A 44252-nucleotide genomic window follows, 5' to 3' on the forward strand; every position below is an offset into this window, starting at 1 on the left:
AATCGAGCGCCTCGCGGGCAGGGTGGCCCGGGAGCTCCTGGCCTGCGTCAGCGGCGGTCGGCAGAAACGAGGACGGAGACGAATGGGCAGCGCAAGGGCTTTACCGGGTGAGGCGGGCGCTTACGGTCTTGCCGCCGGCAGCCTGGCGGGTCACGGCGGTGGCGCGGGCGAGGCGGTTGACCATGGGCCAGCCGAAGCCTCCGGTGCCGCCGTTCAGGTCGGGGGTGCGCATGCGCGGGGCCTGCGGGCTGGGGTCGTGCACGGACACCTCGATGCTGTCCGGGTGCGCGGTCAGGTCCAGGGTGCAGGTGCCGCCGCCGTGGCGCAGGGCGTTGGTGACGAGCTCCGAGACGACCAGGACCACCGTGTCGGCGGCCTCGGCTGCAATCGCCGGTACGAGACCTTCGAGGAAGTACCGGGCGTTGTCGCGTGCTCCGGCGACGGATGTCGCGGAGCGGAAGGTTGCGACGTTGACGCTCATCGTGTCCATCCGGTTCCCTGGTCTCTGGATCGTCAATGCCTGGTCCTGTGTCCGGGGCTTGTGCCCCGGCCTGTGGCCGCTAACCCGGCTTGCTCCCGCCCTCCATCGTTGTTCGGGTCGATTACCTCACCGTCGAACACGCAGAAATCTGTGTCGGCCGGAGTAGACATTGGGGGGTGGTGTGGTTATGGTTTCTCTCGTAACCCAGAGAGACAGCAGGGCCTGGCAGAGATGAACTGCCGGGCAGCAGCACCGCAGTTCGCAGGACGGTTCGGTGGTGGAGTTCCGAAGCCAGGGTTGTTGCAGGACGGCGACGGGGCTGACGGCCGGACCGGGTGGCCCGCAGTGATCAGGGGCCGCCGTGAGCAGTACCGCAGTTAACGCAGTGGCAGTACCCGCAAGTGCATTTCGCAGTACCCAGCAGTGAAGTCAGTGAGCAGCACCTCGGTGAAGGCGTCGGCTGCTGGCGCGCGCCGGGAGGTTCGGCAGTGGGGTTCTAAGCCAGAGCAGACGCAGGACGGGCGACGGGGCTGGCTGCCGGAGAGTGGTCGCTGTCACAGGCCACAGAGCAGTTCGCATCACCAGCAGTACGCAAGAGCAGTACCAGCAGTAGGTAAGTGATCCCAGAGGGAAGAACGGAGGAGCCAGGCGCCATCAGGATCGCCCGGGCGGACGTCTTGAGCCCGGGTACCGCAGGACATCGATAGTGAGGTGGTCTCCGGTCAAGCAACCGCGATCCCCGTACCCCCGACATCATCTTGGTCGGGTTTGCGGACACAGAGGGCCGGCGCAGTATCAGGGCCGGCAGATGGTGTAGCAGTTCCTTCGGGGTCCTGGTGCCATATGGCACCAGGACCCCTCCACGCGTTCCATGAGAGGTGCAAGTGACAGCAGATGACTCGTTCGGCCGTCTCGATGACGACGACTACCCCGCCTACACGATGGGCCGGGCCGCCGAGATGCTCGGCACCACCCAGAGCTTTCTCCGTGCCATCGGCGAAGCCCGCCTGATCACTCCGCTGCGCTCCGCGGGCGGCCACCGCCGCTACTCCCGCTACCAGCTGCGCGTCGCCGCCCGCGCCCGGGAACTCGTCGACCAGGGCACTCCCATCGAGGCCGCCTGCCGCATCATCATCCTCGAAGACCAGCTCGAAGAAGCCCAGCGCATCAACACCGCAGCGGTGTCGGGTTCGCGCGGCACGGCGGACACCTGATCCGTCGCCAGTCAGAAAGCTGACTATCCCTTGACCGCACACGGCCGACGGCAGAATGACGGCCCGGCCGGCAGCAGCTCGCAGGCAGGGCTCCGACAATGTCGGGTGTGTCAATTAACGGCTGGTCGTGGCTACGCTGAGCCATGCCACCCTGGGCCAGGGTCGAGACGCCACAGAGACGCTCTCAGGCACAGAGCCGCCAGGAAGACAGCCGACCGCGCGGTGACTCCCCCGCGGTCGACACCACCACAGGTTGTCCGCCATCTCCCTACCTCCTGCAAGGAGACTCCCGATACCGCGGGATCCGTACTCGCCCGCACCCGCCCGCCCGGAACCGCGCAGCACGCAACCGGGTCGCCTTCTACGGCAGCGCCGCCGTTCTGCCGCTGCACACCGCAGTGGTACTGCTTACCGCCGCGTTCTTCGGCTCGTCATGGGCGGACTCATATTTCTCGCCGAAAGGTCCGTGTCCAAAGCCGTCTTCACGGGCCTGACCGCCACTGGAGCCAGCGCCGTGGCGCTCCGCAAGATGATCCGCTGACCGGCGGCGGGGCAGCCGCAGTCGAGCGTGCCGGGGCGGGACCGCCCTCATGTGCGGCGCCAGCGGGCGTTCGCCTCTTCCTTCCAGTCCCGGGCGGCGGCCCCGAGAGGCTTCAAGCGGAAGTCACTCGTCCGCTCGTTGCAGGGTGGCGGTGCTCGACAGCAGGGGCCCAGCGCGTTTGCAGGAGCGGGCGTTCCGACAGGGCGCTGTATATCCGTCCCGTCTGTTCCCACGACGTCGACTCCGGCACGACCTCCCGGTCCATACGTCAGGCTGGAGCCCAAGGGCCCCTGCGGACTGGAGAGCCCGGACGTAGTTGAGCAGTTCGATCGCGCCGACCGCGCCCCTGCGCCCGTCGGCTGCGCATCCACTCGCTTGCGCGGCTGCGGAAGCGAGGTGGCCGGCGTCAGCACGGGCCGCCAAGTCACTCGCCGCAACGGCGATTTCCGCGCCGAGAATTGGACCTATGCCGGGTCCGTAGCAGTCACCTGGCGTTTGGTGAACCGGTGCCACCAGTGGCGGCGTCGGGGATGCACTGCGCGGCCCAGCCGGAGGCCGATCAGCAGGTAACCTATGAGGGCACCCGTGGTGTTGAGCAGAACGTCATCGATGTCGAAGGCGCGCCCGGTAATGAGGGCGCCTTGGACGAGTTCGACGAGGATCATCACGAGAGCGGTTGCCGCCCCTACGCGGACCAGCCCTCGCGTTCGGGGCGCCAGTATCGGCAGCAGCACACCGAAGGGTATCCCCATCACGATATTGCCGCCGAGCTGCTTGACCGTGTCACGGGACACGGGCTGCGCGAGATAAGCACGGATGGAGTCACCAGGGCGCAGGTTGCTGTGCGTCAACGGCACGGATGCTGCCGAGGGTTCCAGAGTCAGCCGGGCCAGCACCACCGCAAATGCCACCGCCCCCGCGAAGGCCAGCATCATGGCCAGCACCCGGCCGAGTGGAGACAGGGGAGGTTTTCCCGAAACCCGCTCTCCAGGATTCTTCGCGGTCTTGTCACGCAGGACTATCCGCGCCATTACGAGCTCCCAGCCAGCGTTGGTTTGCTTGGACGTTCCGATACCCGCGTTGTGAGCGGCGCCCATCGCGGCGGTTCACGCAGGGTCGGTACGTGTCCGAATATGCGGCGCAGCAGCGCGTCGTCGGGCACCTCAGCGACCGTGGCGGACATTGACCACCGACGGATCAGTTTTGATTGTGTCATGGCCGGTTGGTTTCGCTGGCGCGATGCCTGGGTGGTTTTGGTCTTCACTGTTGGCGACCGCAGTCCGGCGGCCCAGTGGAGACGGGATCACGACAGGCTCGTGCACGCGTCAGGATGACGCAAGGTCGCTGCCGCCTTCGAAGAGCCTCAGCCGGCCCCGTGTAACGCCGGGGTCGCGGTCCCACGGCATCGACACCGAACTGGCCGCGAGCTCCGTCTCACCATCACCGCCCCCGCACAGCGCACCCTATACCGCACCGTGCACGAAGCCCTCACCAACGTACGCAAACACGCACCCGGCGCGACCGCCACCGTCCTGCTGTGGCACGACGGCGACAGGAAGCGTGGGATGGACGCTTCAGGCGAACATGCCGGTGCGGAGCTGGGCGAGTGTGCGGGTCAGGAGCCGGGAGACGTGCATCTGGGAGACGCCGAGTTCGACGCCAATCTGGGACTGGGTCATCTCCTGGCCGAAGCGCATCTCGATGATGCGTCGCTGGCGGTCATCGAGGTGCTGAAGGAGCGGGGCGAGGGTGTGCAGGTCCTCCACGGTCTCCATGGCGGGGTCTGCCTCACCGATCACGTCGGCGTAACTGTTGGGGCTGGAAGGGCCGTCGCCGTCGCCGTCGCCGTCGCTGGGCAGGTCCAGCGAGCCGGCCGTATAGCCGTTGGAGGCGACGACGCCTTCGATGACCTCCTCCTGACTGAGCCCCAGATGCTCGGCGAGTTCCTTGACGGTCGGTTCCCGTTCCAGGCCGGTGGCAAGCTGTTCCTGCGCTTGGGCGATGCCCAAGCGCAGTTCCTGCAGGCGGCGGGGGACGTGGACGGCCCAGGTGGTGTCGCGGAAGAAAAGTTTGATCTCGCCGACGATGTAGGGGACAGCGAAGGAGGCGAACTCGACTTCGCGGGAGAGGTCGAACCGGTCGATGGCCTTGATGAGCCCGATGGTGCCGACCTGGATGATCTCCTCCATGTCGCCGCTGCCGCGGTTGCGGAACCGGCGCGCGGCGAACTGCACCAGGGAGAGGTTCATCTCGATGAGGGTGTTGCGCGCGTACTGGTACGCGTGCGTGCCCTCCTCCAGTACCTGGAGCTGGTCGAGGAACAGCTTCGACAGAGCGCGGGCGTCCTTGGGGGCCACCTTCGCCGCGTCCTTAATCCAGGGCAGCTCACCGGCAGTGGCCGGGGCTCCGGCCATGGACAGCGCCGCTCCCCCGGCCTGCACGGTGTCGGCGGTCGGCGCAGAAGTCGCTGCCATGTAGTCGTCCTCCCTGGTGGTGCGCTCTTCCCGAACCGGCACCAGCCCCCGATGTGGAGAGGGCATGTCTGTCCTATCCGTCAGGGACACACAGCGCAGCTGGTGCACGAGGCAGCGGTGGGGGGATGGTCCGCACCTCGAGTCGGGCTGCCCGCACTGTCGCAGAAACTGCTCCGCAGCACCAGCAGGCCGCTGTCCTGTTGCCGGCAGCCGGCCCTGGCGACTCAGCGGCGTGTCGCTGGTGTGGGGATGGGCTCCTGTCTGGAACGGCATGCGGCCTCGGGTCGTCGGCCGGCGGGCCCAGGCTCACCGGTTCGACGCCGCCTGACGCGGCCAGCTCAGGGGTGGGTGGGTCCGTTGGTGGTAATCGAGTCTAATTCCACGTTGGGGCCGTGTGGCTGCCCGGGCGTGGCTACCGTGCCAGGCGTGACGACGCGAGACGGCGTGCTGGCTGAGGTGCCCGAGCTCCAGGAGGGGTCGAGGCCGTGTGCGAGGCGGCGCCCTCAGAGGCCCGCCAGCGGCAGATCCGCGCCCACGCCCGCGAGCCCGTCCGTGCCCTCAAGCACCCCGAGCACCCGCTGACCGTCGCCGACGACCTAGCCGACGTGCTCGACATGCCGTCGCTGCGGGCGTACGAGCAGCTCGCGCTCGCCGGCGAACTGCGAGTCGGGGCGCCAAGCGGCCGACGTCCGAGGCAACGACAATGGTGCGTTCCGGCGTCATGGCGAGCTCGGCCTGGCGGTCCACTACCTGCGAGTGCTGGAGGAGCTGCCGCGCCAGGAGCCGGTTGACGTCGACCGGCGCGAGCGGACGCGCGCCGGCCTGCAGACCGTCGCCGACTACATCGGCCGCCAGACGAAGTGGACGGTCGAGGGTGGGCTGCTGACGCGTGGCTATCCCCGCTAGGTGCGGATGCTCGCATGTCGGTGGTGCTCGACACCGTCGCGAGGGTCGGGGAGCTGTGCGCGTTGCACCTCGAGGACCTCTCCACGCTCTGGAGAAGGTCCGGATCGTGCGCCGGCCACGGCAAGACAATCAACGCCCTCATTGCCCGGAATCCTGGCCAATGGACGGAGTAGCCCCGGTGTTGTCGCAGAGCTACAACGCCGACACTCGCCCCGACGCACGACTGTGGCGCGCCATCAGCCGGACGCTCGGCTTCACCGACCGGCACCTGCCCCAGCCCGCCCGGGCCAGGAGCCGACAGAAGGATTCGCACTCAACACCCCAGAGATGCAGGTCTTCATGCAGCTCCCCCACCTCCTCAGGGAACTCATCGCTCGGTGAAACTACTGCGGCTCGCCGACTACAGCACGGCAGGACCAGCCGCAGGACACGCACCCGGACAACGGCACGGGGGTTGCGCACGCGAGTCGATCAGCGGTGCGGCTTTCGCTCACTCCAGGACAGCCAGGTGGTCGGCGGCGCCCCCGCCCCCACTCGATCAGAAAGAGGGTCGCGTCATCGCTGGTACGCCCACCGCGTTCCTGCTTCAGCGCGTGGGAGAGCCGCAGCGCCCATGCCCGCACGCCTTCCTCCGTGTGCTCGATGCGGTTGATGCAGCGGATGAGTCGTTCCTCGCCGAACGGTTCTCCGTCGGCATCGCGCTCCTCGATCACACCGTCGGCGTAGCACAGCACCCGGTCGCCGCGCTGCAGTTGGTACTCGCTGATCGGAGGGTGTTCGCCGCCGAAGCCGACCGGCAGGGTGGTGGGGCTCTCCAGCTGCCGGTCGACCCGATGGTTACGGACGAGCAGCGGTGCCGGGTGACCCGCATTGACCCATTGCAGAACGCCGGTGGTGATGTCCAGGTTCATCATCTGCGCGGTGACGAAGTGGTCGGGCCCGAACTGCTCCGCGATGGCCTTGTCCATGAACGTGCACTTCTCGGACAGGCTGATGCCAGAGCGTCTGGCGTGCCGGTAGGCGCCGATCGCGACGGTCGCCATGATGGCGGCGTCCAGGCCGTGGCCCATCGCGTCGATCACCGCCGCGTGGAGGAGGTTGTCGTTGAGGGCGTAGTCGAAGCTGTCACCAGCGATGCTGTAGGCCGGCTCGACGGCTCCGGACACGGCGACCTGCGGTACGGACATCGTCAGCGGCGGCAGCAGGGACCACTGCATCTCCGCGGCCACGCTCATCGGTTCGCGCCGCCGGGCCTGAAAGAACCGGTCGGTGTAACCGTGCTTGGTGACCAGCATGTCGGCGACAAGTCGGCGAGCCGGCGCAGCAGTCGCCGGTCGTCGTCATCAATGGTGTCCAGTGTGAGGGCCATGACCCCCACCTCGTCGCTGCCGTCCAGCAGGGGCAGGTACACCCGCACGCCGTCACCCTGCTGCACCTCGACCGCTTCCGCGCGCAGGAAGGCCGTCCCAGAGGGAGAATCAACGATCACCTCGGGCTCCCCCACGAGCAGCCCCTTGCCCGGCAGCGGCACGAGAAACTCCTGCGCGTAGTCCTGCAGGAGGATCGAGACGTCGCGGCCGCGACCCTGGCGACCTCTTCCGCGATCAGCGGAGCGATCAACTGAGGCGGCATCTCGTGCGCCCGGTCCAGCAACACCCCCAACAGCCGCTCACCGAACCCCTCCGACCGGTCCACCATGCCCCGGCCACGCCGCCGCTCACCTTCCACGACGGCCACCCCCCGTAGGCCAATCCTGCTGGTCGAACATCGCCTTCGCGAGGCGCCCTCGGTCGTTTCGCCCCACACACGTTCGCATCCCCCGATCCTCACCCGCCGAGACCTGACTGCCCGGCAGAAAAGGCAGCAACTCAGGTCCCGCCCCCCGAACGGGTGCACAGCGGACGGGGACCGATCGCATTCCGCCATGTTGTGTTTCAACGAGCGGGTACCGATCGGGGCAACATCGCGCTGAGTGGCAAAAGAGCCCGTCAAACTCGGTGAGCCGGTCATGCTCCGGTGGCCGGTTCTCGCGAACGCGCACCGCGCTCAATTGCTACTCAGCGCGCACCGGCCGGTGTGGGCAAGCCGTTCGTCCGAGGGTGGCTTGCCCACGGCCCCGCCGGCTTGCAGGAAGAGAGCCATGGATGCGAACACCTCCCCGGGCGGTCAGCGGCGCGCGAGTTGCCTCTCGCCGCCCGCGCCCGGCTGGTACGGCAGGTCGTAGTGCCGGAAGATCGCTTCCTCTGCCCCGGCGGGCAGGATGTCGTCCATGCCGATCGCGGGCGCCTTCTTCACCAGCGCTTTGTCGTAGGAGACCTTGACGTAGTCCGGCCCAACGATCGCCTCGTCGAGGGGCACGAAGGCCAACTGGTGGCGGGTGGGGAGCCCGGTGCGGACCGTGGCCATGGCCGGTTCGTCGGTGGTGGTGTCCACGTAGATCGCTTCAAGCACGCCGATCTTGTGGCCCTTCGGGTCGACGACGTTGCGGTTGCGCCACTCACGGATATCGGCTGCATGGATCATGGCCTGCCCTCCTGAGCCGTTGATCCGGACCGGTGCGAGCCGCCCCCCCCACGGGCAGGCGCAACCGCTGCGCCCCGGTAGCTCCTTGTCCTGCCAGGCTATCGGGGAACCTCTGCGTCGCGCCCTCGCGCGGTAGGGGTTCCGGCCGTGGTAGTCGACAGGGATGCCGATGAAGCCTTCTGGTGCCGCGGACCGTTCATCCTGGTTCGGACGGCTGCGCCGCGTGATCAGCCGTTCACCAGTCGGGCGTGGGTGGCGGCGGAGCAGGGACCTTGAGCTGGGGTCGCGTTCGCTGGGCTTCGCGGCGCTGGGGTTCCTCACGCTGGTGCCACTGTTAATCATTGTCTCCTCTGCCGATCCCGAGCACGGGCGGGGGTTCGCGCAGTGGCTGGGGAATGGGCTCGGCGTGTCGACCGCCTCCAGAGCAGCGGTCGAGCAGTTGTTCACCCGGCCCGGCCAGGCGCTGCGGACCACGACCGCCTTCGGCATCGCCGCCCTCGCCGTGTTCGGCCTGAGCTTCGGGGCCGCGGTGCAGACCGGCTACGAGAAGGTCTGGGATCTGCCGCCGGCCCGCTGGTGGGCCAGATGGCGGCATGTGGTGTGGCTCGGCGTCCTCACCGGATACCTCTTCGTCTCAGCCACCACCACGCTGCGGCGCGAGCCCTTGGCGGGTGGGGCCGTCGCGTCGCTGAGCGCCGTCCTGTTCCTCTGGTGGTCTCAGCGATTGCTGCTCGGCGGGCGGATCCGCGGGCGCGCCCTGTTTCCCGGCGCGGTCGCCACCGTGATCGGGCTGCTCTGCCTGAGGGTCTTCTCCCGGCTCGTCTTCTCGCCGTTGATCGCATCCAACACCGTCAGCTACGGCCCCGTTGGAACCGTCCTGGTCATCCAGTCCTGGCTGGTCGGTGTGGGTGTCGTTGTCTTCGGCGGTGCGCTGGTCGGCCGACTGCTGTACGAAGAACTCCCACGCATGGCACACGCACTGAAACGGCGAAGATAAGTGATCAAGGGATCAGAAACAGTTCACGGCGTCTCCGGCGGGCCATGCTCGCCGCACTGACGCCGGAGAACGCATCCCAAGGGCCCTGGCCGACCTCGCCCGCGGCAACCTGGTCCGCAAGAAGGCCGCTCTCGTCGAAGCGCTGACCGGGCAGTTCGACGACCATCACGGATTCCTCTGCCACTGCTGGACAGCATCGACCACCTCACCGCACAGATCGACCGGCTCACTGAGCGGATCACCGCCGCGATCGGCGACCTGCCCGGCCCGCCGACGGCGCCTCCCGGCCAGGCCCAGCGCTGGTGGCCCGGCTCGATGCGATACCCGGAGTCGGCGTCGGCACCGCACAGGTTCTCCTCGCCGAACTCGGCCCGGACATGAGCCTGTTCCCCACCGCCGAGCACCTCACCGCCTGGGCCAAGTTGGCCCCGCGGACTATCCAGTCCGGCGGGAAGAACACCACCGGACCCGTCGGCAAGGGCAATCCCTGGCTCAAGGCCGCCCTTGGCGAGGCGGCCAATTCCGCGGCCCGCAGCAACACCTTCCTCGGGGCCCGCTACCAGCGCATCGTCAAAACGCCGCGGGCACAGATGCGCCCTGGTCGCCGTCGCCCGCTCAATCCTCGTCATCGTCTGGCACCTGATCAACGACCCCGACGCCGATTGCCACGACCTCGGCTCCGACTACCACCAGCGGCTGGTCGACCCCGGCCGCCGCACCCGCGACCTGGTCCGCCAGCTCAAGGCCCTCGGCCACGACGTCACCCTCAGCCCCGCAGACCAGCACGTCTCGTCACCCAAGGCCAAAGAACGCGGCAGCCTGCCCTCAAGCTGGGGAATCTTCCGTTCAGGTACTGAGGCGCCGAATGTCATCGGGCTTCGGAGCTTGGGCTGTACCTTTCGGCGTGTGCCACGTCCAGCCATAGTTCATGCGGCCATGGGATCCGACCCCGGTACCGGGGGTCGACTGGGGGGTGTTGCGGGAAGCGGCGACTCCGCACGTGCCTCACCAACTTCTCCCACCGTGAGGTGACACGGAGGGCTTTCTTCTCCTGCTGGTCACTGTGGCCATGGTGCTCGGCATCATCGGGGTGGTGGCGAAGGGCCTGTTCCAACTGTTGGTCAACGGTGTGGTGGTTGTGGTCGCCGCTTCGTCCTGCTCGGCCTGCGCCTGGGGCCGCCGCCGCAGGCGCCTGTCCCGGTGACGCGGTCACCCGGGGCAGAGTCCACCCGCCGCCCGGCCAGGGGTCGGCCGAAGCGGGCTACCGGAACAGCCCTCGAGTCATCGCCCAGGTGTGGTGGGCCCCGTCCGCGACGGTGCGGAGGCGTCGGTGAGGTCGGCGCCGGTGTCGGCGTTCCGCCGGGAGTGGCCGACGCCGTGCCAGCCCAGGCACATGACGGTCGCGTCGTCCTGCAGGTGGCCGTCGTTGGCGTCGACGATCGCCGCGATGAGGGTACGGGCGGCCTCGCGGGGATGCAGCGCGCGGGTGCGCACGATCAGATCAGACAGATCGAGGCTGTTGGCATTGCGCTCCAGCATGCCGTCGGTCAGCATCAACAGCCGGTCGCCCGGCCGCAGGTCCAGCGACTGGACCCGGTAGGTGTGAGGGGCATGGAAGCCGAACGGCATATCGACCTTGGGAGTGATCTCCCGCACCTGTCCGTTCCGCATCCGCAGCGGCCAGGGGTGCCCGGCGTTGATGAACTCGGTCTTGCCGTCGATCAGGCTGATGCGCAGGAGCTGGCCGGTGACGTAGCTCTGGCGGCCGTGCTCGCGCATGGCCTGGTCGGCCTGGCGGGCCTGTTCGGCGAGGTCGGCACCGGCCCGCCGTGCCCGGCGCAGGGCGCCCACCAGGAGGGTGGCCAGCAGCGCGGCGCCGACATCGTGCCCCATGGCATCGGTGACGGAAAGCCGGACCGTGTCCCGGTCGATCACGTAGTCGAAAGTGTCACCCCCGACGTGGTCGGCCGGCTCCAGCGCCCGGCCACCGCGAACTTGGCCGCCTCGCACGCCAGCGAAGCCGGGAGCAACCGGTGCTGGATCTCCGCGGCCAGGCTCAGAGGGATGGTCCGGCGGCCCCACTGGTACACGTCGGTGAAGGACCGATTCGCGATGACGATGTACGCCAGGGCGTGCGCGGTCTCGCCGATCTCCCGCATCACCTCCGCGTCCGGCGCCGCGGGCAGGAACAGTTCGAGGAGCCCGATGGCGTCCCCGCGATTGGTCACCGGGGCGACGATCCGCACCAGCGCGCCCTCGCCCTTGTCCTCCACGCTCGGCCGCTGGGTGCGGATCACATCGTCGTACAGGGTGCCCCGCAGCGTGATGCGCCGGGCGGGTTCATCGGTATCGACGCTGCCCGCCGCCCCCGGCCGTACGACCGAGCCGCCGGTGAAGTCGGTGAAGTCGGTGAAGTCGGTGAAGTCGGTGAAGTCGGTGAAGTCGGTGATGAGGAACGACACCGACGCGGCCCCGACGCGCTCCTTGAGCATGCGCGCGACCACGTCGAGCGACTCCACGGGCGCCGCTGTCTCCGCCGCCGCCAGTGCCCCCGCCAAGGTCATCGCCCTGCCCCGGGAGTACGAGTGGGCGGCTCACCCTCCCCGTCAGGCCCGCATACGCTCACGTGACTCCTCACTCCTCGCTGGTGCTCAGGCTCCCTCCCGGGTACGCGAGGGGCCGGCGCCAAGCGCTCCGCTGACACCTTCCGGTCGGCGCCCGTGGAGCGTCGCCACGAGCCGTCGTCGGTTAGCTCGTTGTCGTACAGCAGCACCCTTGCCGCTCACGCCGAGAAGTCCTGATCACGCCACCCGGCCCCTGGCCACCCTCGGCATCACATGATCAAAGCGGACAGATCCACTGAACGGCGCAGCCCTGCCTCCGGGTTTCGGGACGCCTTTCTGGACGGGTGGCGTCGGCGCGTCCTCCTCAACCGGCCGCCGTCCCGAATCCGACCGTTTCGGGGACGCAAGCTGACGCCTGACTACGACATCATGATGGTGTCGCAGTTGGCTCCCCAGGTCTGAGCGGTTACTCCTCATCCACCTGATCGCCAGATCTTCGCTGGCGTATGACGGTCCGCCACGTCTTGAAGACCTCGTGCACAAGAGCGCAGACGACTGCACTAACTGCGGTCCATTCCCCGATGTTCATGGCGGGAGTTCAGCGCGTGGTGACAGGGGTGAGCAAGGTCGTCGGTTCGTCCCGATTCGCTTGTGCGGCTGGAGTCCGCTTCCCCCTCAGTGTCAGCGAAATCCTATTTCGCGCCCCGTAGCTCCATGAATGGCGTGAAAGACGTTCACTCGATCTGATGAACGAGGCGTGATAAAACGCCGGTCCTGCGGCTCGCTCACGGCGATGCGGGGCGTTGCCCTGTGACTGCGAGCTCGCAGGCCGTCGTGTGCGGCTGGACGATAGAGGCATGACTAGTCCCACTTACCACGATGACGCCCTGCTGATCGCGGGTGAACTACGGATCCCCGTCAGGGCTCAGCTTGAAGTGTTTGGCACCAGGACCTCGCCCCAGTGGCGCGGCACCCTGGATGGCGTCCCGACTGCGATGATCTATGACCTGAAGGACAGCCCCGAGATTCGGCTTCGCATGCCAGACGAGCAAGAGCGCTACGTGCACCTGCGTGAAGCCGCTCACGACCATGAGGCTGAGTTCACTTCTGTGCCTATCTCCGGCGACGGCACGCCTCCGTTCTAGTCCGAGGAGACCAGAGGAGACCAGTAGAAACGATCAAGGAGACAGCTCGCCTCTTACAATCGAACGCGTGAGCGATTCAGTGCCCGAGCCGGTGGAGGCACGGCCGTGGGTGCCCGACGATGGCCCTCCCCCGCACGTCTGGACCTGGCCCCGGACCGATCCGCCCGCGCTGCTGGTCCGCTCTCGTGGTCGGTGGCACTGGGCCACAGTCACCGCTCGCCAGGACTACGCGGACGGGCGGGTGGTGTATCAGGTGGTCGTCGACCTGGATGGCTTCACCTCGGTGATCACGCGGCTGTACGCCTGGCCACAGCCCGGCCTACGGGTCGGGTACCGCAGTACCTCCCAGCCCTCGGACCGGCTGCTGTTCAGCACGTCCATGCCGCATGCGCCGCCGCGGTGATCACGTCCCGGAAGGCTCTCGTCGCCCGCGGGCGGGTGGACCCTGTAGCGGACCCCTCCCGGCTGCTTCGCTTGTACACGCGAAACGACCGCCACCATCTGATGCAACCGCCATCCGGTGTGATGACGCTCCGCATACCCGATGACCTCGACCCGGCGATTCGCGCCGGCGCGACCGCCGCGGGCCTGTCCCTCAACGCACACATCGTTCGCGCCGCCCGCCGACAGGCTGTACTCGACGCTGCCCAGCGTCTCGCCGCGCTCGGGCTCGGCGACGACCTGTGCGGCGAGGGCGACACTCTGTGAAGCGCGGGGAAATCTGGACGCTCGAAGACGGGTGCAACGTACTCGTCGTGTCGCTCGACGGCCTGGAACAGGCCTACGGCGCGGTACTCGCCATCGTGCTGCATCCCTCCGGGCGCTTCCCGGACACTGCGATGTCCGTGGTGCTCGACGAGCCGTTGCCGTGTACCGAAGTCGCCGTCAACATCCAACAGCTGAGGGTTGCGCGCTTCGACGGCGCCAAATTGCTGGGCACCGTCGATACGGCGGCGATGGAACGCGTCAGCCAGGCCCTCCGCGCGGTGCTGGACTTGTAGACCGAAACCGAACGCGACAGCGGCCTGTCCCCGGAACAACGAGGCGGGCCGCTCTTCGTCTTTCTGGAACCATTCGCGGTCCGTTCTGTGAGCAGAACTGCAGCGTCTCGTTACTGCCTCGCGTATTCGTGACCAGCACGTTTGCGCTTTGCAGTCGCATGAGTCGTATAGGTACGGTCCCCGCCATGCTGATGACGTTCTTCTCCTCTGCCACCTGGGAGTCCTGGGGGCTATCGAGCCAACCGGTTCATATCCGGTGACGCCCTCCTCCGTTTTCGGACCTACGGAATGGCGGGCAAGGTCCACTGCTGTCCGGCCTGCCCCTGGGTCATTCCGGTGACACGGCCTTCTTCGGCTGCCGTCAGGTAGGAACTGTTCGTGGGCGCAAGCTCGTCAGCGGACGCCGACCAGATCAGGCCCTTGTCGGTCTGGAACTTGAACGACCTGAGGGGCTCGCTGGACGCCTCACCGCACCAGCCGAACGACAGATTCCATCCGGGCTTCTCGCCAGGCTGCTCACTGGTGTCCAGGGTGTTACCCAGACTGCCGAAGTTGATGTTCTGGTTGAGTGCGAGGCAGCGGTTGCCGTCCACACCGAGGCTTTCCAGCTGCTTGCGGGTGGCGTCGTACTTCCACTCCTGGTCCTTGGTGTCTGCACACGGCTGGAGTGCGGCGTCCTGGATGTACCGTCCGGCATTGGGGTTCTTGCTGCCGTCCCCGAAGGTGTCGGACTCCTGTTCGAGGAATGCCTGAACGCATTCGCCGGTCTTCTCGTTCTTGATCTTGAAGTGGCCTGCGGGGAACCCCGCACCGGGCTCCTCCGGTGCGCCGTACGCGGCGACTTCGATACCGCTGGCCACGGCCACCGCCGTGAGCGCTGCCGCGATCCACATCCGCTTCTTCATGCCGTCCGCCCTTGTTGTTGTCGAAACAATTCCGCAGAGCCCAACTCGACTGAGGTGCTCCGGTAACGGTGTGCCGACCGCTCAACTCCCTGTGGCATCCAGAGCTGCCCGCACGAAACAGTCCTTCGCCTCCAACAGCTTGCAGAGCCCAGCCACCAGCTCCGGACTGTCAGGAAGCTTCTCCGTCTTGTCCACGTCCGTGTTCTCGAACAACTCACCGATCAGGCCAGCGACATGGGGGGCTCCAGAGAGGTAGAGACGGGCCGTCCGGCCCTGGCCCGGCGGCGGACCGATGATCGCGCCGTCCAGGACCGAGCAGCGGGGCGGCCTCCTCTCCGCGATCCGAAGCATTCGCTGCGGGCTGATCGCGTTGGCGTCCACATACGTGCCGTCGAACCCGTGCGTCGCCACCGCGGCCGCGACGTCCTCGGCGGCGTACGACGGGCAGACGCAGAGCACGATCTCGCTCGCCGCCAAGGCCTCGCCCAGCGACTCGCACGGGATGAGTCCTGCCTTCTCGGCTCGCGAGCGCGTGAGATCGCTGCGCCCTTCGGTGACCCGGGGCGTACTCCACCAGCGCTGCCACGGCCCGTCGGCGCAATCTCGTGCACAGCTCGGACGACGACGCCTCTTTTATTCCCACCCGACCAGGTACCCCCGGTGCCGTACACATCCCCCGTCAGCGACCAGCGTCGGCTCCCCCGAGTACCAGCCGGGACGCAGCGACAACTCGATGCCATGGTCGTCCCTCGCCCGGACCCCCGGCAGGCCGGCTCCCGGCTCGCCCCGTCCGGGGGCGGGCACGTCCTCCACCGTCAGGCCCTGCGCGGACCATTCCTCGCGGAGCGTGTCGACCGCCGCCTCGTACGCTGCGCGGCCCGCGAAGTCGGGCGCCCAGGTGACGGTCGGCTGGTCACGGGTGACGCCCTCGGAGTCCATACCGAGGTCGTCCTTACAGGAGGCATCGGACATCTCCTGCTGGTCCACCACCGACGCGGGGTCCATCCCCAGCCGCCGCACCGCGTCCTCGCCCGCCTCCTGCGTGAGCCTCAGGTGCTCGCGGAACGCCGCTTCCGACATCACCCGGCCGCCCGCCACCCCCGCGCAGCCCTGAGCGAGTGCCGCGACGAGCAGCACCATCGCCGCACCGCCCACGATCAGTGCCCGGGTCCGGCGCTGGCGGAGCGGCGCGGGGTCCGGGGAGTGCGTGGCGGGAGAGGAGGTCGTCGTCATTGGCACATCCCATCAGGCGGATCCCACCGGGCAGCTACCGCCCCCGTACTCAGACGCCGGTGAGTACACGGGGCGCTCGCACCGAACCTCTACGACCTGACGGAGTGAGCGGAAGGCTGCGTCACACCCATCTGCCTGCTACTCGTGCCGGTTCAACCGGCACGAGTAGCAGGGCGGCGAGGTCGCTTTACGCGACCGCGGTCCCCTCAAGCTCGACCATCTGGTCGGGGATCGCCAGTCGCGTCACCCCGAGCATCGTGGTAGCCGGCGCCACCCCGGCGGCGCCCAACCGCCCCGCCAGCACGCCGTAGTGCTGGAAAAGCAGATCGACGTCGGTCGTGTAGACGTTGAGCCGGACGAGGTTCGCGAGAGACATGCCGGCCTCGCCGAGCACGGCCTCCAGGTTGTCGATGCTCAGCGTCAACTGCGCTGCAGTGTCACCGTCATGCTGGGGCTTGCCGTCGCCGCTCATCGCGGTCTGCCCCGAGATGTACAGGGTCCGTGTGTGCCCGGAGACGACCTCACCCTGGTTGAATCCCATCTCCACCGACCGCGTCACCGGGTTGACCGCCGTTCGTTCCACTGCCACATCAGCTGACCGCGCCCGGCCCGGCTCCAAGCGAGCTACGCACCAAGCTCTTCGAACAGGGTCAGTTGCAGGCCTGCCGGCCCCTGCAGCCGTGCATTGGCGGAGTTCCATGGAGTGATCACGGGTTCCTTGATCACAGTGGCGCCGGCCTGTTCGGCGCGCCGGGTTGCCGCGTCCGCGTTCGCGACCTGGAAGGCGACTCGTATGTGTCCGGCGACGCGGCGGCCGACTTCGACATCGTCGATGTACGCAGCATGCGTAGGATCGGTGATTTCCAACGTAGCGCGCCCGGCTTCAAGAATGGTGACACGGCCGCCGGGCGACGTGAATGCTGCGCGTTCAGGAAGCCCTATGACGTCGCGGTAGAAGGCCAGAGCTTCTTCATAGTCCTCAGCAGTTACGACTAGTCGCAGTTCGGCAACCTCAGGCTCGCTGGTCACGCTTGTCTCCTTGCGGTTGGTGGCGTGCTCTCCGCTGCAACGCATGAACAGTAGTGATCATTCCTGGGGACGATCAGTCGCATGCGTGAGCTGGCTGTCGTGCGGCAGCCGGAGTGCTGCGGGCCATGAGTGTGGTCCTGACCGGAAGCCGGGCCGGGCCGTGAAAGATCCCGACTGACGCAGGGATCGCGCCCTTCGTGGCGGTGGCGCAGGAGTGCTGCCGGTCAACAGCAGCTCGCTTCCGCACGACGCCCAACGAAGGCCGATGCGGTCTAGACCTCTTTCTCCTTTGTCGGGCATGATCGGGTCATGGAGAAAGCGCACCTGCCGACCACCGAGGCCGCTGTCGTGGCGATCCGCGACATCGCGGCGGAGTTCGAGCTGAGCATGTCGGTCACCGACGACATCGGAGCGGACCAGACGTCGCGCCGTACGTCGGCCGAACTCTTCACGGTGTTCGACCCCGACGGCTCACTGCCGCACGAGGCGTTCGTGGAGCTGGGGGGATCGCCGGCGGTGAGCGTCCGGCTCTTCCCCGAGGACGACGCGAAGATCACCGTCGACGGTGTGGAGTTCCATGACGTCCCCCGCGACTCCGTCCCCGCGTTCCTCAGGTCCGTCTACGGCGGACTCGCCACCACGAAGGGGCGGCTGTTTCCGCCCGGCCAGTGGCTCATCGTGCCGCTGCCCGGCGACGAGAGGTACAGAGAACTGATCGTGGACCCCAACCTGACGCCCTGGCTGGCCCGCAGCGCGCGCCGTTAGGCTCCGGCCCTGGCGGGCACGTAGCGGGTGATGAGGCGGTCGAGGTAGCCGGGGCCGAGGCCGAAGTGCATCCGCCGGTTGGCGATCCGGAGGGACTCGGGCGGCACCTCGCGAAGGACGCGGTGTGCCTGCTGGCCCAGGCTCGCGTCGACGGCCGTGACGATCTCCTCGGCCGCGAAGGAGACCCCGGAAGCCACGTTGACGACCTGGCCGCGCACACCGAGGCCCAGCAGTCCGTCCAGCACGGTGACGAAGTGCCGGACGTCCAGCAGGTCCCGGCGGGGCGATCCGCGCGTCCTCGCGGCCCTCGCCCTGCCTGCCGTAGAACCCGCTGGACGCTGAGGACAGGAATACCATCAGGCGTTGCCGTTCGCGGCATCGGCGGGCCGTCTCGGCCACCAGTGCCGCCTCGCGTCCGAACCGCTCCCGCGCGGTTTCCGACGTTCTCCAGACTCCCGCGGCCAGCACGGTCACCGGCCCGTCCAGCGCACTTGCACTTCACACCCACCGGTTCGTCCTGGCTGAACCTGGTGGAACGGTGGTTCGCCGAGCCACTGTTTGATCGCGGGTGTTTTGTGGGTCCCGTTGTTCATCGACAAGGTCCGCGATGTTGTCGGCCTCTACCTCGACCCGCCGGAGAAGGTCTGCGAGCGGTGCGGGGCCAGGGCGAACGCCCGCCAGATCCGCGAAACCTGCTACCTCCCCACCGCCGCACTTCAGCTGCGTCCTGCTCGGCCCCGGCACCTCCATCACCGCGCGATCCGGCGGCGTCCGCTGCTTTGCGGGTGCCCTCCCCGATTCCCTGAGCACCACCTGTCGCCACTCCGCCTCTGTCAGATCCCCCCGACCGGTCATACAAGAGCCAACCGGTCATCCCGGACCGGATGCCGATCCTGCTTGACGACGACCTCCTCTTCGAGGACTCGGCTGGCCCTCGCGTCACGACCGTGATCAACCGGTGGGCCCAGGAACTCCCGGCGAACGGCTGCCCGGCCCCGAACTCCTGGGAAACCTACGTTCTGGTTGTGCGGGACTGGACGCTCTTCCTGGACAGCCGGGGCATCCAACTCTTCGACAACCGCCGCGAGTTGAGACGCGGCCTGAGCGCCTACGCGGTACACCGCGCGTGCGGCCCACTGAAGGAACGGTTCGCCGCATCCACCTGGAACCAGCACATGAGAGGTCCTGGCCTCGATCGACGCCGCTGCCGCGTAAGGAGAAACCCCACTTCATGGCTCGAATCAGAGCAGAGACCCGCGCCCGCGACGAGGAGGCCGTCCGAGCCGCGATGGACCGGCTCCTGAAGGGTAACCTCCCGCCCAGCGGCAGCTGCGACTTGAAGACACTGGCCGCTGAAGCCGGCGTGACCCGCACCGCGTTCTACCCGAAGAAGAACCGTGACGGCACCACCCGCCCCGGCCCCTACCAGCACTTCGCCGAAGAGTTCGAGCGGCGCCTTCGTACTCTGCAGGAAGCCGGAAAGGTCGTCGACCCGCGAATCGCGCAGATCGAACGGCTCAAGGCCAAGGTCGCCGAGCTCAAGGAACGCCTGGCTCAGCGGGACGAGGCCATAGCCGAACTCACCACGTTCAAGGAACTCGCCGCCTCCCGCTTGGCCGCACAGCACGACGAGGTCGTACGTCTACGGGAACAGACCGCAGCCCTCGGCAACGTCCGCCGCCTGCCCGCCGCCCGCCCCGGAACGGCCACATGGCCTGCCGCGTTCCCTCGCCGTCCGCACCAATGAACCTTGTTCAACCTGACATCGAGCCTGACAGTGCCGGGCCGTTCATCGCCGCCGGCCACTGCCGGCCTCGCCACGTTGAAAGAGGTTCAGTGGTCAGGGAACCGCCCGCAAAGCGGTGCACACCGGTTCGAATCCGGTTGCGGCCTCAGGGAAATCCCTCCGCTGTGGAGTCACCGCTTCACCGCACGGGAAACGTCACCCCGGTGAGCTCCTCGGAGACGGTCCACAGGCGCTGCTGGGCGGCCTGGTCGTGGGAGTCGGGGCTGGAGGTGACAAGCTTCGGGTAGCCGCGGATCTCGCCGCGGTTGCCGGGGCCGTAGTACTGGCCGCCGCGGACCGCCGGATCGGTGGCGGCGCGCAGGGTGGGCAGGGCGCCCATCTCGGCCTTCTGGGTGAGCAGCGGCGCGAGCCAGGTGACGGGCACGCGAAGCGCGGCGGGCGTGTTGCGGGTGAGCTCGGTGTTGGACACGCCGGGATGGGCGGCCACCGCGACCGTGGTGCCGTGCGGTGCGAGCCGACGCTGCAGTTCGTACGTGAACATAAGGTTGGCGAGTTTGGCCTGGCCGTAGGCGGCGGCACGGCTGTACGAGCGCTCCCACTGCAGGTCGTCGAAGTGGACGGCGGCCCGGATGCGGTGGCCAATGCTGCTGACCGTGACGACGCGGGAGCCGGGGACGGACAGGAGCCGGTCCAGCAGCAGGCCGGTGAGGGCGAAGTGGCCGAGGTGGTTGGTGCCGAACTGGAGTTCGAAGCCGTCGGCAGTGGTCTGCCGCGGGGTGTACATCACGCCCGCGTTGTTGATCAGAAGGTCGATGCGCGGGTGGGCTGCGCGCAGGTCGGCCGCCGCGGACCGGATCGAGTCCAGGGAGGTCAGGTCGAGGGCCTGGACGGTGACGTCGCCGGCGATGCGGGCGGCTGCCTGCTTGCCCTTCTCGACGTTGCGGACGGCCAGGACCACCGCCGCCCCGCGCGTGGCGAGCATCCGGGCGGTCTCGAAGCCCAGCCCGGTGTTGGCGCCGGTCACGATCGCCACCCGGCCGCGCTGATCGGGGATGTGCTGCTCGGTCCAGTTGCCGTTCATGGCGTACCCCTAAAGAACCATCGGTCTGTTATGAGAATCAACGTAAAGGACCGCCGGTCTCCTGTCAAGGGACCGGTGGTCTTTAAGCTAGGCTGAGGGCGTGACATTTCAGCGGGCGCGAAGCGAGGAGCAGCGGGAGATCCGCCGCCGCGCAATCCTGGACACGGCGGCGGCGATGCTCGACGAGATGCCCGTGGCCGACGTGAGCCTCAACGAGCTCAGCCGGCGGGTGGGCCTGGCCAAGTCGAACGTCCTGCGGTATTTCGAGTCACGCGAGGCGGTGCTGCTCGAACTGCTGGACGTCTTCCTGGAGAGCTGGCTCGCTGAGCTGGCGGACGAGCTGGCCGCGGGCATCGAGGCGCACGCGGCGCCGGAGGTGCGGGCGGGCCGGCTGGCCGAGATCCTCAGCCGGTCGCTGGCGGGCCGCGTGGTGCTGTGTGACCTCTTCGGCGCGCAGGGCGGCGTCCTTGAGCACAACGTCTCGGTCGAGGTGGTCAAGCGGCACAAGCGGTCCTCCCTCACGAGGCTCGCGGCCATGTCCGAGCTGGTGCGCCACCACGTGCCCGAGCTCGGCGACGGCGCGCAGCTGTTCTGCCTGATGAGCCTGGTCTCGGCGGGCGCCCTGTCGGCGTACGTCCCGCCGCCGCCCAGCCTCCTCGCCGCCTACGCGGACGAGCCCGCCCTCGGCGTGCTCCACCTGGAGCTGCGTGACGCTCTGCGGATCTCCTTCACCTCGACGCTCCTGGGCGTGCTGCCACGCGCCTGAACCTAGGTGCGCCGGGGTGTAGACGGGGTCCACCAGGACCATGCCGCCGACGATCGAGGTCGCGGCCGCCATCGAGACGGGGGTGCCGTCCGGGGTCTCCCAGAACGTGAAGTGCCTGTCGCCGAAGCGCGAGTCGTCCCAGGAACCGGCGCCAATCAAGTCGATGGAACGCTGTCCCCCGACGTCGACGCAGAACTCACGGCACCAGCGCACGACTTGCTCACGGTCCTGCCCGCCCGTGATGCGCCCCCGGCCCTCTGGGCGTGGCTGCGGTGGGGTGAGCGTGCCGAGACGGTAGAGATGCGTCCGCCAGAAAGGTACCGGCGCTGCGCTCGTGTGCCGCTGCCATGACTCGGCGAAAGCGCCGGCAGTGTCGTGGTCCGCGATGACGCTGGAGGGCGAGTGTCCGAGGTCGGCCAGGTGAGGAGCGAGGGCATCGGTCTGCTCGGCAGAGAGGGGGGTGAGGCCCAGGCGGCCGCGCGGAGTGAGATAGAAGATGCGGACTTCGCCTCCTGACTCCAGCCGACCGAGGACGGGGGCTTCGGCGTCGTGTTCGGCTGTTCCGCGTATCCGCAGTTTCTCGATGTCCGTCAGCGGCGTGTTGTGCAGGGCGGGGCGCGAGCGCAGAAGTCCCCGGCTCGGGCGAGGAAGTCGTCGACGTCTTGGGTGAGGTGCCAGCCATCCGGGAGCATGCTTCGTGATCCCGGATGACCTCGACTCGGGGAGCACTTGCTCAACGCCTTTCAGCCACGCGGCGTAACAGGGGCCGCCCCCCTTGGGTGATCAGCGCATCGCGGCCTCTCGGCGACGGACGTTCCCGCTGTGCTCCCACTCCCCCAGTTCACTCAGGCGTGACCAGCTCCGGGTCCGCGTCTCATCCTCGCCGTTTGAGCGCACGTGTCACGCGGGGGATCTCCTCGTGCAGCAGACGGCCGACCAGCGCACCGCCGAAGACGACGACGCCCACGCCGACCAGCCAGGACTGGATGACCAGGACAGTTCCGATGGCCCCGTAGGTGACGGCGTTTGATGCGATCAATGGAGAGAAGACGAGCCGGGAGAAGACAACGCCCGCTTCGCGGGCGGCGCCAACGCGGTCGAGACCGCCCTGGGCTACCTCGGCCAAGGCTTACGCGGTGAGGTGATGGACACCGGACTGCGCACCACCCACCAGGAGTTCGCGGCTTTCCCGCCGATCATGCATACCGCCAACACCACCAGCACGAGCCACGGCACCTCGACGTACGGGCAGATCTTCGCCTCGGGCGTCAACTCCACTGCCCGCGGTCTGCTCCCCCAGGCGCAGCCCATCTTCGCCGCCAACAGCCTGGTGTCCGACCGATGGGCGCACACCGCGCAGCTCGTCGACCCGGCAGGCCCGTACCGGGCGGTGTTCCAGTCCAACAGCTGGGGCAGTGCGCTGACGTTCGGCTACAACTCGACGTCGGCGGCGATGGACGACATCGTCTTCGACCACGACATCCTGATCTGCCAGACCCAGGGCAACACCGGTAACCGCTCTGGCCGGCCACAGGCGTGGGCGAAGAACGTGGTGTCCGTGGGCGGCATCTACCACTACGACACCGTCTCCCGCACCGATGACGCGTGGAACGGCGGCGCCAGCATCGGCCCGGCCGCGGACGGGCGGATCAAACCCGACCTGTCGAACTACTACGACGCGGTCCACACCACCGCGAGCGGCGGCGACGCCGCGTACACCGGCACGTTCAGCGGCACCAGCGCCGCCACCCCGATCACCTGCGGCTACGCCGGCCTCATCCACCAGATGTGGGCCGACGGGGTCTTTGACGGCAGCCCCGGTCAGGACCGCGACGTCTTCGCGTCCCGGCCACATGCCGCCACCGCGAAAGCGCTGTTGATCAACTCGGCCGACCAGTACGCCTTCACGGGCGACTCCCACGACCTGGCCCGAATGAAGCAGGGCTGGGGTACTGCCAGCGCCGGCAACCTCTACCAGCAGGCGCAGGGCAACAACTGGCAGCTGCCGATCCTGGTCAACGAGACCGACGTGCTCACCGGGGGCCAGAGCGCGACGTACACACTGACCACCGACGGCAGCCAGCCGCTGAAGGCGACGATGGCTTACACCGACCCGATGGGCTCGCCGTCGGCGGCCCAGGCGCGGGTCAACGATCTGACTCTGAAGATCACCGCCCCGGACGGCACCATCTACTGGGGAAACAACGGACTCGCGGCAGGCAACTGGTCAACGCCGGGGGGCTCGGCGAACACCATCGACACCGTCGAGAACGTGTTCATCCAAACCCCGGCCGCCAGCACCTGGACGATCCAGGTCACCGCCAGCCAGGTCAACGCAGACGGGCACGTGGAAACCCCCGCGACCGACGCCGACTTCGCCCTGGTCGCCACCGGAAACGTCACCGGCTAATACTTCAGAGGGGGCGCTCGCCCAGTACGAGAAGAAGCAGCGCTACCCGAGGCTGTCGAGACGGCACACGCCGACTCCGCCGCCCTCAAGAGCGCCGAGGTAGGCGCACAGGACGTCGATGCCTGGCGGAGCTCCTTGGTGGGGGCGTCGTCGGCGAGCCCGGACAGGGGCATGGACTCCCCCGAGGCGGACGGCGGCTGAGGAGTCGCCGAGTTGGGAGACGGCAGCGGTGAACCGCTCGGTGTGCAGTCGCGTGGCCTCGCGCAGCGCCCCGTCCTCATCGACGCGCTGTCGCCGGTAGGCGACCACCAGAGCAACGAGCGCCCCCGAGCCGGCGACCACCCCGAAGGAACGTTCCACCAGATCGAACAGCGTTGGGATGTCAACCGGGTCTCGCCCTTCAACTGGCGGACTCCCATGAGCTCCACCAAGGCCAGAACACTCCCGCGTGTCTCCGCGTTCAGGCTTCCCTCAGCTTCGCTAGCCTGCTGCGACAGGCCAGCGGCGGGGTCCTTTCACCCCCGCTCGGGATAGTGGCGCCTCGTGGCGCACGAGCGCGTACTTGAAGTCGATCCGCGCGCGCACTGCCCTGGCTTCACCGTCAGCGCCACCGATCCAGCGATCGTCCGCGTAGACGTACAGGCGTGCAAGGGCAACTACGAGTGGAGTCTCCTGGTCAACTACTCCTACGGCGGCCACAAATACTCGGAGCTGGTCGGCCCCTTCCGCTCCATGAGCGTCCCAGGCAAGGACACCGTCGGCTACGCGCCCGACCCGACAACCGGCGTCCTCAGCAAGAACAGCAAGCCCGGCCCAGCCCCGGAGACAGCAGTAGGGTGCCCCTGAGCACTCGGCTCCCTTCTCACGGCTGAGACGAAACGGAGCCCGGGCAATCAGTGTCGACGGTCACGCAATTCCCCACCGTTGTGGTCACGTAATTCGCCAGGTAGTGGGCCGTTGCATTGCATGGTGTGGAGCGAGTCCGCTTGCTTGCGGCTGCGCCATCGTGGCCCCTGCCGTCGCCGGTGGTGGCTGTCGCGGGCAGCGGCCTGAGAAGCTGTCCGATGCCAGCACCGGCTATTTTAGCGAGGGACATTCGAGGTGCATCGCGACGATCAGCCAGTGAATCTTCCAACCGCGCTGTCGCCGGAGCGGGTCGCTGAGATCAACGAGGTCATCGGCCAGATCACACGCTGGGCGAGGGGCCGCGAAGACATCGTCGGCCTGCTCTTGGTGGGGTCTTGCGCCCGCAACGCCGCGCGACCGGACTCCGACATCGACGTCGTCCTGCTCACCACGGACGAGTCCCAGTATCTCCTTGAGGATGCCTGGGCCGTGGAACTCGGGCTGGGCGAGCTGATCCGCACCCAGTCGTGGGGACCGATCACAGAACGACGCTATTCCACGGCCTCCGGCCTGGAAGTCGAGCTGGGCATCGGCTCTCCGACCTGGGCAAAGACAGATCCCGTCGATCATGGGACGCATCGTGTAGTCACCGACGGCGCCCGGGTGTTGCACGACCCGGCAGGCATCCTTGCCGACCTTCTCGCCGCCTGCTAATTGACCGGTGGCTTGTCGGCGGTGCTCTTTGGCCGTTTGTTGGGCCGGTAGCTGGGGCCGTTCATGATGACCTGGTGGCTGGCGTCGATCAGCCGGTCCAGCAGCGACTCGGCGACCACCGGGTTGGGGAAGAGGGGATACCAATCGCTGGGCGCCCTGTTGCTGGTGATGATCAGTGACCGGCCCTGCCGTTCGGAGACGAGTTCGTAGAGGTCGTCGGCCTGGGGTGCGGTCAGCTGGCGCATGGCGAAGTCGTCGAGGATGAGCAGGTCGGGGCGGACGATCTCGCGCATGCGCTTGTCCCAGGTGCGGTCCGCGTGGCCGCCGGCGAGCTCGGCCAGGATGCGGCTGGTCTTAAAGCGTGTTGCAGAAGGTTGCGTTTTGGCAGGTCGGGGCCGTGTCCGGGGTGGTTCTGTTCACGCGGCGAGGGCGAGGTTGTGCATGTGAGCGACGGCTTGGACTGCGTGGTGAAGACCGCTGCCGCGCTGTCGACAGTCCCGGAGGATCTTGTAGTGCTTCATGCGGGCGAAGGCGTGCTCGACACGGGCACGGACGCTGCGGTGCTCGGCGTTGTCTTCCTCCTCGGCGGCCAGTAGGTCCCGGCCGGGGCGTTTGCGGTGCGGGGCGACGAGTCCGGTGTTGATGTAGGCCCCGTCACTCAGCACGGTGACTCCTTCGTCCGCCGGGGCGGCTGCGTTCCGCGTCGTCGAGCGATTCGTCCGCCAGAACGGGGACGATCTCCAGCGCCTCATACCCTCGGTGAACCGCCTCGAACGACGCGCTGCTTCGCCGACGCGCGATGATCGCCCCGGTTCCTGGTGAGTTCGGCATAGATCCGCCTGGCGGCCGTACGGGTGTTGGTACGGGCCCGCAGCACCGCACCGCCGGCGGTGGCCAGGGCAGCTCCCAAGCCACTGATGACCGCGGCGATGAGCGTGCTGTCCATGCCATCTCCCCCTCGTTCGGCATTTCCTGGACGCGCTATCCGCAATGATCGGCGGAAGGGCACGTTCCGCCCAGCCGTCCGGGCGGCGTATTTGTGCTCAACTACGGACGGCTCGCCAGACCGGCAGCCGCTTAGGATCTGTCCTTGATTGCTGAATTGCAGTGTGTGGTGCTGGACTGCCCTGATCCGATGGAACTCGCCGAGTTCTACCAGTCGCTGCTCGGTGGGACCGTCAATCAGCAGGATCAACGGTGGGCCCTCGGTGATAGCTGGGCGACACTGCACACACCGGCCGGTCTCGTCCTCGCCTGCCAGCGGGCAGCGGACTATCGGCCGCCACTGTGGCCGGACCCCGCCCGGCCCCAGCAGTTCCATCTGGACTTCACTGTTACGGACTTGGACGGGGCCCAAGAGCAGGTGCTGGCCCGGGGAGCGACCGTACTGGACCACGGTTCCGACGGGCGGAGCTGGCGTATCTTTGCCGACCCGGCAGGGCATCCGTTCTGCCTGGTCCGTCATTGAGAGCAGATTTCCCGCCTGCAGCGCGCAGGCTTAGTGACGACGGTCCTGCTGCGTCCTCGTCGTCGGCCCGGACCAGGACAGCCTCCCAGCGGAGTGATCAGGCGGCCTGTGCCAGGTAGTACGGGCTGACGTCGCGCCGTTCGGCGGTCTGGGTCTTGCGGCGGGTGAGGCGCCGGGTCATGAGCGTGATGGCAGCCCACGTGATCAACGACTCGCTGACCTGGGGCTGTTCGACCTGGACAACCGGGTCCAGATCGCGATGGTCATCCACGACGCCGAAGTCTGACGGCCGGCCGCCCCCGTGCGTACGCGGCCGGCCCCGAACGTCACCCGGGCCGGCCGCATACGCACACACGAAGCAGGCGTCAGCCGATCTCGATGAGCAGATCGCCCGCCTCGACCTGCTGGATCTTCCCGATCGCCAGCCGCGCGACCGTGCCCGCGCACTGAGCGGTGATGGACGCCTCCATCTTCATCGCCTCGATGGTGGCCACCGTCTGCCCCTCCGACACCGAAGAGCCTTCCTCCACCTGGAGCGTCACCACGCCCGCGAACGGCGCGGCGACATGGCGGTCGTTGCCGCGCTCGGCCTTCTCCACGGCCTTGACCTCAGTGGCGACGGACTTGTCCCGCACCGACACCGGGCGCAGCTGACCGTTGAGCGTGGCCATCACCGTACGGAAGCCCCGCTCGTCGGCCTCGGAGATCGCCTCCAGCTCGATCAGCAGCGTGACACCGGCCCCGAGGGTGACCGTGTGCTCAGTGTCAGGCTCCAGGCCGTAGAAGAAGTCCTGCGTGGGCAGTACGGACGTATCGCCGTACGCTTCGCGGTGGGCGTCGAACTCCTTGGTCGGGCCGGGGAACAGAAGCCGGTTCAGCGTCGCCCGCCGGTCCCGGCCCAGTCCCTCGCGGTCCTCGTCCGACAGCGTCGGGCTCTCGGCCTGCGCGGGACGGCCCTGGAGTGCGCGCGTACGGAACGGCTCTGGCCAGCCGCCGGGCGGGTCGCCCAGCTCGCCCCGCAGGAATCCGACCACCGAGTCCGGTACGTCGAACTTGCCGGGGTCCGACTCGAAGTCGGCCGCCTGGACCCCGGCTCCGACCAGGTGCAGGGCGAGGTCGCCCACCACCTTCGAGGAGGGGGTGACCTTGACCAGCCGGCCCAGCATCCGGTCGGCGGCCGCGTAGCAGTCCTCGATCAGCTCGAAGCGGTCGCCGAGGCCGAGCGCGATGGCCTGCTGACGCAGGTTCGACAGCTGTCCGCCGGGGATCTCGTGGTGGTAGACGCGCCCGGTGGGCGAGGCGAGCCCCGACTCGAAGGGCGCGTAGACCTTGCGCATGGCTTCCCAGTACGGCTCGAGTCCCCCGACCGCGTCGAGCGAGAGCCCGGTCGCGCGCTCGGTGTGGTCGGTGGCCGCGACGAGCGCCGACAGGGACGGCTGGCTGGTCGTGCCCGCCATCGAGGCGACGGCGGCGTCGACGGCGTCGACGCCCGCGTCGATCGCGGCGATCAGCGTCGCGAGCTGACCGCCCGCCGTGTCATGCGTGTGCAGATGCACCGGAAGGTCGAAGCGCTCACGCAGTGCGGTCACCAGGGTGCGGGCGGCGGGCGGGCGCAGCAGGCCGGCCATGTCCTTGATGGCCAGTACGTGCGCGCCGGCCTCGACGATCTGCTCCGCGAGGCGTAGGTAGTAGTCGAGGGTGTACAGCTCTTCGGCCGGGTCCGACAGGTCCGCGGTGTAGCACAGGGCGACCTCGGCCAGCGCGGTGCCGGTGGACCGTACGGCATCGATGGCGGGACGCATCTGCGAGATGTCGTTGAGCGCGTCGAAGATCCGGAAGATGTCCATGCCGGTCGCCGCTGCCTCGGCGACGAAGGCCTCGGTCACCTCGACTGGGTAGGGCGTGTAGCCGACAGTGTTGCGCCCACGCAGCAGCATCTGCGTACAGATGTTGGGCACCGCCTCCCGCAGGGCCGCGAGCCGCTCCCAGGGATCCTCGGCGAGGAAGCGCAGGGCCACGTCGTAGGTGGCGCCGCCCCAGCACTCCAGGCTCAGCAGCTGCGGTGCTGTTGCGGCGACATGCGGGGCGACGGCCAGCAGATCGCGCGTCCTCACCCGGGTGGCCAGCAGGGACTGGTGCGCGTCGCGGAAGGTCGTGTCCGTCACCGCGACGGCCCGCTGCGCGCGCAGCTCCGCCGCGAACGCCTCCGGCCCGAGTGCCGCGAGGCGCTGCCGGGACCCTTCGGCGGGAGGTGTGCCCAGTGCGGCGGGAGGGAGTTTGGCGGCCGGGTCGATGACCTGGGGACGCGGGCCGTGGGGACGGTTGACCGTCGTCTCGGCGAGATAGGTGAGCATGCGGCTTCCTCGGTCGGCCGAGGGGCGCGCCCGGACGAGCTCCGGATGCTCGTCGATGAAGCTCGTCGTGATGCGTCCCTCGCGGAAGGCGGGGTGGTCGAGCACAGCGCCGAGGAAGGGCAGGTTGGTGGCGACTCCGCGGATACGGAACTCGGCGATCGCCCGCCGTGCGCGGCGGGCGGCGTTGGCGAAGTCGTGTCCGTGGCAGGTCAGCTTGACCAGCATCGAGTCGAAGTGGGCGGACACTTCGGCGCCGGTGTGGACGGTGCCGCCGTCGAGCCGGACGCCGGGGCCGCCCGGGGAACGGTACGCGGAGATGGTGCCCGTGTCGGGGCGGAAACCGTTGGCGGGGTCCTCGGTGGTGATACGGCACTGCAGGGCCGTGCCCGTGAGGACGATGTCGTCCTGCGTCAGGTTCAGTTCGGGAAGCGTCCGTCCCGCGGCGATCCGCAGCTGTCCGATCACCAGGTCCCGTCCGGTGACCTGCTCGGTGACCGTGTGCTCCACCTGGATACGGGGGTTCATCTCGATGAAGACATGGTTGCCGCGCTCGTCGACCAGGAACTCCACGGTGCCCGCGTTGACGTACCCGATGTGCCTGGCGAACGCGACGGCGTCGGCGCAGATGCGCGCGCGCAGCTCCGGGTCGAGATTCGGCGCGGGGGCGATCTCGACGACCTTCTGGTGCCGCCGCTGCACCGAACAGTCCCGCTCGTACAGATGGACGACATTGCCTTGGGCGTCGGCGAGGATCTGCACTTCGATATGTCGCGGGTTGACGACGGCCTGCTCCAGGAAGACGGTGGCGTCTCCGAACGCCGACTCCGCCTCGCGCATCGCCGCGTCGATCGACTCCCGCAGCTCGGCGGGCCGGGCGACGCGCCGCATCCCTCGCCCGCCGCCGCCGGCGACGGCCTTGACGAACACCGGGAACCCGATGGAGTCGGCGGCGCCGACCAGCGTGTCCACGTCCGTGGACGGCTCAGACGACTTCAGTACCGGAACTCCCGCCTCGCGAGCGGCAGCCACCGCCCGGGACTTGTTTCCGGTGAGGTTCAGTACGGAAGCGGGTGGCCCGACAAAGGTGATCCCGTCCTCGGCGCACGCGGCGGCGAGGTCGGGGTTCTCCGACAGGAAGCCGTATCCGGGGTAGACGGCGTCGGCACCGGCCTTGCGCGCGGCCTTGATCACCTCATCGACCGAGAGATAGGCCCGCACCGGGTGGCCCTTTTCGCCGATCTGGTACGCCTCGTCCGCCTTGGCCCGGTGGAGCGAGTTGCGGTCCTCGTAAGGGAATACGGCCACGGTGGAGATGCCGAGCTCGAAGGCCGCGCGGAAGGCGCGGATCGCGATCTCGCCCCGGTTGGCGACCAATACCTTGCGGAACATCAATGTCCCCTGTCGTGTTGCGGGTGTGCGGCCTCAAGGACTGGCAGTGTCCTTCCGGCTGCCGGGATCGGCATCCGCTGTTCACGTGGACCGTACCGATCAGCAGCGACGGCGTCGATCTCCCACCGGCGGGAGCTACGTCACGCCGGTCGGAGCAGGCGTCGGCGCAGGGCCTGTAGGGCCCGCCGATATCCGCCCGTATCAGGGGGTGTCCGGAGCACCCGAACGGCCCTGCGGCCCAGCCCTGGTCTGACGCGGTAGAGAAGCCTCTCTTCTCATGGCCGCCCTGTCGGCTCACACCGACCGACCAGGCTGCCGCCGTCCTGCCGGCGCAGTCAAAACCGCCGGAACTCCGCGCGCGACCGAAGGCCGCCGGGCCCTCCGACATCGGAAAATCTGATGACCCTGACCGGAAGGTTTGGATCCGCTTTTCCGGCGCAGGTGATAATTGAACTCAGCCGTACATCCTCGAGACGGGAGAGGATCATCATGGGCATCATCGCCTGGATACTCATCGGCTTGCTCGCCGGAATGATCGCCAAGCTTCTGATGCCTGGCAAGGACCCTGGCGGCATCATCATCACCATGCTCATCGGTATTGCCGGCGGCCTCCTCGGAGGCTGGCTCGGCAAGGTCATCTTCGGCGTCGACTCGATAGACGGTTTCTTCGACCTCTCCACGTGGGTTGCGGCGATCGTCGGCTCCCTGATCCTGCTCGTCCTCTACCGGCTCATCTCCGGAGGCAGGCGCTCCCACCGGCACGCCTGACGGCTGGCGCGAAACCCCACAGAGACGAGAAGCAGAACCCGGCAGGGCGCCTCGGCGCGGTCGGGCTCCCGAAGCGTTCGACCGCGCGGGGCGCCTACTCGCTCGCCGAAGGGAACGCATCGGCGCGGACATGGGGCATGGCGCGGCAGGTGACGCGGTACCGGCCGTTGGGCAGATGGACCGCCGCCGTCACGCGTACCGTCAGCGGGCCGGCCCATTCGTAGCCGCGGCTCTCGCCATGCCGCGCGAGACTGTCCATGAGGGCCTGCCCCACCTGCCGCGCGTGCCCGGCCAGTTCCTTGTGCAGGCCGGAGTCGATTTCGACCTCGTACGCGTTGGGTGCCATCACTCGGGTCTGGCTGCACACGACCACGTGGTCGTCGCACTCGCCCCGGAGCTTGTCCAGCAGCTCGACCGGTTCGCTGTGGAAGAACTTCGCGACCAAGGCGTCCTGCCAGCGTTCAAGCGTCTGTTCCCACTGCTTCAGAGTTCCCATAACACTTCGCGTGCCCTTGGACCGCCTGATCACGCCCGCGCCCAAGGGGCGAGGTCGAGGCGTGTTTTTGAACAGGGCCCTTGGCCACGGGCCGCTGACCCGACACCGGCCACTGGCGAGATCTGCCGATCACGGTCAGGTCAGCCCCCCGTGGCGAGGCCCCTCTGCCCTCGGCCGCAGTGACGGTCCGGCAGCGCAAGCATCGCGAATGTTCGATCGGCCGCACCACCCCGCCGTACGACGAGGAGCGCCGCGAGAAGGACCGTGACCGGGACGCCGAACCACCAGCCCAGCAGGTGCACCAGGACCGAGGCGACGACAGCCGTGCCGAGCGCCACCCCGAAGACCGCCCCCAGTACGGCGCCGAGGATGCGGAAGCGGCCCGTCACTGTTTCGGCGCCCGTATCGCGCTGCCCGGACCGGATCCAGAAGGCCATCAGCGCCAGCATGACCGGGACGAGCACAACGCCCATTGCGTACAGCGTCAGCGCGACCGGCGAGGTGAGCCAGTCGCCCGCATGCGACAGGGCCTCTCGCACTCCGGTTTGCTCCGACCACGCCGTGGCGAAAGTCTCCCGGTCGGCGGAGAAGAACCGCTGGTACCCACGGCCGTCCCAGCCGTGGACGAGGATGAAGAACATGCCGGTGTATCCGACCCCCGCCTGCAGGAAGGCCGCGTACACCCGGCCCGAGGCGATGAGCCGCTCCGCAACCCAGAAGCCGAGCACGCCCTGACTCACGTTCGTCGCGGCGAACAGCGCGACGAGCCAGCCGGGCAGCGAGCTGTGGCCGCTTGCGACCTGCATCGTCTCCCAGTCCGGAAAGCCCCAGAGGAGCCATGCGCCGCTGGGCGCGAACAGCACCGCGCAGTAGAGGACGGTCCCCATCAGGTAGGGGTTGGACCACCGGCCGCCGTGCCCTGCACGGTCGTTGCCGGTCCTGAGCTGACGGGCGGCGGCGGTCGCGAAACTCGCGCCTATCCCATAGGACCAGAAGACATCCACCTGGACCATCGCGCTCCCTTTCCGGAATGACACGTCATTCCGTTCTCAAGGCAGAAGAAATGAGCGGTCCTTGCGGGCCTGCGGCTCAGCGGGAGCCGAGGCCGTCGAACATGAGCGTCTCCACCGTGCGGATCCATGGATCACGCATGGCGTCGGGATCCCGTGCGTGCAGCAGCCGAACCGCCCCGGTCACGATCATTCCGTTCACCGCGAGCCCGACCACGTGGGCATCGAGATCGCGCCGCAGGAAGCCGCGGTCCTGCCCGTTGTGGATGAAGGCAGCCGTGTACTGAGCCGCCGCTTCCATGGCCTTGCCTGCCAGATCCGGCTCGGCCCGGTCGATCGCGATGGCGTCGTAGAAGAGAATGCGGCACAGCGCCGGTTCCGCCACCACAAGGTCGAAGAGCTTGTGGCCGATGCGCCGGACCTGTTCGCGGTACTGCGCCACCGACTGGCAGGAGCCGGGGGCCTCGTCGGCGAGAGCATCCATGACCTGGCCCAACGCGCGCGAGACCACGCTGCGTGCGATGTCCTCCTTGTTCTTGAAGTACCGGTAGAAGGTGCCGTGCCCAGCCCCGAGCTCTCGGGCAATGTCGGAGATGCCTGTCGCGTGGTAGCCACGCTCGGCGAACACCTTGCCCGCCGCGCGTAGTATCGCCTCCCGCTTGTCCACCACGCCCTGCGCCACGACCGGGTCCCCTCCTGTTGCGGAATGACGTGTCATTCTGGAACCTTCGGCCAACTCCCGTCAATACCGGGTCGGTTGATCCGCCGACCCGGATCACACCGGGGCATCGCCCAGAGCACCTGCACCTCCCGCTCGGTCAATCCCGCGGATACCGGGGATCGTGGCGGGGATCGTGGCAGCGCCCGAAACGGAGCCTCCCGGTCGACGGTCAAGCATCTTCCCGCACGCGCTGGACAGGAGACAGGTTCCCCTCCGCGCCCGCGCGCGTGGGAGCGGTGCTCCTGTCCGTGCGGGCCGCCGCGCGGCAGGCAGCAGCCGCGCGCGAGCGCAGAGCCGCCCCGCGCGCGGCACCTTTCCGCCCGCGCAGTGCATACCTGCCGCATCCGCGCCACTGCGCCGGTGAGACGCGTGCTCGCTGCCCACTGTGGGTGATCACCGCGTTGACCGATGTCAGCGGGTCCGAGCCCATCGCCTTGGCCAGCAGCATGCCGACGGCCAGGGGCAGTAGCACAACGGCCAACGCCGAGCCGGTGGTGGTGACGTGCCGCATGCGGGGACGGCGCGGTGCGTCAGGAGTCATGGTTCTCATTCGACCAGCAGCAGCAGTGGTGCGAATCGGCCCGCATACTCAGGCCGTCTGGCCTGACGTACTCACACGCCTGGGCAAACGACGCTCCGTAGCGGCCCACCTGCACATCCACCCACACCGTTGAGTGCAGATCGCGAAAGGCGACGAGCCGCTGAAGAGGTCCGCAGTCAGCTGAGGCACGGGAAGCCGAAAGGGCTACAGCCGGCCGCCGGTGAGACGCGAGAGGGGGCCGCGCTGACGAAGGCCCGCGCGACGGCCCAGCGCATAGGAGGAAGCCACCGCGGTGGCCACACCCGCGCCGGCACCGGCCGCTACGGCCTTCCGGGCCTTGACGAGCGTCCAGGCCATGCCGGCCTTGGCCCCGGCCCGGCCGGCCGCAGAGCCGACGGTCCGCTGAACCGTCCTGGCCGTGTCGGCGACCGTCCCGCCGAACCCGGCGAGCGCCTCCTTGCCGCCCTGCGCGGCGGACCGGGTCGCGTCCTTGGCCTCCCGCGCCGCCGTGGTGGACGCGGCTGTGGCGTCCTTCACCGCGGCGGCAGAGGAAGACGCAGAGGCCTTGGCGTCCCGAGCGGGCGCCTTGGCGCCGTTGGAGACGGCCCTCTTCGCCGACCGTGAAGTCGACGTCTGCGGCGTTGAGTTCGTGGAATTCTTGGATTCAGCCATGGTGTCCGTGTAACCAGTCACCCCGATGGCAAACCGAAACCCTAACGGGCCGGTCTGTCCCAGGCCGTCACTGCCGGGCTTCTGAACCTTTCGTCACTCGTTGGGCAGTGCATGGACGTTCGCAGTGATGACGCCAAGAGTCGCACGGTTGTCATGGCGACTCCTCCGCGGCAGGGTGCTGTGGGCCGGTCATCCGTGCCGGCGCAGGTCGTGGAAGAAGTCCTCGATGACGTGGAGCTGCCCGGAGCGGGCCGTCTCGTCGTAGACGTATTTGCCGACGGCGAGGTCGAGTACTCCGAGGCCGAAGGGTGAGAACACCAGGGGCCGGTCCGTGGGGGGTGTCACGCGTCCGGTCATCACGTCGTCGAGTGTGCCGTGGACGAAGTCGCGGTTGCCGGTGAGCTGTTCGGCCAGGTGCGGGGAGGTGTTGGCTTTGAGGCAGTGTTCGACGTCGTCGACGATGTTGGTCGAGGCGAGGATGATCTCGGGTGCGAGGTCGCGCAGGGACACGTGCAGGACCAAGGGGTTGTGGTCGAACCAGGCCGGGTCGCTGATGTGCGGCTCGCCGGCGATGGTGGCGAAGACGACGAGGTCGCTGGCGCGGATCAGTTCCTCGGGGCTGTCGTGCACGGTGATCTGTCCGGGGGTGGCTGTCTGTTGGACGTAGTCGCGGAAGCCGGCGGCGCTGTCGGGGGACAGGTCGTGGACGCCGGTCTCGTCGAAGGCCCAGCCGGTGCCGGTCAGGAAGGTGTGGATGTAGCGGGCGATCAGGCCCGTGCCGAAGAACCCGATGCGGGTGGGGCGTTGCCGGTTGCGGGTGAGGTGGTCGGCGGCGAGGGCGGCCGATGCGGCGGTTCTGGTGGCGCTGATGATGGAGCTTTCCAGGCAGGCGAAGGGGTAGCCGGTGTCGTGGTCGTTGAGGATCAGGACTGCGGAGGCCCTGGGGATGCCGGCCTGGACGTTGTCGGGGAAGCTGGAGATCCATTTGAGGCCGTCCACCCGCACTTGTCCGCCGATCGAGGCGGGCAGCGCGATGATCCGGGAGGAGGGGCGGTCGGGGAAGCGCAGGAAGTAGGAGGGGGGGTTGACCGACTCTCCGGCGGCGTGCAGGTGGTAGGTGGCCTCGATGAGGTCCACGATCTGCTTTTCCCGGTCCTGCAGGGTGTGCAGGACCTGGGCGCCGGAGATCACTGCGAACGGTGGCACGGTGTGCGGCTGGGACATGGCGGGCTCCATTGCGGTGGAACGGACGGTAGTCATCCGGCGCTCACCTCGGCGGTCGGCGGGCACTCGGACAGGCGCAGCGGCTCGGCCATGGCGACGAGAACCTCGCGTGGTCCTTGGAAGGCCTCCCTGCTGTGCGCGGTGCGCACATTGTCGACGAGCATGAGGTCGCCGGCCTGCCACGGCTCGCGGGCGATGTGGGCGGTGTAGGTGTCGTTGATGAGCTGGATGATGTCGGGGCCGATGGGGTCGCCGCTGCCGAAGCGGGTGTTGAACGGCAGTCCCTGTGCGCCGTAGACGTCGATGAGGTATTCGCGGATTTCGGGTTCGATCGTCCATTCGCTGAGGAAGGCGATCTGGTTGAACCAGCAGAGGCGGCCGGTGACGGGGTGGGTCGTCACGGCGGGGCGCCGCTGGCGGGTGCGCAGGCTGCCGTCGGGTTGCCAGGCGAATTCGATGGCGCCTGCGCGGCAGTAGTCCTCGATGGCGGTCCGGTCGTCGGTGCCGAAAGCCTCTGCGTAGGGGGCGCCGATCTCGTCGTTGTAGGTGCGGGTGAGCAGCCAGCCTTCCTGTTCGAAGCGGTGGACCAGTTCGGTGGGCAGTGCCTCGAGAACGGTGGGGGCGTCGGCGATGGCGGTGGCTCCGCCGGTGGTGGGTGCGGTCAGGCAGGCGAACAGCATGAGGCCTGGGGGCTGGAGGCTGTAGCTGAGTTCGTGGTGCATGCACATCGGCTGGTTCGGCGGCCATGTCGAGGAGGAGTACACGCCCGGGGTGTAGGTCTGGCGGGGAGCGAAGGCTTCCTTGTCGGTCATCAGGGCGGGGGCCAGTTGGTGGAAGACGGCGCCGGCCTGGTCCGCGTCGCGCAGGTGCAGGCCGCGGATGAGGACCGCGCCGTGTTCGGTGACGAGGGTGCGCAGTGCGTGGTGGTGTTCGGCCGCCCAGCCCGGCGCGTCGTCGGGGGTGTCGGTGTGCAGGATCGGGGGTTTGCCGGGGTGCAGGTTCACCTCGAGCAGGGAGGCCGGGATCGGGTACGGCATGGTGCTCATTCCTTTCGATGTGGTTCAGGAGGGGGTCAGTAGTTCGGTTGCGTGGCGCTCGGGTCCGTTGTCGACCAGGGCGGCGAGGTCGGTGAGGACCGGGTGTGCGGTGACGTCCTTGAGCGACACGGCGCGGTCCAGGGCGATGGCGAGCTTCACGGCCGAGAGGGAGGTGCCGCCGCGGTCGAAGAAGTGGTCGCGGCGTCCGATCCGGTCCTGTGGGACGCCGAGGACCTTCGCCCAGGCGGCCGCCAGCCGCTGCTCGGTCGGTGTGGCCGGCGGCTCGTGGTCGTCCTCGGTGGTGCCGAGTTCCGCGGCGAGCGCCACCAGTGCCTTCTTGTCGATCTTGCTGTTGGCGGTCAGCGGGAGGCTTTCGCGCCAGTGGAAGGCCGCCGGGACCATGTAAGCGGGCAGCGAGGCACCCAGCCGGTCGGTAAGGGCCCCGGTGTCGAGGGGGTTGGGGCCGGAGTAGAAGGCGACCAGGTGCTTGCTCTGGTCGGCGCGTCCGGCCACCACCACCGCGCCGTCGCGGACACCGGGGAGGCGCAGCAGGGTGTTCTCGATCTCGCCGATCTCGATCCGGAACCCGCGGATCTTGACCTGGGCGTCGCGGCGGCCGAGGAACTCCAGCTTCCCCGAAGGGTGCCAGCGGCCGTAGTCGCCGCCGAGGTAGAGCCGCATACCTTCGCGGTGCGGATCGGCCAGGTAGGCCGCCTGAGTGCGTTCGGGGTCGTTGATGTAGCCGCGGCCGACACAGACCCCGGAGAACGCGATCACGCCCGGGGCGCCCAGTGGCACCGGTGTGAGGTGTTCGTCGACGACGTAGATGCGCACGTTGTTGACCGCGCGGCCGAGCAGGATGCGTTCCGGCGCCCGGTCCATGACGTCGTGGTTGGTGTCGTCCGAGGTCTCGGTCAGCCCGTAGGCGTTGACCAGCCCGATCCGGGGCTGGGCGGTGAACCAGCGCTCGGCGAGCTCCTTCTTCAGCGCCTCGCCGGTGACCGACACGTACCCCAGGTCGGGCAGCGTGCGGGGGCGCTGTTCGAGCTCGGTCAGGACGGCTTCGAGGTAGGAGGGCACGACCTGCAGGACGGTGACCTTGCCGTCGGTGATGGTGTCGAGGAAGCGGGGGACGTCGAGGATGACGTCCTGTTCGACCAGCAAGGTCCGCCCACCGACCAGCAGCGCGCAGACCAGTTGCCACAGGGAGATGTCGAAGCACTGCGGCGCGGTCTGGGCCACCACCTGTCCCTCGCCGACCTTCAGGTCGTCGATCTTGGCGTAGAGGTGGTTGAGCATGCCGGCGTGTTCACACATCGCGCCCTTCGGCTCACCGGTCGAACCGGAGGTGAAGTAGATGTAGGCGAGCTGGTCGGACGTGACGTGGATGCCGAGATCATCGTCGGCGTGGTCTTCTTCGTAGGCCGTGTCGACGAAGAGCCTCTCGACTCCGGGCAGGGAGTCGAGAGCCTGGTCGACGGTGGTGGTGCTGCCGGGTTCGGTCAGCACCAGGGCGCATTCGGCGCGGGAGAGGGTGGCAGCGATGCGTTCGGCCGGGAAGTGCGGCTCGATGGGGAGGTAGACACCTCCGGCTTTGAAGACCGCGACGACGGCGGCCAGCCAGTCCAGGTTGCGTTCGGTCACCACCGCGACGACGCCTTCGCGGGCAAGCCCGCGGGCTACAAGGGCGCGGGCCAGCCGGTTCGCCCGGGAGTTGAGCTCCCCATAGGTCCACTGCCGGTCGGCGTGCACGGCGGCGACAGCATCCGGATGCATCCGCACCCGGTCCTCGAACAGCTCATGCACCCGCGTATCGGGCAACTCCCGGACCGGTCCGGCCAGCTGCTCGAGCTGGAACCGCAGCTCTTCGGCGGACAGCAGGCTCTGGCGTGCGTGTTCGGCATCGGGGTCGGCGGTGATCAGCGCGAGCGCGGTCAGGTGATAGCCGGCGATACGGGCGGCGCTGTCGGCATCGAGCATCTCGGTGCGGTAGCGCAGCCGCAGTACGAGCCGGCCGTCGTGGTGACGGATGCCCACCCGCAGCGCGGTGTCCCCGGTGAGGTCTGCGTCGATCGCGGTGGGATCGAGGACGGTCTCGAACGACGGCCCGGTCAGGCCCAGTTCGCGACTCAGAGCGTCGATGTCCTTCGCCGGGACGTCCTGATGTGCCAGCAGTTCCGCGGCGACCTGGTGGGTATTCTGCAGCAGTTCCCGCCATGAGGCGGGTGCGGTGGTCAGCCGGCACGGCAGCAGGCCGCCGCTGTCGACGACGTAGCCGGTGGTGATCTCCTGCTCGCCGGACAGCGCCGAGAGCACCTTGGCGTGCGCGGTCAGCAGGACCGAACTGAGCGGCACCGCCAGCTCGCCCGCCAGCCGGCGCAGCCCGGTCACGGTGTCGTCGGGGGCCGGTGTCTCGTACTCCCCCACGCCGGTCACTGGGTGGAGGGTCCAGCGCGGGGCCGGGGTGAAACCGCCGGCTGTCAGTACGCCGCGCCAGTACTCCCGGCCGGTCCGGGTACGACTCACATGCGTTGTCATCGGGTCTTTTCCTCTGCTTGTTGCTGGTGTCGCGGTGTCAGTTGCGGTCAGTTGCCGCGTGCCGGGGCTGCGTAGGTGGCCTCGTGTACTTGGCTGGTCTCAAGGCGGGTTTTGCTGTCCGGCATTTCCCGGGCCGGGTTGCCTCCCCACTGGGCGTGCGAGGGGATTTCCTCGCCCTTCATGAGGAAGGAGTCGGGGGCGAGCAGGGCGCCGTCGCCGATCGTCACGCCGTAGTGGACGAAGGCGCCGACCCCGAGGGTGCAGCCGCTGCCGAGGGCGCTGCGGTCGGACTTGAAGGCGCCGTCCTCCTGCGAGTGGCACTGGATCACGGTCCCGGCGTTCAGCGTGCTGTCGTCGCCGATGGTGACGAGGGTGCGCTCCGGCAAGGAGCAGCCGTCGTCGAAGACCCGCTTGCCGATCCGGGCCCCCAGCAGCCGCCAGACCATGTTCTTGAACGGGGTGCCGTTGAAGACCTGGACGTACTCGCTCCAAGCCATCTTCCAGAAGCGTTCATGCCGCCAGAAGGAGGGCTCGTAGATCGAGCAGTACAGCGGCTTCTGGGGCTTGAATCCCGTGACGGCCCGTTCGAACAGAGCGAAGTGGACAACGGTGAACGCGAGGGTGAGTACGCCGGCCAGCGCGAACGCCGACGCGCCGATCGAGGGGTAGACGTCGACTGCGCCCATCGTGATGAGAGTGATCACGAAGAAATGGATCCACCGCACCAGCAGGTACAGGCCGGCGGTGACGGCATTGTGCTTGTTCTTGGCGGCCAGGCGGCGGCGCAGCTCGTCGCCGGTCTCCAGGTGGTTGAACTTGTTGTCACGCATCACCGTGCGCGGGATCTCGAAGCAGGGCGAGCCCAGCAGGCCCACGCCCTCTCGCACCGGTCCGTCGATCGGGACCATGACCTTCGTCGCGAGCAGGCAGTTGTCGCCGGTCCTGCCCTGCGAGGGGTAGGCGATGGCGTTCCCGAGGAAATTGCGGGGCCCGATCGACGTCCGGGACACCCGGAAGGACGTGCTCGAGAAGTCGGCGTTCATGATGGACAGCCCGTCGGCGACCATCGTTTCGCTGCCCACAGAGCTCAGGTACGGACTCTCATGCTTGACCATCGTGCCGAAGTTCGACCCGGTCTGCTCGACGCGGGACAGGTCGTATCCGAGGTAGCGCAGGTAGTGCACGATGCCGGAGCTGTCGCCGAAGAGGGTGGTGAAGAACTTCCGGTTGGTCAGGAGTGCGATCGCCCGCTGGATGCCGTAGTGGAAGCCGTACAGCGGATAGACCTTGCCGGGCTTGATGACCCGGTTGAGCACGCGTGGCACGGTGCCCACGACGAGGAGCCCTGCGAGTGCGGAGCCGAGGAAGAGGACGACGGAGACGGTCAGGGCATCCAGGTAGAACGCCGCGCTGGTGAACGCCACCGGCTCCGGGTGCAGGAGCGTATTCAGCTGCGGGATTTCGGCGAGCATTACGCTGCCGCCGCCCATCGCCAGCGGCAGACACACCACCAGGATGTTCAGCAGCTGCAGGACGCAGTGGACGGCCCTTTTCAAGGTGCCGCAGTCGGCAGGGCCGACCGTCCGGTAGTCCACCTCGGTCGGCTGCGCCGGGGACCCGTGCCAGCTTGCGCCGTCGGGCACGGCCTGGCCGGCGTGCAGGGAGGAGGCGTGGCCCAGTTGGGCCCCCTGGCCCATCGAGGTCTCGATGTCGAGGACCGTGTGCTCGCTGACGAGGACGTGGGCGCCAAGGGTGACCGTGCCGGTCTGGATCAGGCCGGCGTGGGCGCGGTAGCAGGAGATGAGCACATCCTTGCGGATGACCGTGCCCTCCCCGATGGTCAGCAGGTCGGTGCAGACCGGGATCGTGCGGGAGAGGAATGTGACCCCTTTGCCGATCCGTGCGCCGAGCGCCCTCAGGTAGAGCACGTAGAGCGGCGACCCGACGAACAGGCGCAGGGGGCTGGTGCGGATCAGGGTCTTGACGGCCCAGAAGCGCAGATAGTCCAGGCTCCACACAGGGATCTCCCGGGTCTTCCAGCGGCCTATGAGCGTCCACTTCGCCAGGACCGGAAGGGTGCACAGGCCCAGGAAGCTCGCGCCGGCGAACAGGACCGACCGCAGGTAAAGGTCGAGCAGACCGGAGCCGGCGGAGATCCACTCGTAGCCTTCGACGGCGACGAGGGCGGTGAGGTAGGAGTAGCCGAGGAAGATCAGGAGCTGCAGCGTTCCGCACAGGACGTAGCGCGGCGTGCCGGCCGGTGCCGGCACCTCGGCCGACCCCCCGGTCGGCACCTCGGCGGGCACCCCGGCTGGCACCTCGGCCGACGACGGGACGGGGGTGGGCGCGGCGTCGGCGAGCGCGGTGGCCAGGCTCCGGATGGTGGGGTGCCGGTAGATGTCCTTCATCGACACCGTCGGCAGGTCCGCCCGTTTCCTGACCCGCGCACAGAACTGGGCCATCACCAGGGAATCGGCGCCCAGGTCGTTGAAGAAGTGGCTGTCGGGCGGCACCTGCTCGACGCGCACGACGCCGGCCAGCACCTCGGCCAGAAGCCTCTCGGTGCCGTTCGCCGGGCGGGCGTCCTGGAGGGTCGAGATGTCAGCCGGATCAGCCGTCAAGACCTCGACAGATTTCCCTAGCACGTGAGCTCCTTGAAGACGTTTCGGTGGCCGTCGGTCGGCGCGGACGGATTCGTGATGCCCGCCTGCCCAGTAGGCCCGGCCGGCGAGTTCCTGTCCTGCCCCTGAATTTCGGGACTTGACGCAACACACCGGCCCTGATAGCCCGACCGATCTGCCGGTCATCACCCTGTGTTCCCTTGCTTTCTGTGCGCGTCGCCCGGCCTGCGACCGCGTATCACGGGCACCCTTTCAATTCGCGAGAAATCGCCGTGAATTGCGTCGACCGCCCCGTCTGGCCCAGCGTTTTCCGCGTGGCGGTCCAGGTACCCCGGTGGGGCAGATCGCGGGGCTGGACAGTCGTGGCCAGGCCCGGAAAGGGCGGATGCCCCTGGTACCGATGGCCGGTTCAGCCCCTCCCCCGGGCATGACCACGGCCGCCTAAGCGCGAACAGGGTGTGTGTCAAGTCCCGAATTTCGGTGACATGACGAGGCTGCTCCGATTCGGGCGTACTGGAGGTGTTCCGGCGAGTCGCAACTCGCCGCCGAATTCTTCCCCGGGCCGCGACGAGACGGATCAACGGCCGGGAGGGACTCCGCCGCAGTCGAGGAGACGACCATGCCCGTCATATCCGTTCCCGAGGCCTTCAACGAGGACGACCTCTACGTCGACATTGAGGGAATCTTCGGGCACCCGTTGTTCCTCAAGTGCGAGGGCTTCAATTTCGCCGGCTCGATCAAACTCAAGGCCGCCACCGAAATGGTCGAGGCCGCCGAACGCGACGGCCTGCTCACTCCTGACTCGGTCCTGGTCGAGTCGTCCTCGGGCAACCTGGGCGTGGCCCTGAGCATGATCGCAGCCAGCAAGGGCTACCGGTTCCTGTGCGTGACCGACTCCCGCTGCAACCTGGCGACCAGGATGATGATGGAGGCCTTGGGCAGCCAGGTCCACGTCATCACCGAGCCCGACCCCGTCGGCGGCTTCCTCGGAGCGCGCATCGACCACGTCCGCGCTCTGTGCGCCTCCGACGACCGCTACGTGTGGCTCAACCAGTACACCAACCCCAGCAACGGCATGGCCCACTACCGCAGGACCGCCCCGGCCATCGCCCGGCAGTTCCCGGGCCTGGATGTGCTGTTCGTCGGGGCCGGCACCACCGGGACTCTGATGGGCTGCGCGCGCTACTTCCGCGAGTGGCACCGGCCGGTGCGCATCGTGGCGGTCGACAGCGTGGGCTCGGTGACCTTCGGGGGCGCCCCGGGCCGGCGGATGATTCCCGGCCTGGGCACCAGCAGGCGCCCGCCGCTGCTGGACGAGTCCTATGTCGACGATGTGGTGTGCGTTCCGGAGGCCGACACCATCCGGGCCTGTCACCGACTGGCCGGCCGTGGGTTCCTGTTCGGGGGTTCCACCGGCACAGTGGTCAGCGGCGCGATGGACTGGCTGGCCCGGCAGGAGGGACGGGAGCTGACCGCGGTGGCCATCGCCCCGGATCTGGGTGAGCGGTATCTGGAGACCGTCTACCAGACCAACTGGGTGCAGGACCTGTACGGCGAGGACATCCTCGGCTCCCAGTCGCTGACCACCGCATCCCAGGCAGCCTGACCCCGCACACCACCGCGCCCGCGCCGCCCCTGCGCTTCGCATGCACACCTGGCCGAGGCCGAAGGGTGACCTCGGCCGCTGCACCACGCGGACGCACCACCAAAGGTCATGCGGCCACCGTGAAACCACGGCACAACAAGCCCTCTACCGGTGGGCCACAGTGAGGACGGCCCTCGTGATGCCTTGGCGCTTGGAACTCCTGGTACTCCAATGAGACTTCGTGTCCTGAGCTGGGTTTTCGACAACGCGCGCGGCCGTGGGTATACCCATGGCCAATGACGCACTGCCGGCCGGCCTACGGACCAACCAACAAAGCCCCTACTGGACATGGAGCGGTGTCACGGCCCTGACGTGGCGCGGGGCGCCGGGGGGGGGGGGGGGGGGGGGGGGGGGGGCCCCCCCCCCCGCGCGGCCGGGGGGGCGCGGGGGGGGGGGGGGGGGCGCCGGGGGGGGGGCGCGCCGCGG

45 protein-coding genes and 6 pseudogenes are annotated in these 44252 nt (G+C 68.3%); 18 read left to right on the forward strand and 33 right to left on the reverse strand.

Annotation, left to right across the window (positions count from 1 at the left end; all coding sequences use genetic code 11):
• Positions 1 to 100: 100 nt before the first annotated feature.
• Positions 101 to 490 carry an ATP-binding protein gene (locus ACFYWY_RS35590; RefSeq protein WP_389194806.1) on the reverse strand — a complete coding sequence of 130 codons (390 nt, stop codon included), beginning with the start codon at positions 488 to 490 and terminating at the stop codon, positions 101 to 103.
• Between the two features lie 875 nt (positions 491 to 1365).
• On the opposite strand from ACFYWY_RS35590, the gene ACFYWY_RS35595 reads away from it, so the two are divergent.
• Positions 1366 to 1695 carry a helix-turn-helix domain-containing protein gene (locus ACFYWY_RS35595; protein ID WP_389194809.1) on the forward strand — a complete coding sequence of 110 codons (330 nt, stop codon included), beginning with the start codon at positions 1366 to 1368 and terminating at the stop codon, positions 1693 to 1695.
• A gap of 886 nt (positions 1696 to 2581) precedes the next feature.
• Here the strand turns inward: ACFYWY_RS35595 and ACFYWY_RS35600 are convergent.
• From ACFYWY_RS35600 to ACFYWY_RS35610, 3 genes and pseudogenes are all read right to left on the reverse strand, one after another.
• Positions 2582 to 2710: pseudogene (locus ACFYWY_RS35600) on the reverse strand (IS110 family transposase); the annotation flags it as partial.
• Entirely contained in the window at positions 2701 to 3267 is a 567-nt protein-coding gene (locus tag ACFYWY_RS35605; protein WP_389194812.1) for a VanZ family protein, read from the reverse strand. The pseudogene ACFYWY_RS35600 and the gene ACFYWY_RS35605, both read right to left, overlap by 10 nt.
• 543 nt (positions 3268 to 3810) lie before the next feature.
• The gene (locus ACFYWY_RS35610; protein WP_389194931.1) at positions 3811 to 4650 is read right to left on the reverse strand and encodes a SigB/SigF/SigG family RNA polymerase sigma factor; all 840 of its coding nucleotides are present in this window, start codon (positions 4648 to 4650) and stop codon (positions 3811 to 3813) included.
• Between the two features lie 816 nt (positions 4651 to 5466).
• Here ACFYWY_RS35610 and ACFYWY_RS35615 point away from each other — a divergent pair.
• The gene (locus ACFYWY_RS35615) at positions 5467 to 5616 is read left to right on the forward strand and encodes a hypothetical protein (RefSeq protein WP_389194814.1); all 150 of its coding nucleotides are present in this window, start codon (positions 5467 to 5469) and stop codon (positions 5614 to 5616) included.
• A gap of 490 nt (positions 5617 to 6106) precedes the next feature.
• Here the strand turns inward: ACFYWY_RS35615 and ACFYWY_RS35620 are convergent.
• Together ACFYWY_RS35620 and ACFYWY_RS35625 are read right to left on the reverse strand one after the other, a co-directional pair.
• Positions 6107 to 7314 (reverse strand): annotated as a pseudogene (locus tag ACFYWY_RS35620) (PP2C family protein-serine/threonine phosphatase).
• A gap of 468 nt (positions 7315 to 7782) precedes the next feature.
• Positions 7783 to 8139, reverse strand: a complete 357-nt coding sequence (locus ACFYWY_RS35625) for a PRC-barrel domain-containing protein (RefSeq protein WP_389194817.1) — start codon at positions 8137 to 8139, stop codon at positions 7783 to 7785.
• Between the two features lie 163 nt (positions 8140 to 8302).
• Between ACFYWY_RS35625 and ACFYWY_RS35630 the strand changes: the two genes are divergently transcribed.
• Positions 8303 to 9136: a ribonuclease BN gene (locus ACFYWY_RS35630; RefSeq protein ID WP_389194820.1), complete on the forward strand. Its 834-nt coding sequence runs from the start codon at positions 8303 to 8305 to the stop codon at positions 9134 to 9136.
• 4 nt (positions 9137 to 9140) lie between these two features.
• Here ACFYWY_RS35630 and ACFYWY_RS35635 read toward each other — a convergent pair whose 3' ends face one another.
• Positions 9141 to 9320, reverse strand: coding sequence for a hypothetical protein (locus ACFYWY_RS35635; protein WP_389194823.1), 180 nt, complete (start codon positions 9318 to 9320; stop codon positions 9141 to 9143).
• A 118-nt stretch (positions 9321 to 9438) separates the two neighbouring features.
• Here ACFYWY_RS35635 and ACFYWY_RS35640 point away from each other — a divergent pair.
• Positions 9439 to 9684: pseudogene (locus tag ACFYWY_RS35640) on the forward strand (transposase); the annotation flags it as partial.
• Positions 9685 to 9751: 67 nt separating this feature from the next.
• Here the strand turns inward: ACFYWY_RS35640 and ACFYWY_RS35645 are convergent.
• On the reverse strand, positions 9752 to 9892 hold the full coding sequence (locus ACFYWY_RS35645; protein ID WP_389194939.1) for a hypothetical protein: 141 nt from the start codon (positions 9890 to 9892) through the stop codon (positions 9752 to 9754).
• Between the two features lie 313 nt (positions 9893 to 10205).
• On the opposite strand from ACFYWY_RS35645, the gene ACFYWY_RS35650 reads away from it, so the two are divergent.
• Complete coding sequence (locus ACFYWY_RS35650; RefSeq protein ID WP_389194825.1) at positions 10206 to 10340, forward strand: hypothetical protein; 135 nt, start codon at positions 10206 to 10208, stop codon at positions 10338 to 10340.
• 77 nt (positions 10341 to 10417) lie between these two features.
• Here the strand turns inward: ACFYWY_RS35650 and ACFYWY_RS35655 are convergent.
• Positions 10418 to 11700: pseudogene (locus ACFYWY_RS35655) on the reverse strand (PP2C family protein-serine/threonine phosphatase).
• Between the two features lie 857 nt (positions 11701 to 12557).
• Between ACFYWY_RS35655 and ACFYWY_RS35660 the strand changes: the two are divergent.
• The 4 genes from ACFYWY_RS35660 to ACFYWY_RS35675 all read left to right on the forward strand — a co-directional run bounded on the left by ACFYWY_RS35660 (position 12558) and on the right by ACFYWY_RS35675 (position 13846).
• On the forward strand, positions 12558 to 12845 hold the full coding sequence (locus ACFYWY_RS35660; RefSeq protein ID WP_389194828.1) for a hypothetical protein: 288 nt from the start codon (positions 12558 to 12560) through the stop codon (positions 12843 to 12845).
• A 67-nt stretch (positions 12846 to 12912) separates the two neighbouring features.
• Positions 12913 to 13248: a hypothetical protein gene (locus ACFYWY_RS35665; RefSeq protein ID WP_389194831.1), complete on the forward strand. Its 336-nt coding sequence runs from the start codon at positions 12913 to 12915 to the stop codon at positions 13246 to 13248.
• A 101-nt stretch (positions 13249 to 13349) separates the two neighbouring features.
• Positions 13350 to 13553, forward strand: a complete 204-nt coding sequence (locus tag ACFYWY_RS35670; protein ID WP_389194834.1) for a toxin-antitoxin system HicB family antitoxin — start codon at positions 13350 to 13352, stop codon at positions 13551 to 13553.
• A complete protein-coding gene (locus tag ACFYWY_RS35675) occupies positions 13550 to 13846 on the forward strand; it encodes a hypothetical protein (RefSeq protein ID WP_389194836.1) in 297 nt (98 codons plus the stop codon). The genes ACFYWY_RS35670 and ACFYWY_RS35675 overlap by 4 nt, the downstream gene beginning before the upstream one ends.
• 281 nt (positions 13847 to 14127) lie before the next feature.
• On the opposite strand, the gene ACFYWY_RS35680 is transcribed toward ACFYWY_RS35675, so the two are convergent.
• From ACFYWY_RS35680 to ACFYWY_RS35700, 5 genes are all read right to left on the reverse strand, one after another.
• A complete protein-coding gene (locus ACFYWY_RS35680; RefSeq protein WP_389194839.1) occupies positions 14128 to 14751 on the reverse strand; it encodes a hypothetical protein in 624 nt (207 codons plus the stop codon).
• Between the two features lie 81 nt (positions 14752 to 14832).
• Entirely contained in the window at positions 14833 to 15228 is a 396-nt protein-coding gene (locus tag ACFYWY_RS35685) for a hypothetical protein (RefSeq protein WP_389194841.1), read from the reverse strand.
• Positions 15229 to 15384: 156 nt separating this feature from the next.
• Positions 15385 to 15984, reverse strand: a complete 600-nt coding sequence (locus ACFYWY_RS35690; RefSeq protein ID WP_389194843.1) for a hypothetical protein — start codon at positions 15982 to 15984, stop codon at positions 15385 to 15387.
• Between the two features lie 187 nt (positions 15985 to 16171).
• On the reverse strand, positions 16172 to 16567 hold the full coding sequence (locus ACFYWY_RS35695; protein ID WP_389194933.1) for a RidA family protein: 396 nt from the start codon (positions 16565 to 16567) through the stop codon (positions 16172 to 16174).
• A gap of 41 nt (positions 16568 to 16608) precedes the next feature.
• Positions 16609 to 17013 carry a VOC family protein gene (locus ACFYWY_RS35700; RefSeq protein WP_389194846.1) on the reverse strand — a complete coding sequence of 135 codons (405 nt, stop codon included), beginning with the start codon at positions 17011 to 17013 and terminating at the stop codon, positions 16609 to 16611.
• Between the two features lie 309 nt (positions 17014 to 17322).
• On the opposite strand from ACFYWY_RS35700, the gene ACFYWY_RS35705 reads away from it, so the two are divergent.
• Complete coding sequence (locus ACFYWY_RS35705; protein WP_389194849.1) at positions 17323 to 17778, forward strand: hypothetical protein; 456 nt, start codon at positions 17323 to 17325, stop codon at positions 17776 to 17778.
• Here the strand turns inward: ACFYWY_RS35705 and ACFYWY_RS35710 are convergent.
• The gene (locus ACFYWY_RS35710; protein WP_389194852.1) at positions 17775 to 18023 is read right to left on the reverse strand and encodes a hypothetical protein; all 249 of its coding nucleotides are present in this window, start codon (positions 18021 to 18023) and stop codon (positions 17775 to 17777) included. The two genes, ACFYWY_RS35705 and ACFYWY_RS35710, sit on opposite strands and share 4 nt — an antisense overlap.
• 986 nt (positions 18024 to 19009) lie before the next feature.
• Between ACFYWY_RS35710 and ACFYWY_RS35715 the strand changes: the two genes are divergently transcribed.
• Positions 19010 to 19525, forward strand: coding sequence for a hypothetical protein (locus tag ACFYWY_RS35715; protein WP_389194855.1), 516 nt, complete (start codon positions 19010 to 19012; stop codon positions 19523 to 19525).
• A gap of 178 nt (positions 19526 to 19703) precedes the next feature.
• Here ACFYWY_RS35715 and ACFYWY_RS35720 read toward each other — a convergent pair whose 3' ends face one another.
• Entirely contained in the window at positions 19704 to 20606 is a 903-nt protein-coding gene (locus tag ACFYWY_RS35720) for an SDR family NAD(P)-dependent oxidoreductase (RefSeq protein WP_389194858.1), read from the reverse strand.
• A 100-nt stretch (positions 20607 to 20706) separates the two neighbouring features.
• Between ACFYWY_RS35720 and ACFYWY_RS35725 the strand changes: the two genes are divergently transcribed.
• Entirely contained in the window at positions 20707 to 21372 is a 666-nt protein-coding gene (locus ACFYWY_RS35725; protein WP_389194860.1) for a TetR/AcrR family transcriptional regulator, read from the forward strand.
• A gap of 3 nt (positions 21373 to 21375) precedes the next feature.
• On the opposite strand, the pseudogene ACFYWY_RS35730 reads toward ACFYWY_RS35725, so the two are convergent.
• Both ACFYWY_RS35730 and ACFYWY_RS35735 read right to left on the reverse strand, forming a co-directional pair.
• A pseudogene (locus tag ACFYWY_RS35730) lies at positions 21376 to 22064 on the reverse strand (GNAT family N-acetyltransferase); the annotation flags it as partial.
• A gap of 182 nt (positions 22065 to 22246) precedes the next feature.
• Positions 22247 to 22438: pseudogene (locus ACFYWY_RS35735) on the reverse strand (ribonuclease BN); the annotation flags it as partial.
• Positions 22439 to 22516: 78 nt separating this feature from the next.
• Here ACFYWY_RS35735 and ACFYWY_RS35740 point away from each other — a divergent pair.
• A complete protein-coding gene (locus ACFYWY_RS35740; RefSeq protein ID WP_389194863.1) occupies positions 22517 to 23782 on the forward strand; it encodes a S8 family serine peptidase in 1266 nt (421 codons plus the stop codon).
• 42 nt (positions 23783 to 23824) lie between these two features.
• Here the strand turns inward: ACFYWY_RS35740 and ACFYWY_RS35745 are convergent, their stop codons facing one another.
• A complete protein-coding gene (locus ACFYWY_RS35745) occupies positions 23825 to 24142 on the reverse strand; it encodes a hypothetical protein (protein WP_389194866.1) in 318 nt (105 codons plus the stop codon).
• Positions 24143 to 24325: 183 nt separating this feature from the next.
• Between ACFYWY_RS35745 and ACFYWY_RS35750 the strand changes: the two genes are divergently transcribed.
• Both ACFYWY_RS35750 and ACFYWY_RS35755 read left to right on the forward strand, forming a co-directional pair.
• Entirely contained in the window at positions 24326 to 24628 is a 303-nt protein-coding gene (locus tag ACFYWY_RS35750) for a hypothetical protein (protein WP_389194869.1), read from the forward strand.
• A 255-nt stretch (positions 24629 to 24883) separates the two neighbouring features.
• Positions 24884 to 25342: a nucleotidyltransferase domain-containing protein gene (locus ACFYWY_RS35755; protein WP_389194871.1), complete on the forward strand. Its 459-nt coding sequence runs from the start codon at positions 24884 to 24886 to the stop codon at positions 25340 to 25342.
• Here ACFYWY_RS35755 and ACFYWY_RS35760 read toward each other — a convergent pair.
• The 3 genes from ACFYWY_RS35760 to ACFYWY_RS35770 form a co-directional block, all read right to left on the reverse strand.
• Positions 25339 to 25686: an ATP-binding protein gene (locus ACFYWY_RS35760; RefSeq protein ID WP_389194936.1), complete on the reverse strand. Its 348-nt coding sequence runs from the start codon at positions 25684 to 25686 to the stop codon at positions 25339 to 25341. The genes ACFYWY_RS35755 and ACFYWY_RS35760 overlap by 4 nt on opposite strands.
• 72 nt (positions 25687 to 25758) lie before the next feature.
• Positions 25759 to 26094: a transposase family protein gene (locus ACFYWY_RS35765; protein ID WP_389194874.1), complete on the reverse strand. Its 336-nt coding sequence runs from the start codon at positions 26092 to 26094 to the stop codon at positions 25759 to 25761.
• On the reverse strand, positions 26091 to 26288 hold the full coding sequence (locus tag ACFYWY_RS35770) for a hypothetical protein (protein ID WP_389194877.1): 198 nt from the start codon (positions 26286 to 26288) through the stop codon (positions 26091 to 26093). The genes ACFYWY_RS35765 and ACFYWY_RS35770 overlap by 4 nt, the downstream gene beginning before the upstream one ends.
• A 144-nt stretch (positions 26289 to 26432) precedes the next feature.
• On the opposite strand from ACFYWY_RS35770, the gene ACFYWY_RS35775 reads away from it, so the two are divergent.
• Positions 26433 to 26810 carry a VOC family protein gene (locus ACFYWY_RS35775; protein WP_389194880.1) on the forward strand — a complete coding sequence of 126 codons (378 nt, stop codon included), beginning with the start codon at positions 26433 to 26435 and terminating at the stop codon, positions 26808 to 26810.
• Between the two features lie 97 nt (positions 26811 to 26907).
• Here the strand turns inward: ACFYWY_RS35775 and ACFYWY_RS35780 are convergent, their stop codons facing one another.
• Together ACFYWY_RS35780 and ACFYWY_RS35785 are read right to left on the reverse strand one after the other, a co-directional pair.
• Complete coding sequence (locus ACFYWY_RS35780) at positions 26908 to 27081, reverse strand: hypothetical protein (RefSeq protein ID WP_389194883.1); 174 nt, start codon at positions 27079 to 27081, stop codon at positions 26908 to 26910.
• A 94-nt stretch (positions 27082 to 27175) separates the two neighbouring features.
• The gene (locus ACFYWY_RS35785) at positions 27176 to 30553 is read right to left on the reverse strand and encodes a pyruvate carboxylase (protein ID WP_389194886.1); all 3378 of its coding nucleotides are present in this window, start codon (positions 30551 to 30553) and stop codon (positions 27176 to 27178) included.
• Positions 30554 to 31042: 489 nt separating this feature from the next.
• On the opposite strand from ACFYWY_RS35785, the gene ACFYWY_RS35790 reads away from it, so the two are divergent.
• Positions 31043 to 31321, forward strand: a complete 279-nt coding sequence (locus ACFYWY_RS35790) for a GlsB/YeaQ/YmgE family stress response membrane protein (RefSeq protein WP_389194889.1) — start codon at positions 31043 to 31045, stop codon at positions 31319 to 31321.
• 94 nt (positions 31322 to 31415) lie between these two features.
• Here the strand turns inward: ACFYWY_RS35790 and ACFYWY_RS35795 are convergent, their stop codons facing one another.
• The 9 genes from ACFYWY_RS35795 to ACFYWY_RS35835 form a co-directional block, all read right to left on the reverse strand.
• Entirely contained in the window at positions 31416 to 31817 is a 402-nt protein-coding gene (locus ACFYWY_RS35795) for a DUF3662 domain-containing protein (RefSeq protein ID WP_389194892.1), read from the reverse strand.
• 140 nt (positions 31818 to 31957) lie between these two features.
• Positions 31958 to 32830: a hypothetical protein gene (locus tag ACFYWY_RS35800; protein ID WP_389194895.1), complete on the reverse strand. Its 873-nt coding sequence runs from the start codon at positions 32828 to 32830 to the stop codon at positions 31958 to 31960.
• Positions 32831 to 32906: 76 nt separating this feature from the next.
• Positions 32907 to 33545 carry a TetR/AcrR family transcriptional regulator gene (locus tag ACFYWY_RS35805; protein ID WP_389194898.1) on the reverse strand — a complete coding sequence of 213 codons (639 nt, stop codon included), beginning with the start codon at positions 33543 to 33545 and terminating at the stop codon, positions 32907 to 32909.
• Positions 33546 to 33717: 172 nt separating this feature from the next.
• Positions 33718 to 34089, reverse strand: coding sequence for a hypothetical protein (locus tag ACFYWY_RS35810; protein ID WP_389194900.1), 372 nt, complete (start codon positions 34087 to 34089; stop codon positions 33718 to 33720).
• Between the two features lie 204 nt (positions 34090 to 34293).
• Positions 34294 to 34761 (reverse strand): hypothetical protein, encoded by a 468-nt coding sequence (locus tag ACFYWY_RS35815; protein ID WP_389194903.1) that lies wholly within the window; start codon positions 34759 to 34761, stop codon positions 34294 to 34296.
• 189 nt (positions 34762 to 34950) lie between these two features.
• Positions 34951 to 36021 (reverse strand): 2,3-diaminopropionate biosynthesis protein SbnB, encoded by a 1071-nt coding sequence (sbnB, locus tag ACFYWY_RS35820; protein ID WP_389194906.1) that lies wholly within the window; start codon positions 36019 to 36021, stop codon positions 34951 to 34953.
• The gene (locus tag ACFYWY_RS35825; RefSeq protein WP_389194909.1) at positions 36018 to 37022 is read right to left on the reverse strand and encodes a TauD/TfdA family dioxygenase; all 1005 of its coding nucleotides are present in this window, start codon (positions 37020 to 37022) and stop codon (positions 36018 to 36020) included. Before ACFYWY_RS35825 ends, sbnB begins: the two co-directional genes overlap by 4 nt.
• A 24-nt stretch (positions 37023 to 37046) precedes the next feature.
• Positions 37047 to 39560 (reverse strand): amino acid adenylation domain-containing protein, encoded by a 2514-nt coding sequence (locus ACFYWY_RS35830; protein ID WP_389194911.1) that lies wholly within the window; start codon positions 39558 to 39560, stop codon positions 37047 to 37049.
• Between the two features lie 47 nt (positions 39561 to 39607).
• The gene (locus ACFYWY_RS35835; RefSeq protein ID WP_389194914.1) at positions 39608 to 42205 is read right to left on the reverse strand and encodes a Pls/PosA family non-ribosomal peptide synthetase; all 2598 of its coding nucleotides are present in this window, start codon (positions 42203 to 42205) and stop codon (positions 39608 to 39610) included.
• 595 nt (positions 42206 to 42800) lie between these two features.
• Between ACFYWY_RS35835 and sbnA the strand changes: the two genes are divergently transcribed.
• Entirely contained in the window at positions 42801 to 43787 is a 987-nt protein-coding gene (gene sbnA / locus ACFYWY_RS35840) for a 2,3-diaminopropionate biosynthesis protein SbnA (RefSeq protein WP_389194917.1), read from the forward strand.
• Positions 43788 to 44252 lie beyond the last annotated feature (465 nt).

Origin of the sequence: Streptomyces sp. NPDC002870, from assembly GCF_042888505.1 — a bacterium.
GTDB lineage: Bacteria > Actinomycetota > Actinomycetes > Streptomycetales > Streptomycetaceae > Streptomyces.

Coding starts and splice junctions, on each gene's coding strand:
- ACFYWY_RS35590 (WP_389194806.1), bottom strand. CDS start 490: ATGGACACGATGAGCGTCAACGTCGCAACCTTCCGCTCCGCGACATCC.
- ACFYWY_RS35605 (WP_389194812.1), bottom strand. CDS start 3,267: ATGGCGCGGATAGTCCTGCGTGACAAGACCGCGAAGAATCCTGGAGAG.
- ACFYWY_RS35610 (WP_389194931.1), bottom strand. CDS start 4,650: ATGGCCGGAGCCCCGGCCACTGCCGGTGAGCTGCCCTGGATTAAGGAC.
- ACFYWY_RS35625 (WP_389194817.1), bottom strand. CDS start 8,139: ATGATCCATGCAGCCGATATCCGTGAGTGGCGCAACCGCAACGTCGTC.
- ACFYWY_RS35630 (WP_389194820.1), top strand. CDS start 8,303: ATGCCGATGAAGCCTTCTGGTGCCGCGGACCGTTCATCCTGGTTCGGA.
- ACFYWY_RS35650 (WP_389194825.1), top strand. CDS start 10,206: ATGGTGCTCGGCATCATCGGGGTGGTGGCGAAGGGCCTGTTCCAACTG.
- ACFYWY_RS35660 (WP_389194828.1), top strand. CDS start 12,558: ATGACTAGTCCCACTTACCACGATGACGCCCTGCTGATCGCGGGTGAA.
- ACFYWY_RS35670 (WP_389194834.1), top strand. CDS start 13,350: ATGCAACCGCCATCCGGTGTGATGACGCTCCGCATACCCGATGACCTC.
- ACFYWY_RS35680 (WP_389194839.1), bottom strand. CDS start 14,751: ATGAAGAAGCGGATGTGGATCGCGGCAGCGCTCACGGCGGTGGCCGTG.
- ACFYWY_RS35690 (WP_389194843.1), bottom strand. CDS start 15,984: ATGACGACGACCTCCTCTCCCGCCACGCACTCCCCGGACCCCGCGCCG.
- ACFYWY_RS35705 (WP_389194849.1), top strand. CDS start 17,323: ATGGAGAAAGCGCACCTGCCGACCACCGAGGCCGCTGTCGTGGCGATC.
- ACFYWY_RS35715 (WP_389194855.1), top strand. CDS start 19,010: ATGGCTCGAATCAGAGCAGAGACCCGCGCCCGCGACGAGGAGGCCGTC.
- ACFYWY_RS35720 (WP_389194858.1), bottom strand. CDS start 20,606: ATGAACGGCAACTGGACCGAGCAGCACATCCCCGATCAGCGCGGCCGG.
- ACFYWY_RS35740 (WP_389194863.1), top strand. CDS start 22,517: ATGGACACCGGACTGCGCACCACCCACCAGGAGTTCGCGGCTTTCCCG.
- ACFYWY_RS35765 (WP_389194874.1), bottom strand. CDS start 26,094: ATGAGGCGCTGGAGATCGTCCCCGTTCTGGCGGACGAATCGCTCGACG.
- ACFYWY_RS35770 (WP_389194877.1), bottom strand. CDS start 26,288: ATGGACAGCACGCTCATCGCCGCGGTCATCAGTGGCTTGGGAGCTGCC.
- ACFYWY_RS35785 (WP_389194886.1), bottom strand. CDS start 30,553: ATGTTCCGCAAGGTATTGGTCGCCAACCGGGGCGAGATCGCGATCCGC.
- ACFYWY_RS35790 (WP_389194889.1), top strand. CDS start 31,043: ATGGGCATCATCGCCTGGATACTCATCGGCTTGCTCGCCGGAATGATC.
- ACFYWY_RS35795 (WP_389194892.1), bottom strand. CDS start 31,817: ATGGGAACTCTGAAGCAGTGGGAACAGACGCTTGAACGCTGGCAGGAC.
- ACFYWY_RS35800 (WP_389194895.1), bottom strand. CDS start 32,830: ATGGTCCAGGTGGATGTCTTCTGGTCCTATGGGATAGGCGCGAGTTTC.
- ACFYWY_RS35805 (WP_389194898.1), bottom strand. CDS start 33,545: ATGACACGTCATTCCGCAACAGGAGGGGACCCGGTCGTGGCGCAGGGC.
- ACFYWY_RS35810 (WP_389194900.1), bottom strand. CDS start 34,089: ATGACTCCTGACGCACCGCGCCGTCCCCGCATGCGGCACGTCACCACC.
- ACFYWY_RS35815 (WP_389194903.1), bottom strand. CDS start 34,761: ATGGCTGAATCCAAGAATTCCACGAACTCAACGCCGCAGACGTCGACT.
- sbnB (WP_389194906.1), bottom strand. CDS start 36,021: ATGACTACCGTCCGTTCCACCGCAATGGAGCCCGCCATGTCCCAGCCG.
- ACFYWY_RS35825 (WP_389194909.1), bottom strand. CDS start 37,022: ATGCCGTACCCGATCCCGGCCTCCCTGCTCGAGGTGAACCTGCACCCC.
- ACFYWY_RS35830 (WP_389194911.1), bottom strand. CDS start 39,560: ATGACAACGCATGTGAGTCGTACCCGGACCGGCCGGGAGTACTGGCGC.
- sbnA (WP_389194917.1), top strand. CDS start 42,801: ATGCCCGTCATATCCGTTCCCGAGGCCTTCAACGAGGACGACCTCTAC.